This is a genomic window from Glycomyces sp. NPDC049804 (assembly GCF_040674615.1).
GTDB lineage: Bacteria > Actinomycetota > Actinomycetes > Mycobacteriales > Micromonosporaceae > Glycomyces > Glycomyces niveus.
This window is the reverse complement of record NZ_JBFAMQ010000008.1, coordinates 68,804-123,801: the sequence shown is the minus strand read 5'-3', so window position 1 is coordinate 123,801 and position 54,998 is coordinate 68,804. Positions and strand designations below refer to the sequence as shown.

55 protein-coding genes and 1 tRNA gene (2 of these 56 running past the window's edge) are annotated in these 54,998 nt (G+C 69.7%); 40 read left to right on the top strand and 16 right to left on the bottom strand.

What is annotated here, in order from left to right:
• The 16 genes from AB0K52_RS15180 to AB0K52_RS15105 all read left to right on the top strand — a co-directional run.
• On the top strand, positions 1-1,552 hold the 3' portion of the coding sequence (locus tag AB0K52_RS15180; protein WP_363531763.1) for a DUF2637 domain-containing protein. The gene continues 56 nt to the left of window position 1, outside the view; the window shows 1,552 of its 1,608 coding nt (coding positions 57-1,608); the start codon falls outside the window, past its left edge; its stop codon occupies positions 1,550-1,552.
• Positions 1,553-1,638: 86 nt separating this feature from the next.
• A complete protein-coding gene (locus AB0K52_RS15175) occupies positions 1,639-1,845 on the top strand; it encodes a hypothetical protein (protein ID WP_363531760.1) in 207 nt (68 codons plus the stop codon).
• 13 nt (positions 1,846-1,858) lie between these two features.
• The gene (locus AB0K52_RS15170) at positions 1,859-3,784 is read left to right on the top strand and encodes a hypothetical protein (protein WP_363531758.1); all 1,926 of its coding nucleotides are present in this window, start codon (positions 1,859-1,861) and stop codon (positions 3,782-3,784) included.
• Between the two features lie 114 nt (positions 3,785-3,898).
• Positions 3,899-6,079, top strand: coding sequence for a hypothetical protein (locus tag AB0K52_RS15165; protein WP_363531755.1), 2,181 nt, complete (start codon positions 3,899-3,901; stop codon positions 6,077-6,079).
• Between the two features lie 217 nt (positions 6,080-6,296).
• Entirely contained in the window at positions 6,297-6,434 is a 138-nt protein-coding gene (locus AB0K52_RS15160) for a hypothetical protein (RefSeq protein WP_363531752.1), read from the top strand.
• 54 nt (positions 6,435-6,488) lie between these two features.
• On the top strand, positions 6,489-6,626 hold the full coding sequence (locus AB0K52_RS15155; RefSeq protein ID WP_363531750.1) for a hypothetical protein: 138 nt from the start codon (positions 6,489-6,491) through the stop codon (positions 6,624-6,626).
• A gap of 45 nt (positions 6,627-6,671) precedes the next feature.
• Positions 6,672-6,935, top strand: a complete 264-nt coding sequence (locus tag AB0K52_RS15150) for a hypothetical protein (RefSeq protein ID WP_363531748.1) — start codon at positions 6,672-6,674, stop codon at positions 6,933-6,935.
• Between the two features lie 42 nt (positions 6,936-6,977).
• Entirely contained in the window at positions 6,978-7,598 is a 621-nt protein-coding gene (locus AB0K52_RS15145) for a hypothetical protein (protein ID WP_363531745.1), read from the top strand.
• 30 nt (positions 7,599-7,628) lie between these two features.
• Positions 7,629-8,069 carry an NUDIX hydrolase gene (locus tag AB0K52_RS15140; protein WP_363531742.1) on the top strand — a complete coding sequence of 147 codons (441 nt, stop codon included), beginning with the start codon at positions 7,629-7,631 and terminating at the stop codon, positions 8,067-8,069.
• A gap of 413 nt (positions 8,070-8,482) precedes the next feature.
• Entirely contained in the window at positions 8,483-8,686 is a 204-nt protein-coding gene (locus AB0K52_RS15135) for a hypothetical protein (RefSeq protein ID WP_363531739.1), read from the top strand.
• Complete coding sequence (locus tag AB0K52_RS15130) at positions 8,683-8,925, top strand: hypothetical protein (protein WP_363531737.1); 243 nt, start codon at positions 8,683-8,685, stop codon at positions 8,923-8,925. The genes AB0K52_RS15135 and AB0K52_RS15130 overlap by 4 nt, the downstream gene beginning before the upstream one ends.
• Positions 8,922-9,179, top strand: coding sequence for a hypothetical protein (locus AB0K52_RS15125; RefSeq protein ID WP_363531734.1), 258 nt, complete (start codon positions 8,922-8,924; stop codon positions 9,177-9,179). Before AB0K52_RS15130 ends, AB0K52_RS15125 begins: the two co-directional genes overlap by 4 nt.
• Positions 9,176-11,134 carry a DUF3987 domain-containing protein gene (locus AB0K52_RS15120; RefSeq protein ID WP_363531732.1) on the top strand — a complete coding sequence of 653 codons (1,959 nt, stop codon included), beginning with the start codon at positions 9,176-9,178 and terminating at the stop codon, positions 11,132-11,134. Before AB0K52_RS15125 ends, AB0K52_RS15120 begins: the two co-directional genes overlap by 4 nt.
• A 55-nt stretch (positions 11,135-11,189) precedes the next feature.
• Entirely contained in the window at positions 11,190-11,414 is a 225-nt protein-coding gene (locus tag AB0K52_RS15115) for a helix-turn-helix domain-containing protein (RefSeq protein ID WP_363531729.1), read from the top strand.
• Complete coding sequence (locus tag AB0K52_RS15110; RefSeq protein ID WP_363531726.1) at positions 11,414-12,847, top strand: integrase; 1,434 nt, start codon at positions 11,414-11,416, stop codon at positions 12,845-12,847. The genes AB0K52_RS15115 and AB0K52_RS15110 overlap by 1 nt, the downstream gene beginning before the upstream one ends.
• Positions 12,848-12,912: 65 nt before the next feature.
• A complete protein-coding gene (locus tag AB0K52_RS15105; protein WP_363531723.1) occupies positions 12,913-13,362 on the top strand; it encodes a hypothetical protein in 450 nt (149 codons plus the stop codon).
• 214 nt (positions 13,363-13,576) lie between these two features.
• On the opposite strand, the gene AB0K52_RS15100 is transcribed toward AB0K52_RS15105, so the two are convergent.
• Positions 13,577-13,649, bottom strand: a tRNA-Arg gene (locus AB0K52_RS15100).
• Positions 13,650-13,707: 58 nt separating this feature from the next.
• Between AB0K52_RS15100 and AB0K52_RS15095 the strand changes: the two genes are divergently transcribed.
• The 6 genes from AB0K52_RS15095 (at position 13,708) to AB0K52_RS15070 (ending at position 18,499) form a co-directional block, all read left to right on the top strand.
• Entirely contained in the window at positions 13,708-14,337 is a 630-nt protein-coding gene (locus AB0K52_RS15095) for a hypothetical protein (RefSeq protein WP_363531720.1), read from the top strand.
• A gap of 52 nt (positions 14,338-14,389) precedes the next feature.
• Entirely contained in the window at positions 14,390-14,755 is a 366-nt protein-coding gene (folB, locus tag AB0K52_RS15090) for a dihydroneopterin aldolase (RefSeq protein ID WP_363531718.1), read from the top strand.
• Positions 14,752-15,276 (top strand): 2-amino-4-hydroxy-6-hydroxymethyldihydropteridine diphosphokinase, encoded by a 525-nt coding sequence (gene folK, locus AB0K52_RS15085; RefSeq protein ID WP_363531716.1) that lies wholly within the window; start codon positions 14,752-14,754, stop codon positions 15,274-15,276. The genes folB and folK overlap by 4 nt, the downstream gene beginning before the upstream one ends.
• The gene (locus AB0K52_RS15080; protein WP_363531713.1) at positions 15,269-15,829 is read left to right on the top strand and encodes a DUF3180 domain-containing protein; all 561 of its coding nucleotides are present in this window, start codon (positions 15,269-15,271) and stop codon (positions 15,827-15,829) included. The genes folK and AB0K52_RS15080 overlap by 8 nt, the downstream gene beginning before the upstream one ends.
• A 68-nt stretch (positions 15,830-15,897) precedes the next feature.
• The gene (locus AB0K52_RS15075; protein ID WP_363531710.1) at positions 15,898-17,175 is read left to right on the top strand and encodes a hypothetical protein; all 1,278 of its coding nucleotides are present in this window, start codon (positions 15,898-15,900) and stop codon (positions 17,173-17,175) included.
• A gap of 22 nt (positions 17,176-17,197) precedes the next feature.
• Entirely contained in the window at positions 17,198-18,499 is a 1,302-nt protein-coding gene (locus AB0K52_RS15070; RefSeq protein ID WP_363531707.1) for a hypothetical protein, read from the top strand.
• Positions 18,500-18,549: 50 nt separating this feature from the next.
• Here AB0K52_RS15070 and AB0K52_RS15065 read toward each other — a convergent pair whose 3' ends face one another.
• Positions 18,550-19,200: a LysE family translocator gene (locus AB0K52_RS15065; protein ID WP_363531704.1), complete on the bottom strand. Its 651-nt coding sequence runs from the start codon at positions 19,198-19,200 to the stop codon at positions 18,550-18,552.
• A 200-nt stretch (positions 19,201-19,400) separates the two neighbouring features.
• Between AB0K52_RS15065 and AB0K52_RS15060 the strand changes: the two genes are divergently transcribed.
• Complete coding sequence (locus AB0K52_RS15060) at positions 19,401-19,805, top strand: hypothetical protein (protein WP_363531702.1); 405 nt, start codon at positions 19,401-19,403, stop codon at positions 19,803-19,805.
• A gap of 75 nt (positions 19,806-19,880) precedes the next feature.
• On the opposite strand, the gene AB0K52_RS15055 is transcribed toward AB0K52_RS15060, so the two are convergent.
• Positions 19,881-20,666, bottom strand: coding sequence for a DeoR/GlpR family DNA-binding transcription regulator (locus AB0K52_RS15055; protein ID WP_363531699.1), 786 nt, complete (start codon positions 20,664-20,666; stop codon positions 19,881-19,883).
• A gap of 181 nt (positions 20,667-20,847) precedes the next feature.
• On the opposite strand from AB0K52_RS15055, the gene nagA reads away from it, so the two are divergent.
• The gene (gene nagA / locus AB0K52_RS15050) at positions 20,848-21,963 is read left to right on the top strand and encodes an N-acetylglucosamine-6-phosphate deacetylase (protein ID WP_363531696.1); all 1,116 of its coding nucleotides are present in this window, start codon (positions 20,848-20,850) and stop codon (positions 21,961-21,963) included.
• A 54-nt stretch (positions 21,964-22,017) separates the two neighbouring features.
• Here the strand turns inward: nagA and AB0K52_RS15045 are convergent, their stop codons facing one another.
• Complete coding sequence (locus tag AB0K52_RS15045) at positions 22,018-22,692, bottom strand: DUF4190 domain-containing protein (protein WP_363531694.1); 675 nt, start codon at positions 22,690-22,692, stop codon at positions 22,018-22,020.
• Positions 22,693-23,192: 500 nt separating this feature from the next.
• Here AB0K52_RS15045 and AB0K52_RS15040 point away from each other — a divergent pair, with 500 nt between their 5' ends.
• Together AB0K52_RS15040 and AB0K52_RS15035 are read left to right on the top strand one after the other, a co-directional pair.
• A complete protein-coding gene (locus AB0K52_RS15040) occupies positions 23,193-24,071 on the top strand; it encodes an RDD family protein (protein WP_363531691.1) in 879 nt (292 codons plus the stop codon).
• The gene (locus AB0K52_RS15035; protein ID WP_363531688.1) at positions 24,068-25,123 is read left to right on the top strand and encodes a histidinol-phosphate transaminase; all 1,056 of its coding nucleotides are present in this window, start codon (positions 24,068-24,070) and stop codon (positions 25,121-25,123) included. The genes AB0K52_RS15040 and AB0K52_RS15035 overlap by 4 nt, the downstream gene beginning before the upstream one ends.
• An 82-nt stretch (positions 25,124-25,205) precedes the next feature.
• Here the strand turns inward: AB0K52_RS15035 and AB0K52_RS15030 are convergent, their stop codons facing one another.
• Positions 25,206-25,544 carry a transcriptional regulator gene (locus tag AB0K52_RS15030; protein WP_363531685.1) on the bottom strand — a complete coding sequence of 113 codons (339 nt, stop codon included), beginning with the start codon at positions 25,542-25,544 and terminating at the stop codon, positions 25,206-25,208.
• A 237-nt stretch (positions 25,545-25,781) separates the two neighbouring features.
• Here AB0K52_RS15030 and AB0K52_RS15025 point away from each other — a divergent pair, with 237 nt between their 5' ends.
• The 7 genes from AB0K52_RS15025 (at position 25,782) to pknB (ending at position 35,819) form a co-directional block, all read left to right on the top strand.
• Positions 25,782-26,495 (top strand): DUF3662 and FHA domain-containing protein, encoded by a 714-nt coding sequence (locus AB0K52_RS15025; RefSeq protein WP_363531682.1) that lies wholly within the window; start codon positions 25,782-25,784, stop codon positions 26,493-26,495.
• Between the two features lie 358 nt (positions 26,496-26,853).
• Positions 26,854-27,339 (top strand): FHA domain-containing protein, encoded by a 486-nt coding sequence (locus tag AB0K52_RS15020; RefSeq protein ID WP_363531679.1) that lies wholly within the window; start codon positions 26,854-26,856, stop codon positions 27,337-27,339.
• Positions 27,340-27,410: 71 nt separating this feature from the next.
• Positions 27,411-28,676: a protein phosphatase 2C domain-containing protein gene (locus AB0K52_RS15015; protein ID WP_363531676.1), complete on the top strand. Its 1,266-nt coding sequence runs from the start codon at positions 27,411-27,413 to the stop codon at positions 28,674-28,676.
• 151 nt (positions 28,677-28,827) lie between these two features.
• A complete protein-coding gene (locus AB0K52_RS15010) occupies positions 28,828-30,822 on the top strand; it encodes an FtsW/RodA/SpoVE family cell cycle protein (RefSeq protein WP_363531673.1) in 1,995 nt (664 codons plus the stop codon).
• Positions 30,819-32,276 (top strand): penicillin-binding transpeptidase domain-containing protein, encoded by a 1,458-nt coding sequence (locus tag AB0K52_RS15005; protein ID WP_363531670.1) that lies wholly within the window; start codon positions 30,819-30,821, stop codon positions 32,274-32,276. The genes AB0K52_RS15010 and AB0K52_RS15005 overlap by 4 nt, the downstream gene beginning before the upstream one ends.
• 251 nt (positions 32,277-32,527) lie before the next feature.
• Positions 32,528-33,832, top strand: a complete 1,305-nt coding sequence (locus AB0K52_RS15000) for a serine/threonine-protein kinase (protein ID WP_363531668.1) — start codon at positions 32,528-32,530, stop codon at positions 33,830-33,832.
• A gap of 70 nt (positions 33,833-33,902) precedes the next feature.
• Positions 33,903-35,819, top strand: coding sequence for a Stk1 family PASTA domain-containing Ser/Thr kinase (pknB, locus tag AB0K52_RS14995; RefSeq protein WP_363531665.1), 1,917 nt, complete (start codon positions 33,903-33,905; stop codon positions 35,817-35,819).
• A 147-nt stretch (positions 35,820-35,966) separates the two neighbouring features.
• Here the strand turns inward: pknB and AB0K52_RS14990 are convergent, their stop codons facing one another.
• The 5 genes from AB0K52_RS14990 to AB0K52_RS14970 form a co-directional block, all read right to left on the bottom strand.
• Positions 35,967-36,314 (bottom strand): hypothetical protein, encoded by a 348-nt coding sequence (locus AB0K52_RS14990; RefSeq protein ID WP_363531662.1) that lies wholly within the window; start codon positions 36,312-36,314, stop codon positions 35,967-35,969.
• A 51-nt stretch (positions 36,315-36,365) separates the two neighbouring features.
• A complete protein-coding gene (locus AB0K52_RS14985; protein WP_363531659.1) occupies positions 36,366-36,551 on the bottom strand; it encodes a hypothetical protein in 186 nt (61 codons plus the stop codon).
• Between the two features lie 49 nt (positions 36,552-36,600).
• Entirely contained in the window at positions 36,601-37,356 is a 756-nt protein-coding gene (locus AB0K52_RS14980; protein ID WP_363531656.1) for a DddA-like double-stranded DNA deaminase toxin, read from the bottom strand.
• 95 nt (positions 37,357-37,451) lie between these two features.
• Entirely contained in the window at positions 37,452-37,715 is a 264-nt protein-coding gene (locus tag AB0K52_RS14975) for a DUF397 domain-containing protein (protein WP_363531653.1), read from the bottom strand.
• Between the two features lie 32 nt (positions 37,716-37,747).
• Positions 37,748-38,596: a helix-turn-helix transcriptional regulator gene (locus tag AB0K52_RS14970; protein ID WP_363531651.1), complete on the bottom strand. Its 849-nt coding sequence runs from the start codon at positions 38,594-38,596 to the stop codon at positions 37,748-37,750.
• 718 nt (positions 38,597-39,314) lie between these two features.
• On the opposite strand from AB0K52_RS14970, the gene AB0K52_RS14965 reads away from it, so the two are divergent.
• On the top strand, positions 39,315-39,611 hold the full coding sequence (locus tag AB0K52_RS14965; RefSeq protein WP_363531648.1) for a hypothetical protein: 297 nt from the start codon (positions 39,315-39,317) through the stop codon (positions 39,609-39,611).
• 205 nt (positions 39,612-39,816) lie between these two features.
• On the opposite strand, the gene AB0K52_RS14960 is transcribed toward AB0K52_RS14965, so the two are convergent.
• The 5 genes from AB0K52_RS14960 to AB0K52_RS14940 form a co-directional block, all read right to left on the bottom strand.
• On the bottom strand, positions 39,817-41,604 hold the full coding sequence (locus AB0K52_RS14960) for an ABC transporter substrate-binding protein (RefSeq protein ID WP_363531645.1): 1,788 nt from the start codon (positions 41,602-41,604) through the stop codon (positions 39,817-39,819).
• 97 nt (positions 41,605-41,701) lie between these two features.
• The gene (locus tag AB0K52_RS14955; protein WP_363531642.1) at positions 41,702-42,772 is read right to left on the bottom strand and encodes an ABC transporter ATP-binding protein; all 1,071 of its coding nucleotides are present in this window, start codon (positions 42,770-42,772) and stop codon (positions 41,702-41,704) included.
• Entirely contained in the window at positions 42,765-43,838 is a 1,074-nt protein-coding gene (locus tag AB0K52_RS14950; protein WP_363531639.1) for an ABC transporter ATP-binding protein, read from the bottom strand. Before AB0K52_RS14950 ends, AB0K52_RS14955 begins: the two co-directional genes overlap by 8 nt.
• A 5-nt stretch (positions 43,839-43,843) precedes the next feature.
• Positions 43,844-44,743, bottom strand: a complete 900-nt coding sequence (locus tag AB0K52_RS14945; RefSeq protein ID WP_363531636.1) for an ABC transporter permease — start codon at positions 44,741-44,743, stop codon at positions 43,844-43,846.
• Positions 44,743-45,837 (bottom strand): ABC transporter permease, encoded by a 1,095-nt coding sequence (locus tag AB0K52_RS14940; protein WP_363531633.1) that lies wholly within the window; start codon positions 45,835-45,837, stop codon positions 44,743-44,745. The genes AB0K52_RS14945 and AB0K52_RS14940 overlap by 1 nt, the downstream gene beginning before the upstream one ends.
• Positions 45,838-46,148: 311 nt before the next feature.
• On the opposite strand from AB0K52_RS14940, the gene AB0K52_RS14935 reads away from it, so the two are divergent.
• The 5 genes from AB0K52_RS14935 to AB0K52_RS14915 all read left to right on the top strand — a co-directional run bounded on the left by AB0K52_RS14935 (position 46,149) and on the right by AB0K52_RS14915 (position 53,574).
• The gene (locus AB0K52_RS14935) at positions 46,149-47,369 is read left to right on the top strand and encodes an NADP-dependent isocitrate dehydrogenase (protein WP_363531630.1); all 1,221 of its coding nucleotides are present in this window, start codon (positions 46,149-46,151) and stop codon (positions 47,367-47,369) included.
• A 215-nt stretch (positions 47,370-47,584) separates the two neighbouring features.
• Positions 47,585-48,370 carry an NTP transferase domain-containing protein gene (locus tag AB0K52_RS14930; RefSeq protein ID WP_363531627.1) on the top strand — a complete coding sequence of 262 codons (786 nt, stop codon included), beginning with the start codon at positions 47,585-47,587 and terminating at the stop codon, positions 48,368-48,370.
• Complete coding sequence (locus AB0K52_RS14925; protein WP_363531624.1) at positions 48,371-49,426, top strand: iron-containing alcohol dehydrogenase family protein; 1,056 nt, start codon at positions 48,371-48,373, stop codon at positions 49,424-49,426. It abuts the gene before it with no gap.
• Complete coding sequence (locus AB0K52_RS14920; RefSeq protein WP_363531621.1) at positions 49,413-51,029, top strand: ABC transporter permease; 1,617 nt, start codon at positions 49,413-49,415, stop codon at positions 51,027-51,029. Before AB0K52_RS14925 ends, AB0K52_RS14920 begins: the two co-directional genes overlap by 14 nt.
• A 217-nt stretch (positions 51,030-51,246) precedes the next feature.
• A complete protein-coding gene (locus tag AB0K52_RS14915; RefSeq protein ID WP_363531618.1) occupies positions 51,247-53,574 on the top strand; it encodes an acyltransferase family protein in 2,328 nt (775 codons plus the stop codon).
• Between the two features lie 43 nt (positions 53,575-53,617).
• Here the strand turns inward: AB0K52_RS14915 and AB0K52_RS14910 are convergent, their stop codons facing one another.
• On the bottom strand, positions 53,618-54,241 hold the full coding sequence (locus AB0K52_RS14910; protein ID WP_363531615.1) for a hypothetical protein: 624 nt from the start codon (positions 54,239-54,241) through the stop codon (positions 53,618-53,620).
• 269 nt (positions 54,242-54,510) lie between these two features.
• Between AB0K52_RS14910 and AB0K52_RS14905 the strand changes: the two genes are divergently transcribed.
• Positions 54,511-54,998, top strand: partial view of a glycosyltransferase gene (locus AB0K52_RS14905; RefSeq protein ID WP_363531612.1) — the beginning only. Its footprint extends 1,945 nt past the window's final position; 488 of the gene's 2,433 nt are visible here — the first part of the coding sequence; it begins with the start codon at positions 54,511-54,513; its stop codon lies beyond the right edge, outside the window.

Here is a 54,998-nt window from a genome sequence, read left to right as displayed (position 1 = left end):
CACGATCGACTGGGACCTGCTCGACCAGCAGGTGTTCGGCGACGAGACCGAGCCTGAGCAAGGCGGCGAGGACACCACTTGCACTTCTGACGAAGCGCGGACCGGGCGCGCGGAGGCGCGGATCGATCCGCCCCCCTTTGCCGAGACCAGCGACGACACCGACGGGACCGAGATCGAGGCCGCGCCGACATCGAACTCAGGCGATGAGCCGCAGAAGTCGGCCTCGATGATCCCGTCGTTCGTCGACTGGGAGCGGGCCGAGGCCGAGGGGAAGGTGAAGGCCTCCCGCGCGGCGGCGTCGTCGAAGATCGCGGTCGCCGACGCGGCGCTGGAGCGCAAGCTCCGCCGCGAGGGCGCCGAGGAGGAGCGCAGGCTGCGCCGCGAGGCCCTGGAGGACGAGCGCAAGGCTCGTCGCCGGGTCGAGCGCAAGCAGTCGCGCCTTGAGCGGAAAGAGCGCCGCAGGGCGTCGCGCGCGGTGCTGGTCGAGCGGGTGCGGGAGAACGCGGTCGGCGTGTACGCCATGACCGTGTACGCCACCGCCGCGACCGTGGCCGTGGGCGGGCAGATCAGCGTCGCCGCCGCACGGGACTGGCCGCTGATGTTCGGCATCGGCATGGCCGTGTTCATCGAGGGCACCGCCCTGGCGATGGCGCTGACGGCGATGAAGCAGCGGCTCAAGGGTGAGAAGGCGTTCCTTCCGCGTGCGCTGACGTGGCTGTTCGCGCTGTTCGCGGCCGGGATCAACTACTACACGCACGCCGAGGACCAGATCCTCGCGGTGATCCTCGGAGCGTCGAGCCTGACGGCCATCACGGTGTACGAGATTCGGTCGGCCGCCAAGCACCGCGACGCGCTGCGTGAGCAGGAGATGATCGCCGAGCCCGCGACGCAGTTCGGGTGGCGGATCTGGCTGGTGCACCCGCGCCTGACGTTCGCGGCCTGGAAGCAGGACGTGTCGGCCCGCCTCGCGGGCGAAGCCGCCAACCTCATGGGCGCCGCCGTTGATGCCGCCGAGTGTCGCAGCCGCCGCCGCGCCGCCGACGCTGAAGTCGACCGCGCCCGCCGCGAAGCGAAGCAGGCCGGCTTCCCTCCGATCATCCTCACCTTCGCCGACGACACCGACACGAAGACCACCGAGGAGACGTTTGCAGCGGACGCTCACGAGACCCCTGCAGAGGGGAACCGGACAGACGGCCATGTGAACGAGATGACATCAGGCCAACACACCTCTTGCACGTTTCGTGAAAAAGGCCCTGCCGACACGAAACGGCACGTCGCGGCAGTGGAGGAACCCACCGCCGACGAGGCCGAAACCGCGGCCGCGCCGCGCCCGAAGCGGCCCCGCCCGGTCCCGGCTAAGCCGATGCCGGCGCCCGCCGCGCGCCTGTCCGACGACGAGGTGATCGCCGGACTGCGGGACCTCGTCGCCGCCGAAGGCGGGGTGTCGGTCAAGCGGGCCCGCCGGGAGTTCGGCCTCGGGTTCGAGCGGGCCAAGCGCCTGATCGAGAAGGCCGAACGCCCCGACGACGGAACCGAGGCCGGCCCCGAATGACCTTCCGATCGGTGGGGCCGGGCCGCTGCTCGACCGGCCCCACCACCTAGACCTTCCACACCGCGAACTGCAAGGAGTACCTGCTCATGGACACAGCAATGATCGTCATGATCTCCATCGCCCTCGTCGCCATCGGCATGGTCGTGATCCGCCGCGCCTTCTGGTCGGGTCAGGCCCTGTTCACCCTCGGCATCATCGGCTTCATGGCCGCCATCCCGGCTTTCGGCGACTTCTCGACCACGGTCGTCTACGGCATCGCCTCCGGCGTCGACGCGTTCATCGCCCAGTTCTAAGCGAGAACCGACGATGACGAACCCGAAAGTCACCACACCAGCGAAGGCCGGCCCCGCGCCCGCCGAGGCGAAGCCGGTCGATACCGAGGCGGCCACGGCCGCGCCGATCGACCCCGACAACATCTCGACCACCAGCTCGGCGTCCGCGCCCGGCGCGAAGGCGACGAGCGGCAAGTCGAAGGTGAAGGCCTCACCGATGCGCCGCTGGGCGGTCCCGCTCGCGATCGTGGGCGTGCTGCTGCTCATCGGCATGGTCCAGGCGGGCATGGCCTGGTGGCTCGCCGCTCTGGTCGTCGCTGCCCTCGCCATCCCGGCCGTGATCGGGTTGATCGCCGCGACCCGACGCCGCAAGAAACGCGACGCCGCCGCCCGCGCCGAGCGTGGTCTGCCGCCCGAGGCCCGACCGGCTCGCCGGGGTCTCTTCGGCCGCCGCGCGGTCCCCGGTACCGCTGGGGCCGCCGCGATGGGCGGCGTGCCGGGCGGTCGCCGCGGCGGTATCGGTCGAACCGGCGGTGCCGGAGCTGCCGGGGCCGGGCCTGCTGGCGCGGGTGGTGGCCGTCGCGGCCCGCTCGCCCGGATGCTCGGCCGCGGCAAGAACAGCGCCGCCGTTCCCGGCAAGCCGGGCGGTTCGGCGGCGATGCCGGGCCGGGCCGGGACGAAGGGGACCGCCGCTGCGGCCGGGAAGCCGGGCACGGGACCGGGCGCGGCGGGCCGGGCCGGTCTGCTCAGCCGGGTCATGCCCGGCCGGGGCAAGCGGGCCGGGACCGCCGGGCCGGTCGGCTCGGGCCGACCGGGTGCGGGTCCTGCGGGCCGGTCTGGGTGCGGTGTCGGTACGGCCCGCCGGGCCGGGTCGGCTCCTCGCGGGGCCGGGCCTGCCGGTCCCGGTGGGGTCGGGTCGGCGGCGGGTCGACCGGGTCGGTTCGGTCGGATCTTCTCCAAGAAGGGCCGGAGCCAGGCCCCGGGGACCGGTCCGGGCCGGAACGCCAACGGCGGCCCCGGGGCCGCTGGGGGACCGGTCGGTGGCCCGCAGACCGAGACCGACGAGCCGGGCCCGAAGCGATCGGGCTGGCGCGGGTTCGCCGAGCGGGCCGGGCGCGGCTTCGAGTCCTTCGGGCTCGGCTCGGCCCGGTGGGCGGGCCGGGGCTGGCGGGGCGCGCAGCAGGCCGGAGCCTGGTGGGCCTCCCGCCGGAACACCGCCACCGACACCGCACCGGAGGCCGGGCCCGGCGATGCGGGGCAGGCCGCGCATGAGGCGCAGTTCGCGCCTCCGCCGCCGCCGAAGCCGAAGCGGCCCCGCTGGACCGCTCCGGACGCGCAGCCCGGTCCCGCGCCGACGCCGCCGACCTCGGCGGGGCTGGGCCCGGCACCGAGCGGCCCCGAGCCCGCTGGGTTCTCCCTCGGCGGTTCGGGCGGGCTGCCGCCGGTCCCGCCGCCGAAGCGGCGTCAGCCCCACTCGGTCCCGCAGCCGAGCGTCGCATCGCCGATCGTCCAAGGCCCCGGCGAGGCCCCACGAGTTCCCTCGCCCGCGCCCGCTCCTCAGGTTCGGGTGCAGGGCTCCTATCCGCAATCACGTCACCAGAAAGGCACCACCATGGGCTACCACCCTGTCGTACAAGCCGCCTCCGAAGGCGCCGCCGGCATCGGCGGCTACCAGTTCCGCAACCTGCTCGACATCCAGTCGATGGTGCACGCGACGCCGGACATGTTCGCCAACTTCGCGACCGCCTACCGGGTCATGGGCGAACAGCTCGCCCAGACCCCGGCCGGGGCCGAGATTGGCGCGCACTACATCAACCTCGCCGCGCAGATGCAGTCCATGGCCGCCTCGGCGCAGACCACGGCCGCGATGTTCGAGGCCAAGCACGCCCAGGACATGCAGCGCCTGTCCAACCCGCGCCCGAACGAGCAGATGGCCGACTACGGCGCCAACCAGGCCTGACCGCCCGACCCGGCCGCCGCGAGGTGCGGCGGCCGGGCACCTGAACCCATTGAGCCATAACCGATCTGACCACCTGAAGCACTGACCGCCTTGCCGCACAAGGAGCGCATCACCATGGCACACCCGAACATCTCAAGCATTGCGCCGCAGCGCAAAGCCGCGACCGGCCTGGCCGGGCGGGAATGGGACCTCGGCGCGTGGTCGAACCCGATCACCGGCATCCTCGCCCTCTACCTCGCCGGGATCGTCATCTACCCCTTCGACCTGCCCTGGTGGGCCGTGCTGCTGGTCGCGCTCGGGGCCGGGGCCGCACTGACCTGGTCGGTGCGCAAGGCCGGATTCCGGCTCCTCGCTGTCGTCTACACCGCCTCCTGCGCGGGCGTCGCCGCCGGGTGGCTCACCTTCGCCTCGCAGCTGCTGACGTTCGACATCTTCCACATCGTGCGCACCGGCAAGTGCCTCCTGGCGCTCATCGGCGCGTGCCTGCCGCTCGCGATCATCTACTTCGTGCTCCTCGCCGGGCACGGCCGCGCCATCCAGGCCGCCTACATCGCCGAGCAGGAGAAAGTCCAGCGCCGCTCGGCAACCGTAGCGGCCCTGTCGGCGGCGAAGATCCGCGGCTGGGCGCTCACCGGCGAGACCAGCGACGAGGCCCGCACCGCCACGGACTTCGAGATCCAGCCCGGAGGCACCACCCTCACCGAGGCGCTGACCATGATCGACCGCCTGGAGATCGCCCTGAAGGCCCCGTTCAAGGGCGCGGTCCGCCTGGAGCGGCCCCAGGGTGGTCACGTCGGGCAGGTGCGCCTGACCTGCGCGAAGCGATCGGTCCTGGCCGAGCTGGTGCCGATCCCCGCCGCCCCGGCCGAGCCGCGCTCGATCCTGGAGCCGCTGCCGACCGGCCGGTTTGAAGACGGCGAGACCGCCGCCGAGGTCTACGCCTACACCTCCACCACCTCGATCGGGCAGAGGGACTCGGGCAAGACCATGCTGCAGAACATCATGATCGACGGCTTCGTGTCCTGCGACGACTGCCTGGTGTTCATCATCGACTTCAAGGAAGGCGCGACCGTACGGCCGTGGCTGGAGCCGTACGCACTCGGCCTGGTCGACCGCGCACCGTTCGACTGGGTCGGGTTCACCGTCGCCGACGTCCACGCCATGGTTGCCGAGCTCAACCGCATCGCCGGAACCCGCGCCCGGGGCCGCAAGGGCGACAAGATCACGCCCTCGGCGGCCCTGCCCTCGATCCGGCTCATCATCGACGAGGTCGCCGACCTCACCGCCGGGTCCGACATGGACACCGCCAAGGCCGCCGCGATCAAGCTGCTTATCCAGGTGCTGCGCAAGCACCGAAGCGAGGGCGTCGACGTCGACCTCGCCACCCAGCGGGCCACGATGTCGTTCCTGGGCAACAACGCCCGCGACATCCTCTCCCAGGCCGTGCACCAGAACATCCTGCGCGTCGACTCCCCGGCTGAGGTGTTCAACACCCTGCAGACCTCGATGGACAAGCTCGGCGGCGTCGACCCCTCGGAGTTCTCCGAGCCCGGCTCGATCCTGACCATCCGACCAGGGGCCCGCCGCGCGGTCCGCCGCGCCTTCTACCTGCCCACCGAAGCGATCCCGGCCCGGGCCGCGCACTACGCCGCCCGCCGCCCGGTCCTCGAAGCCACTGCGCTCGAGGGCGCCTCGGCCGCCTACCGCAACCGCTGGACCAACACCCGCGTCCAGGCCCTGCTCCACTCCATCCGCAACAACCAGCCCGTCAATCACGACCAGACCGACACCGACCACCAGCCGATCGACACACCGACTGCCGCTCCCACCGAGGCGCCCGCCGCGACCGGGACGACGCTGGTCGCGCCCGCCCCAGCGGCGCAGAGCAACGGACAGATCGGGGCCCTGCAACTGCGCGCGACCCTTCACGAGGCCTTCGGTACCGGGGAAGGCGAACGGCGCTACCACCTCGCCCGGGGCAAGGTCGCCCTGCGCGTCATGACCGGCCACATCCGCGCCACCGCAGCCGAGGCCGCACCGACCCGCGACCTCATCGACACCCTCACCGCCCACGACCCGACCATGTTCGCCAACCTCGACGGCAAAGCGCTCGGCGCGCTCCTCGCCCCCTACGGCATTGAGCCGAGCAAGCAGATCGGCGCCGGACAGTGGGGGACCAACGCCCGCGGTTACCGCCTCACCGACCTCGCCGCCGGCCTCGAACGCGAACCCGCCACTGACACCACCGATAACGGCGACACAGTGCCCGATGATGCGAGCTCTCAACCGGCCTAACAGCAGGGCCTAACAGAAGCCGTAACAGCACCTAACACCAACGACCTGTTACCAGCTGTTAGAGCACCTGTTAGCGCCCCCTGACCTGCGAACTAACACCTAACACCAACACCGCCGAGACCCCCTCCCAAAGGGGATCGCGGCCCCGCACACCCAAAAACCGGGGGTCCTCCCCACCTGTTAGAAGCCTCGACCTGACACCGAAGGAGACACCGAAATGGACCGTTGCCCCGACTGCGGAGTGACCTACGACTACGACGGCGAATGCGCCTGCTGCGGGGTCTGCGGCGGCATCGCCGACTGCACCCCCGACTGCGACTGCGCCTGGTGCGTCGACCCGAGCGACGAGTACTAGCCCGACCGGCCCGGCCCCGAGGGGCCGGGCCCGCACCCGAACGGAGACGACCGCATGGACGACATCGAAATCTGCCCCGTCTGCGGCGAAGACCGCGACAGCGAGTCCTGCTGCTACCTGTGCGTGTCCTGCCAGGACGACGCCGCCGACTACGACGGCATCCTCTGCATCCTCTGCGCCGACGAGAACTAGCCCGACGCCCACCGCGATCCGACACCGAACGAAAGGCACCGCCCCGTGATCATCTCCGAACTGATCGAGGAACTGCACAACTTCCTCGCCGACTGCGGCGACATCGAAGTCCTCATCGGCGACTCCTACGACGTCCGCTTCCTGACCATTGACTACCTCGCGGGCTCCTTCTACCACCACGAGAACACCAAGACCGCCGACCTCTACGCCCACACCAGCGACGCGCAGACCGGCCAGAAGTCCTGCCAGCACGGCGACGAGTGCGAGGTCGACGACGAACCCATGGTCGCCCTCATCTGGACCAACTAGCCGCCCACCACGAAGCAGCCCAACCGAAGGAGCACACCACCCATGACCACGAACGCCGCCACCATCACCGTGACCGAGACCAAGGAGACCGGCGAGGTCACCTACTGGTCGGACCTGTTCTGGGACCGCAGCGACTGGTTCGCCCTGTTCAGCGAAACCTGGGCCGCCCGCTGGGAGCACCAGACCCTCATCACCGACCGCTTCGCCCTCTGGGACGCAGGCGCCGTCGCGGGCCATATCGACCGGCGCCTGCCCGCCCTCGCCTCCGGCATGGTCTGCCACGGCGCGGCCGACCCCGAGCTCCACCGCGTCACCGGCGACCGCACCCTCGCCGAGCACACCGCCAACACCTGGCGCGAGCTCGTCATCAACACCGCCCCGGACACCGACGACGTCGACGCGTGGGAGGCCGCGCGCATCACCTGGAGCGACTACCGCACCGACCACGGCCGCATCGGCACCACCGGCGACGGCACCCGCGCCGTCTTCCTCGGCACCGACCGCGTCGACCTCCTCGCCCGGCTCGACCTCACCGCGCACCAGTTCGACCCCGAAGGCCGCCTCCACCTCACCGCCGCCGAAGGCCGCATCGCCGCCCTCGTCCCCACCAACCGCACGGCCCGAACCGACACCGACCCGGTCCTCGCCGCCATCGCCAACTAGCAACGCCCGCAACCGAAGGAGCACACCTACATGACCGACGCCAACACCATCCACCTGACCGTCGACCTCGTCGCCTTCTGCGGCACCGAAGTCCTCGTCATCGAGCGCGGCGACGACCCCTACGCGGGCCACCTCGCCCTGCCCGGCGGCTATGTCGACGCCGAAGAGACCAGCCGCGCCGCCGCCGCCCGCGAAGCCGCCGAGGAGACCGGCCTCGCCATCGACCCGGGGCACCTGCACCAGCTCGGTGTCTACGACGACCCCGACCGCGACCCCCGCGGCCGCGTCGTCTCCGTCGCCTACACCCTCACCCTGGCTGAGCGAGCGAACGTCATCGCTGGAGACGACGCTGCCCAGGCCTACTGGCTCGACATTGAGGAGGCCCTCAAGCGCCCCATGGCCTTCGACCACCGCGACATCCTCATCGCCGCCTACAGCCGCCTGGTCGACGGCATCACCGACCAACTCTAGCCAACCCGGCCCGGCCCCGCGAGGGGTCGGGCCCCAGCGAAGGAGATCTGCATGAACCCGACCGCCGGAATTTGTCAAATAGACAGATTGATGGCCGCCGCCCGCATCGGCCGCGAGGATTGGCGCTACCGCGATCGCGACGCGGTCGAGGCCGTCAACGACGACGCCGTGACCAGGGGTCCTGTCGAAACTACGAGTGCCCTTGTCGCTGCGGCGACTTCGGTCGATGATTGCCAGACTCAAAACGAGCCGCCCAATCCAGGAGCGGCCCGTGCCCTCCCGTCCCCGTTGTTCGATCCGCCGACCAACGAATTCGTTGTTTTGGCAAACCCACACCTTAAAGTTGCGCGCCGCGATTCCGGCGCGCACCATGGTCGACCCAACCCCGAAACATCCATCCTGAAAGGACAGTCATGCCTGGTCATCTCTGGTGCCCACTCGGCCCCACCACCGCCCGCTGCGCGCTCTGCCGCCTCCTCGCCGCGCACCGGCCGCACCCGATCTCACCTCGGTCCTGGTTCACCCGCTGGATCTGGCCCGACGGCACTTGGAGCGACAACCGCTTCGGCCTCGCCGCGCCGGTCTGCACCGGCACGCCCGCCCCGGTCTGGGCGTGATCGCCGTGGTCTTCCATCGCTACATCGCGCGCAAGGACCAATGGCGGATCTGCTGCCGATGCCAGCAGGCAACCTTCATCTACTTCGAGCCCGTCGCCCCCGACGAGCAGGAGTTGCGGCTGCGGGTCTACTTCGCCAACACCATGGCCGAGGAGACCTTCGACATCGACGCCGTCCCCGACTGGGTGTCCCGCTGCTTCGCCGGTCGCGGCATCGAGCGAGCGGAGGCGACTCGATGAGCGAACCCGTGCACGGTCACCGCTGGGCCCGTTCCGAGCCCGGGAAGACCCCGCTGCCCTGGAGCAGGTGCCTCCGCTGCCACTGCTTTGTCGCGATCTTCGAGCAGCCGATGTGGCGCGGCGCTACCCGGATCCGAAAACGCTGGTTCCACCCCGATGGCCTGGTCGAGACCATGCAGCTCGATGCGATGGAGCCGCCCTGCCCCGCCGACTTCCCCGACTACGACACCACACGAAAGGAGACCAACAGATGAGCCTGATCCTCAAGCGAGGCAACGATAACGACGCGAACTTGCGGCTTGCTGAGCAGTCCGTGCTCGGCGCCGCCCTGATGCAGCCCAACGTGATCCCCGAGATCACCGCCCACGTCAATACCGGATCGTTCCAGAACCCGCGCCACATCCTGATCTGGGAGGCCATCACCGCCCAGCACGACGAAGGCCTGCCGGTCGACGCGCTCACCATCACCGCCCGCCTGCTCGACGAGGGCAACCTCAAGAAGGTCGGCGGGGGGAACTACCTCCATGACCTGGTGGCCGGAGTACCGACTGCCGCCAACGGCGGGTACTACGCCCGCAAGGTCGCCGACGCCGCCAAGCGCCGCGAGATGGAGGCCGCCGCGATCCGCCTCGGCCAGCTCGCCAAGGACGGCAAGCACCGCGACCTCACAGAGGTCCTGGCCCTCTCCCGCGACACGCTCGACGCCATCGGCACGACCGGCGACGGCTGGGCCGACCCGATCCCGCTCATCGACGCCGCGAACCTGCCCGCCTTCCCGACCTCGGCGTTGCCGACGTGGGTGGGCGACATGGCCGACGGCGTCGCCGAGGCCACCCAGACCCCGGCTGACCTCGCCGGGGCGATGGCTCTCGCGGCACTGTCGACCGCCGTGCAGGGCAAGATCAAGGTCCAGGTCAAGTCCGGCTGGGTCGAGCAGTGCAACCTGTTCGTCTGCGTCGCGCTCAATCCGGGCAACCGCAAGACCGGCGTGTTCGACGCGATGGTCCGCTACCCGCTCCTCGAGGTCGAGCGCGACCTTGCCGAGGAGCTCAAGCCGCGGATCATCGAGTCTCGCACCGAGGCCGACATCCTTACCCGCGCCGCCGAGGCCGCCCGCATCCACGCCGCGAAGAACGCCTCGGACCCCGACGCGGTCAACGAGGCCAAGCGGGCCGCGCTCGAAGCCGAGCAGTTCGAAGTCCCGCACGAGCCGAAGCTGTTCGCCGACGACGTCACGCCCGAGATCGTTAAGACCCTCATGGCCCGCCACGGCGGTGCGATGGCGGTCCTCTCGGACGAGGGCGGCCTGTTCCAGACGATCGCCGGACGCTACTCGGGCGTTCCTGACCTGGACGTGTTTCTCAAGGGCCACTCGGGTGGCATGATTCGCGTCGAGCGCAAGTCCTCGGCCTCGGAGCACATCGACTCCGCTGCTCTGACGATCGGGCTCTCGCCGCAACCGGCGGTGCTGCGCGACGCGGCCGGCATGCCTGGCTTCGAGGAGCGCGGCCTGCTCGCCCGGTTCCTGTTCGCCATGCCCGAATCGCGAGTCGGGTCCCGCAAGCACAATCCCGACCCCGTGCCCGGGAAGGTCGAGCGCGAATACGCCCGCCGCATCGCCGCCCTCGTCCACTCCGCCCACATGACCAGCGAGGCCACGGTCATCGAGCTCACCCCCGCGGCCCGCGACCGCGTGATGGAGCTCGAGCGCGATCGCGAGCCGCGGCTGGCGCCGGGCGGTGAGTGGGAGTCGATCCTGGCCTGGGCCAACAAGTGGACCGGGCAGATCGTGCGCATCGCCGGGCTGCTCCACATCGCCGAGCACGGCTTCGTCGGCCGCTACGACCCGATCGAGGCCGACACCATCGACGCGGCCACGATGATCGGCTACTACTACGCCGACCACGCCCGCGCCGTCTGGGACTACATGGGCGCCAGCACCGAAACCGGCCCCGCCAAGATGCTCCTGGAATGGTTGGCGCGCAACGCCAAGCCCGGGATGTCGTCCACTGACATCCACCGAGGCGTGCGCGGCCGAACCGTCCTCAAGTCCGCCGCCGAGGTCCGAGGTGCGCTCGACCTCCTCGAAGACCACGGCTGGGCACGCAGGCGCCTGGCTCCTACGACGTCGCGGAAAGGGGGACGCCCACCCGCACCTCGATACGACTTTCATCCGCAGCTCAATGCGGGTACCGGCGGCTTGGCCTAGGAAACTTCGCCGCCGGTCCCGTCCCTCCAATCGCCAAAAAGGAAGGAAGTTAAGCATGTCACGCTCGACCGTTCATCCGACACTCTCGCGCCACAGCTCCACCAACCTCATGACCCTCCAGGATGTCTACGAGGAGCTCGAGATCTCGAAGTCGACCTGGAACGACTGGAAGAACAAGGGCCGCGCACCCAAGCACTTCAAGCTGCCGAACGGCCAGGTCCGCATCCGCCGTGCCGACTTCGACAAGTGGCTCGACCAGCTCGCCGAGGTGAGTGCCTGATGCGATGGAGCAGGAAGGTGACCTTCTGGGACCACGAAGTCACCAAGCGGCAGAAGGGCAAGACCTACACCGTTCGCTGGACCGTGGGAGGGCAGAAGCAGCGCCAGCCGCTGCACGGCAAGGCCGCCGCAGACGCCCGCAAGGCCGAGCTGATGGTCGCCTACGCCAGCGGCGAGCGCTTCGACATCGACAGCGGCCTCCCCGAATCCGAGCTCCGGCGGGAGACCGCCATGAGCTGGTACGCGGCGACGATCCAGTTCACGGAAGCCCACTGGCCCCACGTCGGGAGCCGACAGCGCCAGAGCATTGCCGAGGGCCTGAGCGAAGCGACGCTCGCCGTACTAAAGAAAGGAAAGCAGCCGCCGAAGGACGACGAGATCCGCGCGGCACTCCGGAAGTGGGCGTACGCGGACAGGATCCAAGGCGACGAGCTTCCCGAGGATCACAAGGAGACCGTCGCCTGGCTCGAGGAGAACACGGTCGACATGGCGGCCTTCGACGACGACCAGACCGGCCCCGCTCTTGCACGCGGCATCCTCGAAGCCCTGAGCCGCAAGAAAGATGGCAAGGCTGCCGCCGCGAACTACGCCAATCGGCGACGCACCACGGCGAACAAGTTCTTCGAGTACGCAGTCGAACTCCGGCTGCTTCGAACCAACCCGCTGAAAGGCGTGACTATGCGACGGGAAAAGAGCGACGACTCCATCGACCCTGCGGTCGTTCCGAACTCGGAGCAGCTCAGCCGACTGCTCGCCGAGGTCGCCGGGCACGGCAAGCTGGGGGAGCGGCTGGTCGCGTTCTTCGCGACCATGGCCTACGCCGGTCTCCGGCCCGAGGAAGCCATCGCGCTGCACCTCGAGAACGTCTACCTGCCAACGGAAGTGGACAAGGACCACCCCGATTACGGCAAGCAGTTCGGCGAGTTCCGGCTCAAGCGCGCCGACACGCACGCACCGACGCGCTTCAACGACGACCGGACCAAACGCCGTAGCCGCCGGCGCCTCAAGCACCGTGCCGAGAAGGCCGTGCGCCTCGTGCCGATCGAACCGAGGCTGCTCACGATCCTGCGCCGCCACATCGCCGAGTTCGGCTTCGGCCCGGGCGACCGACTCTTCGTCGGACCGCAGAACGGCGTCCTCTCCCCTGACCGCATCGGCAGGGTCTGGCGAAAGATCCGCCCCGATGCGCTGACCGATGAGGAGCTGCAACGCGGCATGGCGGCCGTGCCGTACAACCTCAGGCACGCCTGCGTCTCGAGCTGGCTCGCCGCCGGCATCGAGGTCGCCCAGGTTGCCGAGTGGGCCGGGCACAGCATCGAGACCCTGCTGCGCATCTACGCGAAGTGCATCGACGGGAGCGCGCAGCGCGCTAGGAGGCGCCTGCTGCAGGCCCTCGCCGAGGAGGAGGGAAATTCGATCGAGCTCGACAAGTAGAGCGTTCCCGCCGATGACGAAAGGAATTCGGACATTATTGAGAGGAACAGCCCCTTGGAGGCAGCATGAACTGGGTGGCCGTAGGTTGGGACGCTAACAACGTTAGGTACTTCCTGAACGGTGAAGGCGTCAAGACTCTCGAGTTTAAGGGCGTTACGACGTTCAATCATCCCGGCCTTGCTTGGGGCGTAGTAGAAGAGGAGCTGACGCAGGCTTGGGCTCCGAACAGGCCAGGTATCGGGCCAGATCCGGTGCCTCCTGCGGTAGCCCGCGCGAAGGCTTCAGAGCTGGGTGAGTGGATTGCTGTCTTCACGGATCCCGACCGCGGGGAGCAATACGTCATACGTGCTGATCTGCCCGGATTCCTCACCGAAGACATCGAGCAAGCTCAGCGGTACCCGATCGAGGAGGACGCCCTGGCTCTTGCCTCGATGTACGTTCGAGGAATCGTGGTAGAGGGTCGGATGTGGCAACCTCCCGGGATCGCCAGCATCTCCGCGAGGAGGATTGACTAGGCGAGCCTTCCCCACATGGAACATGCCTTGTTCTTGCAGGTGGACGCGGATGAGACGGGCTCCGATGAATCTGACCATATTCTGACCGGCGGGCCGGAATCGGCCGTCCAGAGCCGGACTCAACCGGACCAGACCTTGAACAACACGAACGGCCCTTGACCGGGAAATCCCTGGTCAGGGGCCGTTTTGGCTGGTGTATGTCGCATGTTGAAAGTGCCCCCGGCAGGATTCGAACCTGCGACGCACGGTTTAGGAAACCGACGCTCTATCCCCTGAGCTACGGGGGCGCGAGAGCCGAGTCTAGCCGATCCGCGAGCCCGTGCCGCTGACCGGTAGTTTGGAACCGTGCCTCCCACCCCCTTCTGGCGCCCCGACAAGCTCACCGTCGTAGCCCGGTTCCTCCAGTTCAAACTGCGGCTCCCGGTCATCATCGCCGTGTGCGCCTCCGTGCCCGCCGTCTTCCTCACCCTCGGCACCGACGGCCAGATGGCCTTGGCGGGCAAGGTGATCGGCTGGGCCGCCGGGATCGTGCTGTGGGCCGAGTCCGTCATCCTCCTCCTCGCCGCCGAACGCAAGCGCGAATGGCTCTGGCGCCACAAGTGGATGCTCCTCGTCTGCCTCCTCACCCTCGTCAGCCTCGTCCTGGCCGCCGGCGGCGCCCAGGTGCTGCGCCTCGCCACCCTCGTCGGCTCCATCCGCGTCCTGCGCGCCAAGCGCATCTTCAACGCCGCCCAGGTCCTCGGCCGCCGCTTCGGCGTCGCCGGCGGCTGGCGCTCCTGGCTCGTCATGTGCATCGGCGGCGTCGCCGCCCTCTTCACCGCCCTCGTCCTCGTCGACCCCACCTCCCAGTACCTCGAACTCCTCACCTGGCTCGAAGGCAACCTCCGCCTCATTCCGATCCTCGCCGCCGGCGTCATCCTCGCCGTCGCCACCTGGCTCGTCGTCCGCGTCAGAGAGGACGACGAGCCCGAATAGCCCCGTATCGTCCTTCCTCGACGCGCCCGCCGCTTCGAGTAGGCTCGGGCGCGTGGATACCGACCTGATCACCTTGACCGGCCTGCGGGTGCACGGACGCCACGGCGTCTTCGACCACGAACGGGAAGCCGGGCAGGACTTCTTCGTCGACGTCTCCCTGCGCACCAGCACGACCGAAGCCGCCGCCAGCGACGACCTCAAGCACACCGTCGACTACGGCGCGCTCGCCGACACCCTCGCCGACATCGTCTCCGGCGAACCCGTCAACCTCATCGAGACCCTCGCCGAACGCCTCGCCGACGCCTGCCTCGCCCTCGACCGCGTCAGCTCCGCCCGCGTCACCGTCCACAAGCCGCAGGCTCCCATCGCCCAGCACTTCACGGACGTCTCCGTCACCATCGAAAGGCCCCAGCGATGACCCGAGTCGTCTTCTCCATGGGCTCCAACCTCGGCGACCGCGAAGCCGCGCTCACCGCCGCCATCGCCGCCGTCGACCCCGAAGCCGTCTCCGACGTCTACGAGACCCCGCCCTGGGGCGGCGACGACGAGCAGCCCACCTACTACAACATCGCCGTCATCGCGAACGACCCGAGCCGCACCGCCGACGACTGGCTCGCCCTCGGCCAGCGCCTCGAAGCCGAGGCCGGACGCGTCCGCGACCCCGAGCGCCCCTACGGCCCCCGCACCCTCGACGTCGATCTCATCGCCGTCACCGACGACGACGGCACCCCCGTCCACTCCGACGAGCCCCGCCTCCAGCTGCCCCACCCGCTCGCCCATCTGCGCGCGTTCGTGCTGGTCCCGTGGTTCGCGATCGACCGCGACGCCGAGCTCCCCGGCAAGGGCCGAGTGAGGGAGCTGCTACGCGACGAGTCCGTCGCGGCGGACGCGCGCGCACTCCGCAGGCTCCACCCGATATGGTCGGAGCATCATGAGTAGTGACGACGGGCACCATCCGAAGCCGAGCCTCAAGCCGACCGCGCCGTCCACCCTCGCGGTGGTGGCGTTGGCCGGGGCCGCGCTGACGCTGCTCCTCGTCGCCCGCTACTACCAGCAGGCCCCCGAACTGGCCTGGTACAACTCCGTGGTCCTGTTCGCACTGGCGGTACTGCTGGCGTGGATGGCCTGGACCACGCGCAAGACCCTGCGCCCCAGCCGGAGGCAGACCCAGACGGCGAGCGCGGGCGGCCTGTCGTCCCGCGAGCCGGGCAGGCTGGAGGGTCCGGAGCACGCGCTCCAGATCGCCCGCTACGCGGTGCTGGCGAAGGCCGCTTCGATCGCCGGCTCGCTCTTCTTCGGCGCCTACCTGGGGTTCACCGTGTGGCTCGCGGTCCAGTCGGGCCGCCTGACCGCCGCAGCCGACGACCTGCCCAAGGCGGTCGCCGGCACCCTCGCGTGCGCCGCGCTCACCGCGGCCGCGCTCTGGCTCGAGCACTCCTGCCGCATCCCCCCGCAGGACGACGAGCAGGACGAGTCCCCGTCCCGTCCCTGACCGACCGATCCCGATTGCCGACCCATCCCCGATATTCCCCATATTTCGCGCGTTTTGAGGTGCGACCCATGAAGTTTGACCCCCCCAGTCGTGAAGAGACGACACTCATCAGAACCGACGCAGGGAAGTCGGCGCCGTCGGGCGACGACGAGGCCGCGTCCGACCGCATGGCCGTCCACGTGGTCTGGGAGATCGGCCTGCTGCTCCTCGCGGGCGGCGTCCTGTTCGCGGTCTCCCAGACCGACGGCGCCGGGTCCTGGACGGACCTGTTCGCGGCCCTCGCCTCCATCGTGATGCTCGCTTCGGCGATGGCCGTGTCCCTGCGCGTGGGCGCGGTCAACCTGGCCGTCGGCCCGATCGCGCTGCTCGCGGCGTGGATGTTCGTGGACGCCTCCGGGTCGGGTGCGGTCATGGCGCTCGGCGTGGGCCTCGGCGTGGCCGCGTTCGTCGGCATCGTCCTGGCGACCCTGACGGCGTGGCTGCGCGCCCCCGGCTGGGCCGCGAGCGGCGCGGTCGGCGGCGCGATCGGCCTGTGGGCCGGTTCCGCGGGCGACCCTTCGACGTTCATGCTCTCCGGTCTGCCGGGCACCGGTGTCCTTGCGGCCCTGGGCGGTGCCGTGGGCGTGTCCCTGTTCTTCGGCTTCGTCGGCGCGTTCTCGGGCGTGCGCAAGCGGCTCGCGCCGATCCGGGAGACCCCGGCGGGGGAGCCGCACGGACGCGGCGGGCTCGTGTTCTTCGGCGTGCTGCTCTCTTCGACGCTCGCGGGCGCCGCGGGCGTGGTCACGGCCTGGACCGGCGTTCCCGAGGGCGGCGCGGCCGCGCTGCCGGACCCGATCCTGCTCACCGTGGTCGCGCTCGGCGCGGCGCTCGTCGGCGGCACGAGCCTCATGGGCCGGCGCGGCGGGGTGTGCGGCACCGTGTTCGCCGCCGCGCTCGTGCTGGGCCTGATGTGGCTCGCCGAGGGCCGCGGCTGGTCGTTCGACCCGAGCTGGATCGCCTTGGGCGCCATCGTCGCCGGGTTCCTGGTGACGCGCCTCGTCGAGGTCATGAACACCGCCGACGAGAACGAGACGGCCTCCACCCGCCGCGCCGGGTCCGTCGCCGACCTGCGCGAGGACGACCCGCCGGCCGAGCGCGAGCGCACCGAGGCGCTCGACGATTTCGACGAGGACTTCGCCGGACTCGGTTCGGGCCGCGACCCGTGGACGAACACGGGCGGCATGCGCACCACCGGCGGCATCCCCAAGCAGGGCGCGGCCGCCGACCCCTTCGGCGCCTCCGGCGTCTTCGACGACCTGCGCGACTCGCCCCGCGACGGCTTCGGCTCCCCGCGCCACGGCCGCTGATCCCCCCATAAAGGACAGACGCATGACGTACATCCCCCCGGAGCGCGACGAGAGCGCCCTCGACCAGACCCGCCAGCTCGAGTTCACGCCGCCGCCGCTCGCTCCCGGCGCCGGCCTGGCGGCCACCGGCGACGGCGGGCCCGTCGACCCGTTCGCGGGCCAGGGTCCCGAGGCCGTCGCGCACGTCGAACCCGCGGCGCCGCGCGACCGGGTGGTCTTCCAGTTCATCTGGGAGGCGATCCTGTTGCTGCTGACCTTGAACGCGCTGTTCCTGGTCTACCGCCGCCGGGACGCCCTGTTCGGCGACGAGTTCGACGGCCTCGCCGACGCCCTCAGCCGCCACGCCCTGCACTTGACGCCGATCCTGCTGGCGGCCTTGGCGATCGGGCTGTCGCTGCGGCTCGGGGCGGTGAACCTGGCCGCTCCGGCGCTCGCGTTCGTCATCACGGTCGCCCGGCCGTTCGAGGCGAACGTGTGGATCTACATGGCGTACGTGGCGGGCGCCGCGGCCGTGGCCGGCCTGCTCTATGTGCTGCTCGTGGCCGCGTTCCGGGTCCCGGCCTGGTTCGCGGGCCTCGCGATCGGCGTCGTGGTCGTGGCGGCCCTCCCGGTCACCTACCGCCTCGCCGATCCCGGCGACGTCGTCACGCTGCCGGGGCCGCCGAACGGCCTGTACCTGCTCGGCGGCGCGGCCGTCCTGGCGGTCGCGGGCGGCCTCATCGGCCTCGCTCCCGGCGTCCGCGACGGCTTGAGCGCGGTCAAGCGCCTCGCCGACGGGGAAGGCGAGCGCTCCGCCTCGGCAGTGTTCCTGCTGCTGGGCGGCACGGTCCTGTCGATGCTGCTCGCGGCGGCCTCGGGGTACGTGTCGTACATGTACGCGCTCGGCCCGATCGAGGGGCAGCACACGCTGAACTTCGGCCCGTACGCCGACCTCGCCGTCGCGGTCGAGCCGCAGCTGCTCGCCTTCGCGATCGCGCTCCTCGCCGGTACCAGCCTGTGGGGGCGCCGCGGCGGCGTCTTCGGCGGCGTCCTCACCGCGGTCGCGGTGTGGGCGGGCCTGGTCCTGTGGGGCCGGGTCGTGGCCGACGCGGGGGAGGGCTCCTGGCAGGCCGACTACTCCCAGGCGATCTACGCCGGGATCCTCCTGGTGGCCCTGTTCGTCTCGTTCGCCCTCGACCGCCTCGGCCGTCCTAAGGAGACGATCGAGCCGGACGACGGGATCTACACGCAGGAGATGCGCCCGTTCGAACCGACGACCGGCACCCCCGAGGGCACCGGCCTGTTCGACCCCACCCTCCCGGACGCGACCGCGCCGCAGCGCTAGGACGCAAGGAGAACGGCCGGCAGCACTCGTGCTGCCGGCCGTTCCCGTCGCTATGGCAGCGCGGTCGCCGGACGGGACTTGCCGAGCGCCAGGTGGAAGGCGAGCCCGGCGAGGACCGTGCCCATGAAGTACCGCTGCGTCCTGAGCCAGAGGGGCCGCCTGCCGAGGAACGCGGCGATGGTGCCGGCGCCGAAGACGAAGAGGCCGTTGAAGGTCACGCCGATCGCGATCTGCACCAGGCCCAGGATGAGGCTCTGGACCGCGACCGGCCCGCTCGCCGGGTCGATGAACTGGGGGAGCAGCGAGACGTAGATGATGGCGATCTTCGGGTTGAGCAGGCTCGTGACCAGGCCCATCGTGAACAGTCTGCGGTGCGAGTCCGCCGCGAGCGCCTTCGGCGCGAACGCCGAGGCGCCGCCGGGCTTGAACGCCTGCCAGGCCAGCCACAGCAGGTAGGCCGCCCCGGCGATCTTCAAAGCCGTGTACAGGACCGGCACGAGCACGAAGATCGCGCTGAGCCCCGCGGCGGCCGCCACGAGGTAGACGGAGAACCCGGCGGCGACGCCGAGGAGCGAGACGTAGCCGGCGCGGCGGCCTTGCGCGATGGTCCGCGACACCAGGTAGATCATGTTCGGTCCGGGGGTGAGGACCATGCCCAGTGCGACGAGCCCGATCCCCGCGATCGCGGTCCACTCGACCATCGCCGCCTCCTCCGCCTTCGCCCGATCGACTCCGATTACAACGTGCGCACGCGGTTCGGGCCACCGGCTTTCCCGCCCCTTGAGAGCCGCGCCCGTGTCAGGCGGGCTGACAGGTCGGCGTCAGGACGGTGCAAGCCGGGCCGCCCATAGTTGCGTCATCGACGAGGAACACCTCACCGGAACGAAAACGGAGCACGACGATGACCATCGACCTCACCGCCCAGGACAAGACCACCCTCCGCACCGCCGCCTTCGGCGCCGTCACCCTCCTCGCCTACGCGGCGAGCCCGGCCTCGGCCCACAAAGTCTCCACGGACGGCACGCTCTCCTTCGCCGCGGCCACCGGCGCCGTCGGCCACGCGCTCGCCTCCAAGAAGCGGGACTTCAAGCTCGACGTGAAGTCCAGTGCGGCCCTCGCCGACCAGGTCCTCCCGGCCCTCGCCCACTCGGTGCGCCTGCTCGGCGCGCACGACCCGAAGGAGGCGGCGAACTTCCAGGCCGCCATCACCACCGCGGTCGCCGCCGCCGATCGCGCCCACAAGGGCGAGCCGAGCCCGGGCATGACCGCCATGGCCGAGAAGATCGCCCAGGCCCTGCAGGCCTGAGTCGCAAGCAGTGCTCACGCCGCCGTACCGGGACCCGGTGCGGCGGCGCAACCGCGTCCCAGGACCCGGAGCCCGCTAGACGACGATGACGCGGATGCCCGCCTCCTCGAAGCCGCGCAGTTGCTCGGGCGGGGCGTTGCCGTCGGTGACGAGCGTGTGGACCCGCTCGGTGGGGCAGATGCGGGCGAAGGCGTGGCCGCCGATCTTGGAGCCGTCGGCGATGACCACGACTTTGCGCGCGCGGGCGGCCATGAGGGCGTTGATGGCCGCTTCGCCCTCGTGGTGGCTGGTCGCGCCGAGCTTCATGTCGATGGCGTCGACGCCGAGGAACGCGATGTCGAGCGTGATCTCGCGGAGGATCGGCGCCGCGAGCGGGCCGATGAGCTCGTACGACTGGGGCCGCACGACGCCGCCGACGACCACGACCTTGAGGTGCGGCCGCACGATGAGCTCGTTCGCGATGTTGAGCGCGTTGGTGACGATCGTCAGCCCGGTCGAGCCGGGGGTCGCGACCAGGTCGGTGCGGGTGGCGAGGGCGCGCGCGACCTCGGTGATGGTGGTGCCGCCGTTGAGGGCGATCACCTGGCCGGGGCTGACGAGTCCGGCCGCGGCGGTGCCGATGCGGTGCTTCTCCTCGACGTGCCGGGCGGTCTTGTAGCGCAGCGGGAGGTCGTAGGAGATGCCGCCCGCGACGGCGCCGCCGCGGGTGCGGGTGATCATCTGCTGCTGGGAGAGCTGGTCGAAGTCGCGGCGGATCGTCGCCTGCGAGACGCCGAGCCGTTCGGCCGCTTCCTCCACTGTGATGCGTCCGGTCTCTGCGAGGATCTCCAGCAGGGTGTTCCACCGGGCATAGCGGTCCACGTCGCTCCTCGTCGTTCGAAAGTACTGGGTCGGGACCGCGGCGGGCCGCCGCGGCTGCGCGATAGTGTTCGTTGTACGTCTTCTGGCGCTCGGGCGGTGCTCAAGTCATGCTCGGGCGCTCACGATCATTGTGCCGCACCGGGGTGGGCCCATACACGCCGGATCGATTGGAAGGAGCGCCTTGGACGGCGTCTTGCTGCCGGCCGTGGGCCGCATCGTCACCCCTGACGGGATCGTCAACGGGACCCTGGTGGTCGACGGCGACCGGTTCGAGGGCATCCTCGAGCGCGACGGCGAGCCGAGCGGCTGGGTCCTGCCCGGGTTCGTGGACGTCCACTGCCACGGCGGCGGGGGCTTCTCGCTGGCGAACGGCGACCCGGAGTCGGCGCGCGGGGCCGCGGCCTTCCACGCCTCGCGGGGTACCACCACCCTGGTCGCCTCCCTCGTCTCGTCCACGCACGGCTTCCTCCTGGACGCGACGCGGGCGCTGCAACCGCTGGTCGCGGACGGGACGCTCGCGGGCGTCCACTACGAGGGGCCTTATATCTCCGCCGCGAAGTGCGGCGCGCACCGCGTCGAGGTGCTGCGCGACCCCGACCTGGCCGAGCTCACCGAGCTCATCGAGGCCGGCGGCGGCGCGGTCAAGATGGTGACCATCGCGCCCGAGCTGCACGGCGCGCTCGAGGCCATCGAGTTCCTGGACCAGCGCGGGGTCGTGCCCGCGATCGGGCACACGAACGCCAGCTACGAGCAGACCGCGGCCGGGATCGACGCGGGCGCGCAGGCCGCGACGCACCTGTTCAACGCGATGCGGGCGTTCAACCACCGCGAACCGGGCCCGATCCCGGCGCTGCTCGACGACGAGCGGATCTTTTCCGAGATCGTCGCCGACCCGGTCCACCTGCACCCGGGCACCATGCGCTTCGCGTTCGACACCTCGCTGCCGGCGTGGACGCTCCTGGTCTCCGATGCCATGGACGCCGCGGGCCTGAGCGACGGCCGGTACCTCCTCGGCCGCCACGAGGTCGAGGTCAACGACGGGGTCGCCACCGTCGCGGGCACCGACATCATCGCCGGGTCGACGATCACGCTCCTGGACGCGTTCCGCAACGCGGTCCGCCTGGCCGGGCAGTCGGTCGAGGCCGCCTCCCAGATGGCGTCCGCGACGCCCGCGGAACTGCTGGGGCTCAACGATGTCGGCGCGATCGAGGCCGGGAGGTACGCCGACGCCGTGGTCCTGGACGACGACTTCAACCTCGTGTCGGTGATGCGCCGCGGCGCCTGGCTCCAGGTCTGAGTGCGCGAGAACGGGCCGGGCGCTGCGTGCGCCCGGCCCGTTCTCGTTGCGCCGCTACAGCATCGGCGCCGCGTCGTAGTACATCGAGCCGCTGTTCGCGCCGATGATGACGTAGATCAGGCAGAACGTGAAGAACGAGACGATGCCCAGCACCAGTCCGGTGATGGCGATCGGCTTGTTCGTGGCGACCCCCTTGTTCGCGCGCGCCCAGCCGACCGCTCCGAACACGATCGCGAGCACCCCGAGCGGCCACGTGAACGTGTTGACGACCGGGATGAACGACAGGACGATCGCGACGATGCCGCAGACCAGCGCCGCCGTGCCGAGCCCGTTGCGCGGCTGCTGGCCCCGCAGCGGCCCGTCGGCGTTGTAGGCCGGAGGCGGCGGTGGCGGCGGCGGTACCGCGCCGCCCGCGTACGGGCTGTACCCGCCCCCGGCGGGCGACGGCCCGCCCGGTCCCGCGCCGGGCGGTGGGGGCGCCGGCGGGATGCCGCCGAACGGCTTGTCGGAGGGCGCCCGCGGCGACTCCCCGGGGGTCTCCCCGTGCGTCGGGTGCGGGACGCCTTCGGGTCTCGCGCCCGGCGGGCTCCAGCCCGGTTCGGGCCCGGACGGGGCCGGACCCGGCTGATTGCCCGAGAACGGGGTCCCGCCCTCCTCGGTCTCTTTGCCCCGTTCCGGTTCGGGCGGTTCGGGTTCGGGCGGCCCCGGGGTCGGCGGGTACGTCGTCATGGCGGCCTCCTCGGCTGGTGCGGGCGCGCGGCCCTGATGTCCCGCAAGGTAGACCAGATCCCCCGGTTCCGTGGCGAATCAAGGGAACCGGCGGCCCGCGGGGCCGAGGCGGCGCCCTTTCGAGAACTCTGCTCGGATTTTTTGCGGTTAGGGGTTTACTACCCGTCAGTAGACGGGTAGAAATGAGTTACGGATCCGGAAGGACTTCCCGGGGACATGGTCTCCGCAGATCGGAAGGATTCGTGCACCGCCGCCGAGCACCCACGTGCGACCTGAGCCGTCGGGAGGCACAGCGGGACCAGCCACCTAGGGGCCAGTCACCGCTATAAAAGACTTCACGCTTGGTAACTCGGTCGGAAGTGCAGCTTGTTGCGAGCGGCCCAGTCGAGGCAGTAACCGACTGGGCCGTGTCGTTGTCTTCAGAACGTCTCCCGAGGCCCGAACGGGCTGTGGCCGAACTGACTGGGAATGTCGGGACGAGGCTGCAAGAATGGGCCTCGATGACCACGATCGAACCCGGCTGGTACCCGGACCCCGCCGATCCGGCGACGCAGCGCTACTGGGACGGCGGCGCCTGGGTCGGCAAGCCCGTCCCCGCCGACGCCGAGCCCCCCGCCGAACCCGAGCCGGTCGATCCCGAACCGGAACCCCTCCCCGCCCGACCCTCCACACCGGACCCGGTCGTCCAGACCCTCCCCGCCGACCGCCGCTACGGCGACGGCCCGCCGCCGCGCGTCATCCAGCGCGTCCCCGGCGCCGTGCAGCCCCCTGACACGATCCCGATCCGCTCCCTCGGCGTCACCGTCGGATGGATCACCCGCGGCGACGTCAGCCGCATCCTCGGCGGCCGCGTCCTCGCCCACCCGGGCCAGCGCTTCGTCGCACGGCTGGTCGACCTGCTGTGCATGCTGGCGCTCAACGCGGTCGTCAACGGCTACTTCATCTACCAGACGATGCAGACGTTCTGGCCGTACTTCCTCGACGCCGTCGCCGCCACCAACCCCGAGGACGTCGAGGTCCCCTCGCGTCTCTCCGACCAGCTCTGGGTGGTGCTCCTCATCGCCCTCGGCCTGTGGTTCGCCTACGAGGTCCCGGCGACCCTGAACACCGGCCAGACCCTCGGCAAGAAGCTCATGGGCATCAAGGTCGTCTCGCTCGCGCCCGTGAACCTCGGCTGGGGCCGGCTCCTGCTGCGGTGGTCGTACTTCGCGCTCCCGCTCATCTGCTTCCCCTTCGGCGCGGTCCTGTGGATCCTCGACGGGATATGGTGCATCCGAGACCAACCCTTCCGCCAATGCCTCCACGACAAATCCCCTGGCACCGCCGTCGTCGAGGTGGGCAGCGAGAAGGCCGACCCTGACAAGGAGCCCTCACGATGAGCGATCCTCTGCGTGAAGACCTCGCATCCATCCCCCGCTACGTTCCCGGCAAGGCGATCCCTGACGCCGTGAAGATCTCCAGCAACGAGGTGCCGTACGGCCCGCTCCCCGGCGTGGTCGAAGCGATCGCGGAAGCGGCCGAGAACGTCCACCGCTACCCCGACCTCGGCGTCGTCGAACTCCGCGGCGTCCTCGCGGAGCGGCTCGGTCTGCCGGTCGAGCGCATCGTCACCGGCACCGGCTCGGTCGCCCTCATCGGCCACCTCATGCAGGCCGTCGCCAGACCCGGCAGCGAGGTCGTCTACTCCTGGCGCTCCTTCGAGGCCTACCCCATCGCGGCCACGGTCGCCGGACTCACGAGCGTCCAGGTGCCCAACACGCCCGACCACCGGCACGACATCGACGCGATGCTCGCCGCCGTCACGCCCGCCACGCGCGCGATCGTGATCTGCAGCCCCAACAACCCGACCGGCCCCGCCGTCCACGCCGATGAGCTCGACCGGGTCTTCGCCACCGTCCCGGAGGACGTGCTCGTCGTGATCGACGAGGCCTACCGCGAGTTCGTGACCGACCCGGCCTGCCCGGACGCGATCGAACGCTACGCCGACCGGCCGAACGCCGTCGTCTTCCGCACCTTCTCCAAGGCCTGGGGCCTGGCCGGGCTCCGCGTGGGCTACATGGTCGCCCGGCCCGACGTGGCCGACGCCGTGAGCCGGTGCGTGATCCCCTTCGCCGTCAACACGGCCGCGCAGCGGGCGGCGCTAGCGGCGCTCCGAGCGGAAGGCGAGATGCGCCGCCGGGTCGCGCTGGTGACCTCCGAGCGCAAGCGGACCGTCACGGCCGCAAGGGAATTCGTGCCGGACGTGCCCGACACGCAGGCGAACTTCTTCTGGCTGCCCCTGGGCGAGCGCGCGGTCGAGTTCGCCGCGCACTGCGAGGCGCGGTCGATCCTGGTGCGGCCCTTCGCGGGCGACGGGGTGCGCGTCACCATCGGCCTGCCCGAGGAGAACGACGCGGTGCTCGAAGCGCTGCGCGCGTTCATCGAGGGGTAAAACGAATGCGCGGCAACGGAACCCGCTGCCGCCGCATGAAAGCTCGAAGAGTCCGGGCGCCCCACCGGCGCCCGGCTCCGGTCTACTTGCCCGAGGAGCGCTCGTTCTCGGAGACGAACGCGTCGTACATCTCGGCGAGGGTCTGCTTCTGCTTCGAGGTCAGCTCGCGGTCCGTGGCGATGGCCAGCGGCGTCGCGGAGCCGTTCTCGGGGGCGAGGTTCGCCCGCAGGTACATGATCGGCGTGGTCACCCGCAGCGCCAGCGCCAGCTGCCGCAGCACCGCGCCACTGGGCCGGCGCACACCGCGCTCGCCCTGGAGGTAGGGGTTGGAGACCCCGGCGGAGTCGGAGAGCTCACGAGTCGCGACGTGAGCGCGTTTGCGCACGTCCCGGACGAATGAGCTGAAGTCGCGATCTGTCACCCGCGTCACCCTACGCGCCTTCGCCCGGGACCGCCACCCGCCCCTGCCTGGCCACCCCGTCATTCGGTACCACCGGATGACAGGGCACTCACCCGATCGGCGGATATGAATCCGACTCGCGGAAGGGTTGCGTCTCAACCCCTCGCCGTCGCTGGAAGCCAGCCGATACCATCGGGGGACGACGCGGCTATTCACGGGAGCGTCACGGTCCGGATGGTCTGACGAGGAGGAGAACCGGTGAGCGTTCTGCAACGCTTGGAGAAACAACTGGAGGGCCTGTTCGAGGGCACCTTCAACAAGATGTTCAAGGGCGTTGTGCACCCGGTCGAGATCGCCAGCGCCATGCAGCGCGAGGCGGAGACCCACAAGGCGGTCCTCGCCGGCGGGCGCGTGCTGGTGCCGAACCGCTACGTCATCGACCTCTCGCCCCCCGACCACGACCGCCTCGCCCCGTACGCGGCGGCGCTGGCGCAGGAGCTGGCCCAGTCCCAGGCCGAGTTCATCGGCGAGAACGGCTGGACCGTGTACGGCGACGTCATCGTCGAGATCGAGCGCGGCGAAGGCCTCGACACCGGCATGTTCCGGGTGACCGCCGAGGTCGCGGCCTTGAACGAGGGCATGGACCAGCCGGTCTCCGGCGGCGGCTACGGTCCCGCGCACCCGCAGGCCCCGACCGGCCCGGTGCTGGTGACGGCTGACGGCCGCCAGTTCACGGTCGCCCACGGCGCCACCATCATCGGCCGCGGCGAGCAGGCCCAGATCCGCCTCCCCGACGTCGGCATCTCCCGCCGCCACGTGCGCGTCGACTTCGACGGCCGCCAGGTCTCGGTCACCGACCTCGGCTCGACCAACGGCACCCTGGTCAACGGCCAGCGCATCGCCACGGTCTCCATGCAGCCCGGCGACGTCATCCAGATCGGCACCACTTCCCTTACGCTGCAGGCGGGTTGACGTCAGCACCCGTGACGCCCCGGTCCATCGGGCCGGGGCCGCGTGCTTTCAGGGAGGCCCGAGGTCCGCTGTGGACCGGGCGGGCCGCCCGAGAGAAGATCGGGGCTGCGGCCCGCTCGTCGCAAGTACCGCTCCGCAGAGCTCCGCTCCGAGTACCAGCTCCTCACGGGTCTTGTCGGATTTCCACTCGAACGGCCCCTGCGGCCCGGTGGCCGACCGGTGCGGGGCGGTTGGAAAGCGCTGGGCCCCATGCCGGTAGCGGTGGGATGACCGGCTGGGTCCGGCGGCTCGTCTGTGCGCCCGCGCCACCGTGGGCTAACGTGTCTGGGACCGATCGTTCATTCGCTGGGAGCGCCGAATGCCTGAGATAGTCCAGACCGTCGCCCGGTTCGGGTTCCTCGTGCTGCTGTGGCTGTTCGTGTTCGCCGCCGCGCGGACGATCACCCGGGACCTCCTCGCGCAGCGCCGCCCGGCCGCCGCCGGCCCGGCCGCCGGACCGGTCTCGGCCCCGCCCGCCGCGGGCGGCCGCGGGGCGCGCCCCCAGGCCGCGCAGGCGGCGCAGTGGCTGGTGGTGACCACCGGTGAGCTCCAGGGGCGCCGGTTCGTGCTCTCCGGCCAGCCCATTTCGATCGGCCGCGCCGCCGACTCCACGATCGTCATCCGCGACGACTTCGCCTCCAACCGGCACGCCCGCGTGCGCCCCCAGGACGGCCAGTGGGTCGTCGAGGACCTGGGCTCCACGAACGGCACCTACCTGGGGCGCGCTAGAGTCACTGCACCCACGCCGGTCCCGCTCGGGGTGCCCATCCGGATCGGGCGTTCCTCCTTCGAGCTGCGCCCCTAGCAGCGCGCGGAACGAGAGACGGCGATGTCGACATCGAACAGCGGGCGTGCCCGCGCTACGGCGGTTGATTCATGAGTTTGCACCTGCGATACGCGGCCATCTCCGACCGCGGGGTGGTGAGGCAAGGCAACCAGGACTCGGTGTTCGCCGGGTCCCACTTCATCGCCGTGGCCGACGGCATGGGCGGCATGGCCGCCGGTGACCTCGCCTCGGCCATCGTCATCAACACCGTCGCCCGGCTGGACGTGCCCCCGCCCCCGGACTCGGTCGTCGACGAGCTCGCCGACGCCGTCGCCGACGCGAACCGCGCCATCCGCCGCCAGGTCGCCGACGACCCGCAGAAGGAGGGCATGGGCACCACGCTCACGGCCCTGTGGTTCGACGGCGAGTGGTTCAACCTCGTGCACATCGGCGACTCCCGCGCCTACCGGCTGCGCGAGGGCGGCTTCGAGCAGATCACCGTCGACGACACGTACGTGCAGATGCTCGTCGACGAAGGCCGGATCACCGCCGAGGAGGCCGAGCGGCACCCGCAGCGGTCCCTGCTGCTGCGCGCGCTCGGCGCGGCCGAGGTCGAGCCGGCGTTCCAGACCATCAAGGGCGTCCCGGGCGACCGCCTGGTCCTGTGCTCGGACGGCCTGTCCGGCCCCGTCTCGGACGCCGACATCGCCCGCACCCTGCAGAACGCGGTGACGCCGCAGGAGGCGGCCGAGACCCTGGTGCAGCAGGCGCTCGACGCAGGGGCGCCCGACAACGTGACGGTGCTCGTCGCCGACGTCGTCGCCGACGACCCGGGGGAGCAGCGCCAGATCATCGGCGGCGCGGCCGCCGACGCGCGCCTGGCCGAGTCCGACACGGCCGTCCTGCGCGCCGTGAAGGAGACCGACGAGTCGGAGGGCGGCGACGGCGAGTCGGAGACGACCGAGCCGCAGCCGAAGGCCCGCAAGAAGGGCCGGGTGTGGCGCACCGTCCTGGCCTGCCTCATCGTGCTGGCGCTCGTCGCGGGCGGCGGCGTGTGGTGGGCGCGCACGCAGTACTTCATCGGCGTCTCAGAGGCGGGCACCATCAGCCTCTACCGAGGCCTCCCTTTTGAGGTGGCGGGTTACCGGATCGCGTGGCTCGACACGGACTCCGGTCGGCCCGCCGAGGACGCCGTGGACTCGGTCGAGTCCGACCTCGAGAACGGGATCAGGGTCGACGGCGGCACCGCCGCCGAGGACGAGCTGAGCGCCCTGGTCGACCCCGCCGCCGGGAACGAGAACCTGGACCCGCTGTGCGCCGCCGCCGGCGAGACCGAGGCGCAGCCGGCGGCCTCCCAGGACTGCCGCGAGGACTGAACGTGGACCGACCGGGCGGTGGCGGACCCGCGCGCGTGCGGCGCGCCCGGGTCTGCGGCGCTGCCGCGCGGTGCGGGCGCGACCGGTCCGGTGGGCGCAAAAGGACTGCCGCGACGACCGAGCGCGGCCGATATAGGCTCACAACGCATTCTTGACTGAGACGCAAGGGGAACTGATGGCCCAGCCGATGTCGGCGACCGCCCGGCCGGTCGGACCGTCCGAGCCGCCGCTCACTCCGCTGACGGGCATGCCCAAGCGCGTCTTCCGCGAGATCGTCATGCTCGTCATGGGCGGCGTGGCGGTGCTCCTGTTCCAGGTCACCATCGACGTGGCCCTCACCGAGACCACCACCCCGGTGACCTTCCTGCTGCCGCTGCTCATCTTCATCGTGTCGATGTGCGCGTGGACCGCCGTCAAATTCCTGGCCCCGTACGCCGACCCGCTGTTCGTGCCGATCGCGGCCTTCCTCACCGGCATCGGCATCGTCTACATCCGGCGCATCGACCGCACCGCCATCACCGACGAACCGCTGCCCGCCGACGCGGGCGTCTTCGCCGGCCAGGGCGGGCGGCAGCTCATGTACTACATCGCCGGCGTGGTCCTGCTGACCGTGTTCCTCGCGGTGGTGCGCAACCACCGGATCCTGCGCGGTTACGCGTACATCCTGCTGTTCGCGGGCATCTTCCTGGCGGCGATCCCGGGCTTCCTGCCGTACTCGATCTCCGGCTCGGGCGGCTCGAAGAACTGGATCCGCCTCGGCAGCTTCTCGGTGCAGCCCAGCGAGTTCGCGAAGCTGATGCTGCTGATCTTCTTCGCGGTGTACCTGGTGCGCAAGCGGGACATGCTCTCGGTGGCGGGCAAGAAGATCCTGGGCCTGCAGCTGCCGCGCATGAAGGACCTCGGCCCGATCGTCATCGTCTGGGCCGCCAGCCTCGTCATCCTCGTCATGGAGCGCGACCTCGGCACCTCGCTGCTCCTGTTCAGCATCTTCCTCTCCATGCTGTACATGGCGACGCGCCGCGCCTCGTGGATCATCATCGGTCTGACGATGTTCATCGGCGGCTGCATCGCCATCTACCCGTTCTTCAGCCACCTGCAGACGCGCGTCGCGATCTGGCTCGACCCCTGGGCCTACGTCGGCGATCCCGAGAACGACTCGTACCAGCTCGTGCAGGGCCTGGTCGCGCTCAACTCCGGGGGCCTGCTGGGGAACGGGCCCGGCTCGGGCAACCCGAACCGCATCCCCGCCTCCGAGTCCGACTTCATCCTCGCCGCGATCGGCGAGGAGACCGGGCTGATCGGCCTCATCGCCATCCTGCTGCTGTACGCGATCCTCGTGCAGCGCGGGTTCAAGACCGGCATCATGTCGCGCGACCTGTTCGGCTCGCTCATGGCCGGCGGCCTGGCGTTCCTGCTCGCGTTCCAGCTGTTCGTGGTGTTCGGCGGCGTCACCGGGCTCATCCCGATGACCGGCCAGACCACGACGTTCCTCGCCGCGGGCGGCTCCTCGCTCGTCGGCTCGTGGCTGCTCATCGGGCTGTTCGCGCGCGTCTCCGACGACGCCCGCAAGCCGTGGCAGGCCTCGTTCGGCCTGCAGAAGACCGAGGCCCCGCCGGAGTTCCTCGCCGAGCAGGCCGCCAAGCGCGCCGCCGAGGAGGCCGCGAAGGCCGAGGCGGCCGGGGTCATGGACTCCGGGCCGATCCCCGGCGGCGACCAGCCGACCGAGCTCATCATCCCCGGGCACCTGCAGGGCGGCGGCCCGACCAAGGGCACCATGGAAGAGGACGTGCTCAGCCCGCCTCCTGGCGGCCCGGTCTCCGGCCCGCCCGTGTCCGGCCCGCCCGGCACCCCGCCCATGTCGCCGCCTCCGGGCGGCCCGACCGGCCGGCCCGGCGATCCGACCGCCCGCGGCCCGCAGTACCCGCCGCAGACCCCGCCGCCTCCGCCCGGCTCGGCCTACGGTTCGCCCCCGCCGCCCCCGGGCTCGGCGTACGGCGCGCCCACACCGCCGCCCCCGGGCAACACGACGCGCCCGGCCCCGCAGACGCCGCCACCGCCGCCGGCCTCCGCGTTCGACAGTCCTTACAGCAGCCGGCCGCAGCCCCCGAACGGCGGCGACGACCAGAGGAAGGAAGGCGGCGAATGAACCCGGCCATCCGGCGCACCGGCGTCCTGGCGCTGATCCTCCTGGGCGCCCTCATCGTCCAGTCCACGTGGGTGGGGTTCTTCCACCACGACGACTACCAGGGGCAGCTCGACGGCCGCAGCATCGTCGCCGAGTACTCGGTCCCGCGCGGCCAGATCCTCGCCGGGGACCTCGTCATCGCCCAGTCGGTCCCCACCGACGGCGGCGACTACGGTTACAAGCGCGACTACCCCGAGGGCGACTACTTCGGGAACATCACCGGCTTCAAGTCCCTCCGCTACGGGTCGTCCAACCTCGAGTACAGCGAGAACGACCTGCTGAACGGCACCAGCTCCCTCGTCGCCTTCGACGATTTCTGGGCCACGATCCTCAAGGAGCGCAAGGTCGGCGGCAACGTCGTCACGACCGTCGACCCCGACCTGCAGAAGATGGCCTACGACGCGATCGCCGACGCCGACGTCCAGGGCGGCGCCGTCGTGATCGACCCGCGCACCGGCAAGATCCTCGCCCAGGCCTCCTACCCGGGCTGGAACCCGACCGAGGTCTCCTCCAACAAAGGCGAGACCTCCGAGGCCGCGATGGTAGCGCTCGAGGAGAGCGGCGACATGCTCGACCTCACCCGCCAGGATTTCTTCCCGCCGGGCTCGACCTTCAAGACCATCGTCGCCGCCGCGTACATCGAGGCCGGCGGCAAGGCCAGCGACATGGTCCCGGCCGGGAACGGCTACACCGCCCCCGACACGAACCACGAGATCACGAACTCCTCGGACCAGTGCCCCAATGCGGAGTACACCCTCGAAGAGGCCTTCGAGAAGTCGTGCAACACGACCTTCGCGAAGCTGTGCGTCGAGGAGCTGAGCGTCGAGCAGATCACCGACATGGCCGAGGCGTTCGGCTTCGGCGAGTCCTACGAGACGCCGCTGTCCACGGTGCCGTCGCAGACCGGCGACCTCTCCGAGGAGGCCTTCCGCGCGCAGGCCTGCATCGGCCAGCAGGAGGTCAAGGAGACGGTCCTGCAGAACGCGGTCATCGCCGCCACCATCGCCAACGGCGGCGAGCGCATGGCCCCGCAGATCGTCTCCGAGCTCACCGACTCCGAGGGCAACACCGTCCAGAAGTTCGCCGAGGACGACTTGGGCCGCGCGATCGACCTCGACACCGCCCAGGAGCTGCAGATCCTCATGGAGGCCGTGGTCGAGAACGGCACCGGCCGGACCGCGCAGATCGACGGCTACACCGTCGGCGGCAAGACCGGCACCGCCGAGCACTCCGAGGACGGCGAGAACCCCGACCCCGACCACGGCTGGTTCCACGGCTGGGCCATGGGCGAGGACGGCGAACCCGCCGTCGCCGTCTGCGTGTTCCTCGACTCCTACGGCGAGGGGGCCTCGGCCAAGGCCGCCGAGATCTCCGGAGACCTCATGCAGCAGGTCCTCGAAGGGGCGGAGGAATGACCGCGTAGGTGCGGCCCGGTTGCGGCGAAGACACAGTTTCCTCACGATCCCCTGACACGGCAACCGAACGGCGCGCCGTCGCGTGGATCTTCGGAGAGGTCGGGGCCGAGGTGTCGCGCGGCAGTGCCGCCGAGCGACGGGCCTGGTGCAAGGCGGCCTGCCAGTAGACTGAAGCGTCGATCCCCCGGAGCTGATCGGCCCGGATGCCCGTTCCGCCGACAGCTGCTACTGAACCGAAGTGAGGAGACGCCGTGTTGAGCCCCGAAATGCTGCTCGGGCAACGCTATCGCCTGCGCGAGCGCATTGCCGTAGGCGGCATGGGCGAGGTCTGGCGGGCCGAGGACACCGTGCTCGAACGCACGGTGGCCGTGAAGGCGATGCTCCCCGCGCTCCTCAGCGAGCCCGGTTTCGCCAAGCGATTCGCCGCCGAGGCCAAGACTGTGGCCGCCCTCACCCACCCCCACATCGTCAACGTCCACGACTTCGGCAACGCCGACCTGCCCAGCGGCGAGACCACCGCCTACCTGGTGATGGAGTTCATCGAAGGCAAGTCCCTCGCCGACCTCATCGCCGAGCGCGGCCGCCTCGACGCCCGCGAGCTCATGCCGATCATCGCCGCCACCGCCGAAGCCCTCCAGCAGGCCCACGAGCGCGGCATCATCCACCGCGACATCAAGCCCGGCAACATCCTCGTGCGCGACCGGGACGGCCAGGCCGTCCTCACCGACTTCGGCATCGCCCGCTCCGGCGCGTCCGGCGACCTCACCGCCACCGGCTCGGTCATGGGCACCGCCTCCTATATCGCCCCTGAGCAGGCCGAGGGCACCGGCGTCCTGCCCGCCTCCGACATGTACTCGCTCGGCGTCGTGGCCTTCCACGGCCTCACCGGGCACCGGCCGTTCCAGGCCGAGAACCCCATCGAGCTCGCGCTCCACCACGTGCGCACCCCGCCGCCCCCGCTCCCGCCGGACATCCCGGCCGGCGTGCGGGCCTTCGTCGAACGCTCCCTGGTCAAGAACCCCCACCAGCGGTTCGCCAGCGCCACCGAGATGGCCGCGCTCGCGCGCGTCGCCGTCGACGCCGACCCGATGTCGACCTCGGTCATGCCCCCGGTCGGCCAGCTTCCGCGCCGCGCCGGCGTGGTCAGCATGGGCGGCCCGCCCGCGAGCGTCGCCGCCCCGGCGACCGCGGCCCCGCACCTCCCTCCCGGCGGCCAGGTCCCGCCGGGCTCGACGCCTCCCGGGGTCGAGCTGGGAGCCGCACCGCCGCCCCCGGCGTCCAACCCGGCGAAGCGCCCGGTGATCATGGCGGTCGCCGGTGCGGCCGCGCTGGTCCTGGTGGGCGGTATCGTGTGGCTGCTGATCGCGTTGAACGGCATCGGCACCCCATCGGGCGGCGACGGCGGCGAGTCCGAGAACCCGGTCGATCAGAGCTCGAACGAGGAGACCGCGCCCGAGGACGCGACCAGCGAGGCCGAGGAGCCGGACCAGGAGACCAGCCGGGGCACGGGAGTCGGGGACTGCATGCCCGGCAACCCCGACTGCGACGACCAATAGCGGGCTTTCGGGCCTGTTGTAGCGATTAGAATCAAGCCGCGATGAACGGAACACGAGGACGTAAAACGCGATGACGACAGAGCCCCGCCTCCTAGGCGGCAGATACGAGATCGGCGAGGTCGTCGGCTACGGGGGGATGGCTGAAGTCCACCGTGGCCGGGACCTCCGACTCGGCCGCGACGTGGCGGTGAAGCTGCTGCGGGCCGACCTCTCTCGCGACGAGTCGTTCCTCATCCGCTTCCAGCGCGAGGCGCAGAACTCGGCGTCCCTCAACCACCCGAACATCGTCGCGGTCTTCGACACCGGCGAGGACGCCGGCATCCCCTACATGGTGATGGAGTTCGTCAACGGCCGGACCCTCAAAGAGGTCCTGCTCGCCGAGGGCCGGTTCGACCCGGCGACGGCGTGCGAGGTCGTGGCCGACATGTGCTCGGCCCTGGACTTCAGCCACAAGCACCACATCATCCACCGGGACGTCAAGCCCGGCAACGTGATGCTCTCGGACACCAACCAGGTCAAGGTCATGGACTTCGGCATCGCGCGCGCGCTCGCGAGCGGCCAGGCGACCATGACCCAGACCAGCGCGGTGATCGGCACCGCGCAGTACCTCTCGCCCGAGCAGGCGCGCGGAGAGACCGTGGACGCCCGCTCGGACGTGTACGCGGTCGGCTGCGTCCTCTACGAACTGCTCGTGGGGCACCCGCCGTTCACCGGCGACAACCCCGTCTCCGTCGCCTACCAGCATGTGCGGGAAGAGGCCCGTCCGCCTTCGGAGCTGAACCCGAACGTGCCGGACTCGGTCGACGCCGTGATCATGAAGGCGCTCGCGAAGAACCCCGAGAACCGGTACCACTCGGCCGGGGAGATGCGCGAGGACCTCATCCGCGCCGCCCGCGGCCAGGCCGTCCACGCGCCCGCCGTGATGAGCGCGGGCGACCGCACCCAGCTCCTCGCCGGCGGCGCCGACTCGACGGCCCCGATCACGCCGATCGCGACCTCCTCGAGCAAGCGCCGCCCGTGGCTGATCGCCCTGGGGGTGATCCTCGCGCTCGTCGCCGTGACGGCGGCGTCGTGGGGGATCATGCAGGCGATGGACGCCTCGGCGAAGGTCAACGTGCCGAACGTCGTAGGCCAGCTCCAGGCGGACGCCGAGAAGACGCTCAAGGACGACGGCTTCGATGTGACCGTCAAGCAGGTCGCGGCGACCGACCCCAAGGACACGAACATCGGGTACGTCACCGATCAGACCCCCGATGCGAACGCCGAGGTCGACGAGGGCGACTCGGTCGAGATCACCGTCATGATCGCGCCGGAGAACGTCAAAGTGGAAGACGTCGTGGGCGACGACGAGGCCGAGGCGAGATCGAAGCTCGAGGCCCAGAACCTCACGGTCAAGGTGGTCCAGCAGGAGAGCCCCGAGCCTTCCGGCGAGGTGCTGACGCAGGACCCGAAGGCCGGAACCGAGGTCCCGCCGACCACTGAGATCACGCTGACCGTCTCGGCGGGCGGCCAGGCCACGGTGCCGAACGTCAAGGGCATGACCGTCGAACTGGCGACCAGCACGCTCACCGAAGCCGGCTTCACCCCCGAGGTGGAGTACGGCAACGAAGGCGATCAGGTCGACGTCGTCTACGAACAGGACCAGGGTGAGGGCTCGACCCTGGCCGAGGGTTCGACGGTGGTCATCACCGCCCAAGGCGTGGTGATCACCTGGGACGCCACGACGACCCCGGCCGACCTCCAGACGACACTGCAGAACCTCAACCTCACCGTCAACATCGAGGGCGACCCGGCAGCCGAGACCATCGAGTCGGTCACCAACGAAGACGGCCAGATCACCAGCGGCATGGCCGTCGCCCCCGGCTCCACGGTGACCATCACCGCCGCCGAGGACAACGGCGGCGGAGGCGGCGACGACGAGACCTCAGAGTCCCCGTCCGAGACCTGTCCCGCGCTCGATCCGAGCTGCAACAACGGCAACAACTAGCGATTGAACGAGCGAGTGCCCGGCCGCGAAGCGGCCGGGCACTCGCTCGTTCAATCGTCGTCCCGAAGGTCCCAGACCAGCGCGCCATCGGCTTCGTTGGGCATCCCGGGTGGCCAACACGGCGCGATCGGCGGATCTACGCTCTCGCTACGAGTCGTCTTCGCTGCTGGCGACTTCTGAGGCGTCTACGAGGCCGATCCCGATCGATGCCCATATCGCGGCGTTGTCGCCATCGTCGTCATCTGGGGGCATGTCTCCTGGACTCACGGACGGAAAGTAGCCCGACCACATCAACAGCGGTTCGCCCTCGTACCCGGACGGTACGCGTGTTTCGATGCTCACCGGCCGACCCTCGACGTAATGGGGTGGCCGAAGGCCAAGGCTAATGGCGTACTGGCCTAGCTCGTCGCTGCCAAGCTCGTGGGACTTCTTTTTGAGGTCGGCGAGCTGTTCGGGGTCGGTGGTAACTACCCACGCTTCGTAGCCGTCACTCACGCCTTTCTTGTCTCCCGGTTTGCTACCCGTTGCCGTCGCCGGCATCCCCGGCTACTCGGCAGTGTGGGCGTCATCGGGTGCGGCCCAGTCCCATTCGAGAGCGCCGTTGTCCGAGCCGGGTGGGAAGCGGACGGAGAACAGCGAGCGCTTGTCTCGCTGATCGATGTCGGCAGGGGCTTGGACGCCACGAGCTATGGCGTAGTCGTACAGCTCAGGGTCCGGTGTGCCCTCTTCCATATACATCCTGACCAGTTCTGCCATGAGCTGCGGATCGTCTGTCACCGGCTTACCCATTGAATGCCTCTCCCGTTCCTTTGACCCGCTTGAACACTCGTGATCCATCGTCGTTGACAGCCCAGATGTTGAGGATGCTTCCCTCAGGTACGAAGGCGTGTGTATTTTCCTTGCAGCCCTGACCGCGATTGTCGCAGGGCTCGGCATTCAGGTACAAAGTCGCCTCGGTGATCTGGTCGCGGTGCATCGTTGCGGCGACTTCTCCCTCGATGTGGCCTCGGTTCGGCGTCGTGGCTTGATAGGGCGTTCGCACACGCCCAGGTGGGAAGGGAGAGGAATCCGGTGGCCGGGCACGCAACACTCGGTCTGAGTGAGGCGAGCCGTCCGCGTTGTAGAGCCGCCCTTCTGCGGTGCCTGCCTCGCTGTAGCGGCGTAGACCGGCGAGCCTAGACGGATCGAACTTCCGAGGGTTGAATGTCGCGGCCGAAGACGGTGGCCCGGGGGCCTGAGGGGTCGGCTCGCTCTGCGGGATATCTCCGCCGGTTCGGGATTGTCCGGTGCGCAGGGCTTCGGTTGCTGCCAGGGAGGCTTCGAGCTGGGTGATTGCGCTGTTTGCCTGGGACTGGTTTTCTTCGAGGCCGGTGATGATCGCAGAGGTATGCGCGGTCTTTCCTTCGGCGCCAAGGTCGGTGAGCCGGGCGCGGAGATCTTCGCCGAGGTTCTTGGCGGTGGCGATTTGTGCGGTCAGGCTGCGCGCTTGGGCGAGGGCTTCGCGGATTGCGGCTGCCAGGGTGTCGATCGATGCCATGCGCGGCTCCGCTGAGGGAGGGGCGAGACGGGGTTATGTGAAAGGCGCGCTCTCCGTTGGTGTGGAGAGCGCGCCGTGGCTTGTTGCCAGGTTGGCTAGGCGATGTCGCCAGCCTTGATGGCGGTGATGAAGCCGGTCCAGGTGTCGGTGTCGAGGAGGAGGTGCGGGAAGTCGCCCACGGTCGGGAGCTTCGAGTCCCGGACTGCGACGGTCGCCGCCACCGGTGCCACCTCAACGCAGTTGCCGTTTCCTCCACTGCGGCTCGATTTCCGCCATGGAGCGGTATGGATGCAGGCCACCTCCACGCAGTTGCCGGTGCCGCTGTAGCTGGACTTTCGCCATAGAACTGAAGATTTCATGTCAGCACCCTCAAGTCAGGCTCGGTTGGTTTTCAGCTGATGCTACTGATGATGGCTTGCATGCGATCAAGCGACGCCTCGGGAGTGAGGGCCTGGCTTCGCAGCTTTGCGTGAGCATCCTGGTAGGCGGTGAAGTGCTCAGGCTCTTCAAGAACCTGGCCTCGGGTGAAGTTGTCAAGGTAGACGATCGGTTCATCCAGCGCATCTGGGAACTTGATGACCATGAAGGGGCCGGTCATTGCGGGATGCCCGCCAGCCGAGAACGGCAGCACTTGAACCGTGACATTGGGGAGCTCGGTGAGGTTTGCCAGGTGTTCGAGCTGCGCTCGGAACTGTGCGGTTGAGCCGACCGGCCGAAGAAGCACCGCTTCGTTGAGCACAGCGGCGACTTCCACGGGCTTCTCTCGGGTCAGGATGAGCTGGCGGCGCAGCCTCGCATCGACCTTCGGCTCGATGTCGCCCTCTTTAGCGGTCAAGCGGAAGATCTCGCGAGCGTAGTCGGCGGTCTGGAAAAGGCCAGGCATGATCTCGGATTCGTAGGTGGCGATCGAGGAAGCCTCTTCCTCAAGGCCGACATAGAAGCTGAACCAGTCCGGCAGCACATCGCCGTAGTTCTGCCACCAACCGCGCTCCTGTGCGCCGCGAGCGAGTTCGACCAGAACTTCGGCGTCTTCGCCGGTCACGCCGTAGAGGGCGAGCATCGCTCGGACCACCACTGGCCTGGCGGTGATTTCGCGGTTCTCGATGCGACCCAAGTTGCCCGCGCTCATGTCGAGCGCTTTGGCTGCGGCGGAGCGGTTGTATCCGGCCTGTTCTCGGAGCCGAGCCAGCTCCTTCGCGATGCGGCGTCGTTTGACCGTGGGGCTTCGGAGCTCAGTCATGCGATGAGTATTTCATCGTGAGCCACTGTCGGCAAATTCGTGTCACCCAAAAGAGTGTTATGCAACTTGCATGGATGTCGATTGTGTCGTATGTTCGTCGTAGCTGCAGGATCGCAGACTTAAATTCTGGTCGTTCGCGGCGATGCTGACTCGCAGGTCGCTCGATCAGGTGGGGATCGAGCGGCGAAGCCGCCCGGCGGCCCGGCCCGCTCCTTCGGAGACCTAGACCGAAGGAGCGGGCCACACCGGGGCTTTCGCCCACGCACACAACCAAATCTGGCCGCGTAGACAGCGGCCCACCGGTGTTCTTTGGCGAGATCCGGTGGGCCGCACACCTCAGAGAAACGAGACTTCTCATGGGTCTTATCAGCGTACCTTCCGACCCCGTCCCGGCCTGGGTCAAGATCGACCTTCACCTTCACCAGCCCTACCGGGCCTGGTTCGGGCTCGGCCGCTTGCGCTGCGAGTGGTGCGGTGAGGCTTGGGGGCGACATGGCTGCTCCTCCCGCACCTCTGCCGCTCGCCTGTTCGTCTACACCTCGACCGCCTCCCAGCGCGCCGCCGCTCTCGATTCCGGCATCCTTTCCTACGATGACCTCCGCCTTCGGCGTGCCACTCCCGCCCGGCACCGCCGCAAGCCCAGTCCGTATCCGCGACACAATTCGCGTCCGAGTCCGCTTGCAGCCCTCGGCATCCCCGAACTCGCGGCGGCCTTGCGATGATCGAGATTCGCAAGCGCGATACCACCGCCGAGTCGCCCGAGTGGCGGAAAACCGGCGAGTTCTTCGTCGGCATCGGCATGAACGACCACATCCGGCTCACCGTCTACCGCAACACCACTGACCCGGATCTCCACCGGCTCACCTCCGACGAGGAGACCAAGGCCGGTGCCCGCCTCATCGCCGTCTTCACCGAACCGCCAGGCGGCCAAGAAGACTGGCACCCCGCCTGGCGCACGGACTCGATGCGCCCCACGGTCGAAAGACAAGCGCGCGCTATCGCGCGCCGAAAATGAAAGCAGTGAGGCCCCGGCCTGGCGGCCGGGGCCTCGCTGCTCTTGTTCGCCGCGCTGACCCGCCTCGGTCGTGCGCGGCGCGGGCCGGGGTTTGGGGCCCGGTCCGAGCCTTGAGGCTCCCCGGGCGGGAGCAGGCCGCCCGGGGAGCGGGGCCATGGGACCCGCTCGGGGGGAGCGGGTCCCATGGCCCCCTGTGGGGTGCGACTTAAGCGGGCTCGATCGCGCCTTCGAGGATGCGGACCATGATCGGGTTGTCGAAGTAGATGTCGTTCAGGTCGTAGTCGCCCGGGTCGATCGACTTGACGCGCTTGCCGTCCACCGCGTACGAGACGCGCTGGTTCAGGAACAGCGGCAGGCGCGGCAGGGTCTCGTTGAAGACCACGCCGAGGATCTTGTGCGCGGCCATCTGCTCCTCCTCGGTGCCCTGCTGGGACTGGAGGTACAGCTCCGCGACGTTCACCGTGCCCTGGGACGCCGTCTCGACCGCGTCCACCGGCACGCCCATGCCCATCGCGTCGGCGGTCAAACCGTTGTCGGTGAACCAGGTCATCTGCCACGCGCCGTAGACGTAAGGCACGAACGGGTTCGCCCACTGGCGCACCGCGATGTCGTAGTCGCCCGCGCCCCAGATGCCCCACGGGTTGTCCTCGGGCACGTTCTCGTACGAGACCTGCAGCCCGAACTCCTTGAGCTGCGCCGCGGCCTGCTCGCCCGAGAGCGTGAAGTCCGTCCAGCCCTCGACGCCGATGATGGTGTACTCGGCGAGCGACCCGTCCGGCTTGTGCCAGCCGTCCGACTCCTTCTTCCAGCCCGCGCCCTCGAGGAGGCTCGTCGCCTTCGCGTGGTCGACCGAGTAGTACTCGAGCTCCACGTCGTCGAACAGGCCCTCGGCGTGCGGGTCGGCCAGACCCGTGTACGTCTTCGGCAGGTAGTAGCCGCCCTGGCCCTTCGCGATCTCGCCGATCTGCTCGGTGTCGAGTACGTACATGAACGCCTTGCGCACGTTGACGTCCGCGAACTCCGGGAACCGGCCCTGGTTGAGCATCAGGCCGATGCCGTCGTAACCGGGCGTCGAGAGCTCCTTGAGCCCCTGCACGCCCGCGATCGTCTGGCGGTCGGTCGCGCCGAGCACCTGCGTCGAGTAGTCCACCTCGCTCGCCAGCAGCAGCTGCACCGAAGTGGCGTTGTCGCCCTTCTGGATCTCGAACGTCTGGAACTTCACCTGGTCGGCGAAGAGCCCGTCCTGGTGGACCTCCATGGTGATGACGGTCTCGCCGATGTCCTTGAACTTGTAGGCGCCGCAGGAGATGAACCCGCCCTCGGCGTCCTTGAAGTCCTCAGCCGCGATCTTCTCGGCCAGCGCCGACTGCTCCGGGGAACCCTGGATCGCACCGGCCGCGACCAGCGCCTCGGCCTCGTCCATCCACTCGCCGTAGCGGGCGTGCGGCAGCACCTGCACCTTGAGGGCGCCGTGCTCGACGCCGGGGAACGCCGCCGAGTACTGCACCGTCACCGTGGTGTCGTCGTCGGCGGTCGCCGAGGTGAGCTGGTCCCAGCCGACGGTGCCCTGCGGGGCGTTGAGCTTCTGCAGGTAGATCGTGCCCACGAGGTCCTTGGCGGTCACGGCGTTCCCGTCGGTCCACTTGACGCCCGAGCGCAGCTTGATGGTCAGGGTCGTGCCGGCGAGGTCCACCGACTCGGCCAGCTGCGGGATCCACTCCTGGCTGTCCCAGTTCAGGATCGCCGGGCGCGGGATGAACAGCTCCGCGTTCGGGGCCGGAACCAGCAGCGCCGCGTTGGGGATCGCCGCGTTGAAGTGCTGCGTGGTCACGTCGAACGGGTAGACGTAGACGAACTTCCCGGAGGCGCCTTCGCCCTCCGAGCCCTTGGCCTGGCAGGCGCCGAGCACGCTCGTCGTCGCCACGGCGCCGGCGCCGAGGCCGACCGCCTGCATGAGCCGACGTCGGCTGAGCTCGAATTGCTGAGAGGTCATCGCCAGTTCCTTTCGTTGAGCCGTCTTTCAAAGTGAGGGCTACGGGTTGATCGAGATGAGGTAGGGAGAGAGCTGTATAGCCGTCCGGGCCGCGAGGTCAGTGCGCTGTCTCGGGCTCGGGACGCCGTGAGCCGGGCACGGCGTCGAAGGTGATCGTCCGGTCCGCGTCCGGCGCCCGCTGCAAGTCGCGGGACACCACGTGGCAGGACAACCGCCTCCGGGAAGGGGTGTCTAGGAGGACCGGTGCGGCCGTGTCGCACAGGCCCGGTTCGAAAGCGGGACAACGGGGGTGGAAGGCGCACCCGGCGGGCAGGTCGCGGAGGCTCGGGATCTCCGCCGACCGCAGCTGCTCCGCCGCGCGGTTGGCCTTCGCCAGGTCGGGGTCCGGCTCGCACACCGCGCCGATGAGGGCCTTGGTGTACGGATGCTGCGGGTTCCCGATGACCTCTGGGGTCGGGCCGTGCTCGACGACCTTCCCCAGGTACATGACCGCGATCTCGCCGTCCCACGCGAAGTACTTCGCGACGGCGAGGTCGTGGGTGATGAACAGGAAGCCGACGTCGAGCTCGTCGCGCAGCCTCCCGAGGGTGTTGAGCAGGCTCACCCGGATCGAGACGTCCAGCATGGAGGTCGACTCGTCGCAGATGAGCAGGTCCGGGTTCAGCGCGAGCGAGCGCGCGACGTTCACGCGCTGGCGCTGGCCGCCGGAGAGCTGGTGCGGGTAGGAGTCCAGGTAGGACTCGGGCGGGGTGAGGTCGACGAGCTGCAGGAGCTCGGCGGCCTTGGCGCGGGCCTCGGTGCGGTTCTTGACGATGCCGTGCCGCTTGAGCCCGGCGCTGAGGGTCGAGTAGACGGTGCGGGTCGGGTTGAGCGCGGCGTACGGGTCCTGGTGGATGTACTGCACCGAGCGGCGGTACTGGCCGCGTTCGGCGGCGGTCATGTCCGCGAGGTCCTTGCCGCGGTACTCGACGGTGCCGGCGGTGGGCCGGGTGAGGCCGGCGGCGGCGCGGGCGGTCGTGGTCTTGCCGCAACCGGACTCGCCGACGAGGCAGAGGACCTTGCCGGGCTTGACCTCGAGGTCGACGCCGCCGACGGCGGGCACGGGGCCCTTCTTGGTGTCGAAGACCTGCTCCATGCCGGAGAGCTTCAGCAAGGGGGCGCTAGGCATTGGCGCTCTCTCCTTCGGTGACGCTTGCGAGCCGATCATTGGCACTGCGGGGGAGGCGGACCTGGTCGTGGTGGAGGCAGGCCACGGAGTGGTCCATCCCCAGGGGACGCTCGGTGAGGAGCGAGAGCGGGACGCGGTCGCGTTTGCACTCGTCGGTGGCGGAGGCGCAGCGCGGGTTGAAGGCGCAGCCGTCGGGCATGGCCTTGAGGCTGGGCGGGTAGCCGGGGATCGACTCGAGCGCGGGCCGGTCGCCCTTGACGGGCATGACCGCGTTGATGAGCCCGGCCGTGTACGGGTGCTTGGGTTCGTAGAAGATGTCGCGGGCCGAGCCGGTCTCGATGATGCGGCCGGCGTACATGGTGGCGACCCGGTCGGCGAGCTCGGCGGCGAGGCCGAGGTCGTGGGTGATGAACACCATCGTGAACCCGAACTTGCCGCGGAGCTCGTGGAGCTGCTGCACGATCGAGCGCTGCGTGAGCAGGTCGAGCGCGGTGGTCGGCTCGTCGAGGACGAGCACCTGCGGGTCGAGGGCGATGGCGAGCGCGATGAGCGCGCGCTGCTTCATGCCGCCGGAGAGCTCGTGCGGGTAGGACTGGAGCACCCGGTCGGGGTCGAGCCGCACGGTCTCCAGGAGCTCCCCGGCGCGGGCCTCGACGGCGGCCCTCGTCCACTTCTTGCCGTCCGCGTGGTCGCGGAGGGTGTCGGCGAAGTGGTCGACGATGCGGATGACCGGGTTGAAGGCGTTCATGGCGCCCTGGAAGACCATCGCGGCCTCGTTCCAGCGGAAGCGGCGCAGCGGCTCCTTCTTCATCTGGAGGAGGTCGGCGCGCGTGCCGTCCTTGAGCCGGTAGGTGAGGGAACCGGAGGTGATCTCGCCGAGGTTCGGGAGCAGCCGCAGCAGGCCGAGGCCGAGGGTGGTCTTGCCGCAGCCGGACTCGCCCACGAGCGCCAGGGATTGGCCTTCGTAGAGGTCGAGGTCGATGCCGCTGACGGCGGTCACCGACTCCTTCCGGCCGGTGCGGTAGGCGATCGAGAGGTCGCGGACGCTGAGAATCGGGTCGCTCATGCCTCTTACCTTTCTCGCAGTCGCGGGTTGAGGGCCTGGTCGAGGCCGCGGCCCATGGTCACCAGGCCGATCGTGAAGAGCACGATCATGAGCAGCGGCGCGATGACGAACGGCAGCGCGACCGGGTTGAGGTAGAAGTTCTGGCTCCACGACTGGTGGATCATCAGCCCCCAGTTGGGGGTGCCGGAGGGCATGAGGCCGAGCACGTAGAGGCCGACGATCGCGTAGATCGCCTGGTTCACCGCGATCACGAAGTTCACGAAGATGAACCCGGCCATGTTCGGCAGGATCTCCCGGAAGACGATGCGGGCGGTCCCGAGGTCCTGCAGCCTGGCGGCTTCGACGAACTCGCGTTCTTTGAGGGACATGACCTGCGCGCGGATGGAGCGGAACAGGAAGGCCCACATGGTGGAGCCGACCACGAACGCGATGCCCCACGCCGGGATGTCGTCGAAGAACGCCACGACCGCGAGCATGAGCAGGAACTGCGGGATGGTGACCGTGACGTCGGTGAGCTGGAGCAGGACCGCGTCGATCTTGCCGCGGAAGTAGCCTGCGGCGGAACCGAAGACGACGGCCACGAACACGGCCATGAGGGCGGCGAGGGTGCCGACCCAGATGGGCTCGGCGCCGGAGTTCACCAGGATCGTGAAGGTGTCCTTGCCTTCGTACTGGGTGCCGAGCCAGTGCTCAGCGGACGGTTCGGTCCAGATCTTCGTCGTGTCGGTCGGGTTGTCCTGGTCGACCACGAGCGGGCCGACGAAGGAGAACAGCACGATCCCCAGGACCAGTACGGTGCCGGCGAACCCGGCGGGGGAGCGGGTCAGCCCGGTCCACGCCCGGCCGAAGAACGTCTCGCGGAACTGCTTGCGCGGCTTGGCGATCGCCGCATCGAGGGTGGTCATCAGGCGTCCTGCCCTTCGGACTTGATGCGGGGGTCGATCTTGACCAGGACGAGGTCCACGATGAGGCTGGCGACGACCACCGAGGTCGCGAGGATGATCACGGCGGCCTGCACGACGGGGTAGTCCCGGTCGGCGATGGCGCTCATGAGCATCTGGCCGACGCCGGGGTAGTCGAGGATCTGCTCGATGACGATCGAGCCGCCCACGAGCATCCCCATTTGGAGCGCGATCTGCGGGACGACCGGCAGGAGCGCGTTGCGCCCCACGTAACCGCGGGAGATGCGGCCGGGCTTGAGGCCGCGGGCGCGCGCCACCGTCACGTAGTCCTCGGTGAGCACTTCGGTGGTGGCGGCCTTCATGTTGAGCATGAAGGAGCCGGTGGCGGTGAACGCGAAGGCGATGATCGGCAGGATCGCGTGGAAGACCGCGTCGCCGAGGAACACGGGGTCGAACCCGGGCTCGACGCCGGCGGTGATGCGCCCGCGCATGTCGAGGAAGGGCAGGATGCCCAGCACCGTGTAGCCGATGACGACGACGGCCGCGATGAGGATGTAGTTCGGCACGCCCGTGAGGAACGAGCCGAGCGAGGTCATCGAGTGGTCGAACGCCGAGCCGCGGCGGTAGGCCATGGCCATGCCGGCCGAGACGCCGATGACGACCGCGAAGACCACGCCCGCGCCCACCGAGAACAGCGTCCAGGGCAGGTACTCCATGACGTGCTCGAAGACCGTCTTGCTCGGGTTGGTGAGGGAGTTGCCGAAGTCGAGGGTGACCAGGCCCTTCATGAACTCCAGGTACTGGCCCCAGGCCGAGGCGTCGGGGTCGTAGTTGACGAGGTTCGCGGCGGTGGCCATGGCCTGGTCGTGCGACATGCCGGCGCTGTTGAGGCGGCCGGCCATGATCTCGATCGGGTCGCCGGGCATGAAGTGCATGAGCAGGAAGGTGATCGTCGAGACCAGCCAGATCACGAACACGGACTGGAGGACCCGGCGGAAGGCGTAAGAGGTCCACACGCGCCTGACCACGGTGGCGGCGGTGCGGGGCGGCGTGCCTTCCGCAGCGGATTGCGGAAGGGAGGCGGCAGGTGCGGTCACCTCGGGCACTCCTTCGTGCGCTAGTCGGGACTGGGCTCGCGGACGAGCCGTGAAGTTCCAGGTGTCTGGGGGCGAAACAAATTGGAAAGATTGTTTCTAGTTAAGAAAGCTACCCGTCGTGACCGGGCGCACGCCAGCCTTGAGACGGAATCGTTATCCGAGCGTCCGTGCTGTGACCATTGACTCCCGGGGCCGGGCGCGGCCTTCCACGGTAAAGCCAGTACGCTCGTACTGTTAGGGGCGCGAGCCCCGGCGCCATCACGGCGCATCCACACCAGGCGCAGGTGAGCGCGAGGAGAGGTAGCGAGACTATGGCGAAGATCAAAGTGGCGAACCCGGTCGTCGAGCTCGACGGCGACGAGATGACCCGCATCATCTGGAGCAAGATCAAGGACGAGCTGATCCACCCCTACCTGGACGTGGACCTCAAGTACTACGACCTCTCGATCGAGCACCGCGACGCGACCGACGACCAGGTCACCGTGGACGCCGCCAACGCGATCAACCAGTACAACGTCGGCGTCAAGTGCGCCACCATCACCCCCGACGAGGCCCGCGTCGAGGAGTTCGGCCTCAAGAAGATGTGGCGCTCCCCGAACGGCACCATCCGCAACATCCTCGGCGGCGTGGTCTTCCGCGAGCCGATCATCATGAGCAACGTGCCCCGCCTGGTCCCGGGCTGGACCCAGCCGATCATCATCGGCCGCCACGCCCACGGCGACCAGTACAAGGCCACCGACTTCAAGGTCGACCGCCCCGGCACCCTCACCGTCACCTTCACCCCGGCCGACGGCTCCGAGCCGATCGAGTTCCAGGTCGCGGAGTACCCGGAGGGCGGCGGCGTCGCCATGTCGATGTACAACTACAAGAAGTCCATCGAGGACTTCGCGCGCGCCTCGTTCCGCTACGGCCTGGCCCGCAACTACCCGGTCTACATGTCCACCAAGAACACCATCCTCAAGGCCTACGACGGCATGTTCAAGGACGTGTTCCAGGAGATCTTCGACGAGGAGTTCAAGGCCGAGTTCGACGCCAAGGGCCTCACCTACGAGCACCGCCTCATCGACGACATGGTCGCCGCGGCCATGAAGTGGGAGGGCGGCTACGTCTGGGCCTGCAAGAACTACGACGGCGACGTCCAGTCCGACACCGTCGCGCAGGGCTTCGGCTCGCTCGGCCTCATGACCTCGGTGCTCATGACCCCCGACGGCAAGACCGTCGAGGCCGAGGCCGCCCACGGCACCGTGACCCGCCACTACCGCGCCCACCAGCGCGGCGAGAAGACCTCGACCAACCCGATCGCCTCGATCTTCGCGTGGACCCGCGGCCTGGCCCACCGCGGCAAGCTCGACGGCACCCCCGAGGTCACCGGCTTCGCCGACGAGCTCGAGAAGGTCGTCATCGACACCGTCGAGAGCGGCAAGATGACCAAGGACCTCGCCGCCCTCGTCGGCAAGGACCAGGAGTGGCAGACCACGGACGAGTTCCTCGACACCCTGTCGGAGAACCTCGCCAAGGCCGTCGCCAAGTAAGGCGTAACCGGGCCTTCCGAGGCTCGTTGTAGAAGGAAGCGGTGACCGATCTTCCGGGCTGCGCTCACGCACAGCTCGCAAGCCCGCTGTCGCCGCCCCTTCCCAGTTGGAGGCCCCGGCCGACGTGTGCAGGCGCACACTCGGCAGGGGCCTCCCCCCTTTCGGGACTTGTAAACTAGGCGGGTTACAGCCGTCGATCGGAAGGCCGCAAACTCGTGAGAGGCGTCATCCTCGCCGCCGGACAGGGACAGCGCCTGCGCCCTGACACCGACGCGCTCCCCAAGACCCTCCTGCCGGTCACCGCGACCGAGACGATCCTCGACACGATCGTGCGGGGCCTGGCCGAGGTCGGCGTCACCGACCTCGCGATCACCGTCGGCCACGCCGCCGAGAGGATCCGCGAGCACGCCCCGGTCCTGGAGACCCGCTACGACGTCACCGTCACGATCGTCGACAACGACAAGCCGCACTGGAACAACGCGTACTCGCTGTGGACCGCGCGCGAGCACTACCGCGACGGCGCCGTCCTCGTCAACGGCGACACCGTGCACCCCACGAGCATCGAGCGGAACCTCCTCGCCGCCGCCGAGACCGACCCCCGCCTCCTCATCGCCCTCGACGACCACAAGACCCTCACCGACGAGGCGATGAAGGTCCGCGTCGGCGAAGGCGGCGTCGAGCTCATCCACAAGCTGCAGCCGATCGCGGCCGCCGCGGGCGAGTACATCGGCGTGAGCCTCATCCCCGCCGGGCTCGCCGAAGACCTCACCAAGGCGCTCGAGGCGACGTACACGCGCGACTCGACCCTCTACTACGAGGACGCCTTCCAGCTCCTCGCCGAGGCCGGCCAGATCGGCACCGTCTCCACGGGTCCGGTGGCCTGGACCGAGGTCGACGACCACGCCGACTGGGCCGTCGCGAAAGAGATCGCGCAGCTTGCGGAGCGAGCCAGAACGCAGAGTGCGGAGCGATCCAGGCAGCAGAGCGCGAAGGGCCTGTAGTTGCCGACCTTCGCGCGCACCGTCCTGGCGCCCATCACGGTCGAGGTCTCGGCCGGGGCGCTCAAGCGCCTCCCCGAACTGCTCGCCGACTCCCGGATCTCCTCGGGCGGCCGCGTCGCCGTCGCGCTCGGACCCGGCCTGGGCGAGAGCATCGCGGCCGAGCTCGACCACCTGCCGGACGCCACGGTCCACACCGTCGTCCCCGGCAGCCTCGACAGCGCCAAGGAGCTCACCAAGCGCCTCCGCGACGACCACCGGGTGGACGCCCTCGTCGGCATCGGCGGCGGCAAGCTGCTCGACACCGCGAAATGGGCCGCCTCCGACCTGGGCCTGCCGATGGTCTCGGTCGCCACGAGCCTCGCCCACGACGGCCTCGCCTCGCCCACCGCGTCCCTCGAACGCGACGGCGTCTCGGTCTCCTACGGGGTGCACCCGCCGCTCGCCGTCCTCGCCGACCTCGACTTCATCCGCCAGGCGCCCGCGCACCAGCTGCAGTCCGGCATCGGCGACGCCCTGACGAACCTCTCGGCCGTCGCCGACTGGCAGCTCTCGCACGAGGTCAACGGCGAACCGGTCGACGGCCTCGCCGCCGCCATCGCGCGCACCGGCGCCGAGGCCGTGCTGCGCCACCCCGGGACGATCGCCGACGACGCGTTCCTGGCGACCCTCGCGGACGCGCTCATCCAAGGCGGCCTCGCCTCCAGCATGGCCGGATCGTCCCGGCCCTGCTCGGGCGGGTGCCACGAGATCGCGCACGCGCTCGAAGCGCTCCACCCCGGCCTCGCGTCCCATGGGGCGCAAGGCGGCGTGGGGGCGCTCATATGCACGTGGCTGCGGGGCGACAAGGCCCTGTTCCAGGAGTTGTCGGCCGCCTTGCGGCGGCACGGCCTGCCGCGCACGGCAAGTGAACTCGGCCTGACGACCGCGGAGCTCGCCACAGCGGTGGCCTACGCTCCGAGGACCCGGCCAGGCCGTTATACGATTCTCGAACATCGTGAACTGGACTCGGTGGCGCTGGAGCGACACCTGACGGAGATGATGCATGAGCTCGATTAGCCCGCACCCCGACGGCGTCTCCGGCCCAGCCGGGAACAATGACGGGAACCCGGACCACACCGATGCGACCGCCCCCCAAGGCGGCTTCGGCGCCGGGCCTTCGGCCAACCCCGCGGGATACCCGCCGGGGTCCATGAGCTCCGGATCGGCGGCCTTCGCCAGTCCGCCGCCCTCCGCCGCGCCCGGCATCACCCCGGGGCCGCAGGGCGCGCCCGCTGGCTCCCCGCCGCCGCGCCCCCCGCAGGGCTACGGCCCCGCCGGCTACGCCGGGCAGCAGGCGTACGGCACCCCCGCCCACCAGGCCCCGCCGCCCGGTTACGGTGCGCCCCAAGGCCAGCAGCCCTACGGCACCCAGCCCCCGCCGCCGCACGGCCCGGGCCAGCAGCCCTACGGCGGCCCGCAGCCCCACGGCCCCGGCCAGCCGAACCCCTACGGCCAGCCCGCCCCCGGCCACTACCAGCCGCAGCAGGCCCCGCCGCCTCCGGCGACCGCTCCGGCCCCCCACAGCTCGACCCCGCCGCCGCCCCCCGCCGCGGCCCACCCGACCCCGCCGCCTCCGGCGACGGCCCCTCAGCCCGACCCGTCCGGCCAGGTCCCGCAGGCGCCCTACGCGACCCGCCCCGAACCCAGCCGCGACATGCCGGTCGCCGGCGCCTCCCCGATCCGCCGCAACCTCGACGACACCGCCGAGCTCCCGGCCTTCCTCGACTCGGCCCGCAGCGACGAGGGCCCGGCCACTGGCGCCATCCGCACCGCCGAGGTCAAGCCGCTCAAGCGGAAGTTCCCGCTCACGACCGGCTTCACGGCGCTCCTGCGCCACCGGCACGCCCTGTCGGTCCTCGTCAAACGCGACCTCGCCGTGAAGTACCAGTCGACCGCGATGGGCTACCTGTGGTCGCTCATCGAGCCGCTGGGCCTCACGCTCATCTACTGGTTCGTCTTCGACATCGTCTTCAAGAGTGGCCGCGAGCTGCCCAACGACGCCGGGTACCTGCTCTTCATCGTCTCCGGCATCTTCGCCTACCAGTGGTTCTCGACCGCGGTGAACGAAGGCACCCGTTCCCTCGGCGGCCAGTCCGCCCTCATCACCGTCATGAAGGTCCCCAGAGAGGTCTTCCCTGTCTCGAAGGTCTTCGCGCGCTTCGCCGAGTACGTCGTCGGCTTCCCGATCATCATCGCCGTCGCGTTCATCGACAACGGCACCTGGGGCCTCAACCTGCTCTGGCTCTTCCCGGCCATCCTCACGCAGGTGATGCTCCTGACCGGCATGGTCTTCGTCCTCGCCGCCGCCAACGTTCTCTTCAAGGACGTCGAGCGGTTCCTGGGCCTGTTCATGCGCGTCCTCTTCTACGCCTCGGCCATCATCTTCCCGCTGACCAAGGTTTCCGAAGCGGACACGATGAAGGACAACCCCTGGCTGTACGACCTGTTCTCCACGAACCCGCTCATCGGCATCTTCTCGATGCACCGCGCGGCGTTCATCCCGGGCCTGGCGCCCAACATGTACCAGTTCTGCGTCGCCGTCGGCTTCTCGGCCTTCCTGATGTTCTTCGGCCGCTGGATCTTCTACCGACTCGAACCGCGCGTCCTCAAGGCGCTCTAGCGAACCGCCGCGGCCCCGACCTGTACTCCAGGTCGGGGCCGCGGCGCTGCTCGGTACGGCCCCACCGGTCTTCCCTCGGTACGATGGGGAGACTCGCGGTCCCTCCCCATGTGCCCGAACCGTCCGGCCCCTCACACCGGCCCGCCGGACGGGGACAGAGCGCCTAGTATGGGGCGACTCGACGCGCCCGGCACCCCTAGACGGAGAATCCTGCACCATGACCTCGCCCCAGCCCCCCGGGCCCCAGCCCCGAGCCGCAGCCGGGAACGGTGTCAACGAGGAGACCCTCCACTTGCCGACGAGCCCGGTCGGGACGACCGCCCAGCCCGCCCCCGCCCCGCCGGTCGGCGTCCCCACCGCCCCTGGGCCGCAACGCACCGCGCCGAGTCCGTACCCCGTCCGCCCCGCCTTCCGAGCCCCCGCGCCTCCGCCGCAGGGGCCGAACACCAGCGGCCACCCGCGCCCCGCCGCGGCGCCTCCGACGCGCGTCCCCGTCCACTGGGAAGGCGTCGGATTCCGCCCCGACATCCAGGGCCTGCGCGCGGTCGCCGTGCTGCTGGTCCTGCTTTCCCACGCCGGATTCGGTTTCGCCGCAGGCGGTTACATCGGCGTCGACGTCTTCTTCGTCTTGTCCGGATTCCTCATCACCTCACTGCTGGTGAAGGAGGTCTTCGACACCGGCAAGATCTCCATCGCCGGGTTCTACGCCCGACGCGCCCGCCGTATTCTTCCCGCCGCGACCGTCGTCACGATCGCGACGGTGATCGGCACTTGGCTTTGGTTCCCGGTCACTCGCCTCGAAGCGGTGATGCAAGACGCCTTCACCGTCATCATTTATGTCGTCAACTACCGGTTCGTGTCGGAACAGACCGAGTACCTGAACGCCGACCAGATGCCGTCCCCGTTCCAGCAGTTCTGGTCCCTGGCGGTCGAAGAGCAGTTCTACCTCGTGTGGCCGCTGCTCCTCATCGGGCTGCTGCTCCTCGCGAAGCGGGCGCCGCGCAAGTTCGTCAGCGCGGCGGTCGCCGCCTGCGCGGCGGTCTTCGCGATCTCGCTTGTGCTCTCGGTCCTCGTCACCGAGCAGTCGCAGCCCACGGCCTACTACGCGGCGCACACCCGCGCCTGGGAGCTCGCGGCCGGCGCACTCCTCGCGCTCTCCCTGCCCACATGGAAGAAGACTCCGAAAGCCGTCGCGTGGATTCTCGGCATCGGCGGCCTCGCCATGGTGCTCGCCGCCGGAGTCGTGTTCGGCGACTCGACCCCGTTCCCCGGCTACGCGGCCCTGCTGCCCGTCCTGGGCACCATGCTCCTCATCGTCGCCGGCACGGGCGCGGACGGCCACCCCGTCGGCAGGCTCCTGAGCACGGGGCCGTTCCAGTTCTTCGGGAAGATCTCGTACAGCCTCTACCTGTGGCACTGGCCGATCCTCATCCTGATCCCCTTGGCAGTCGGGGCCGAATCCTCGATCGTGCTCAACGTGGTCCTGCTCCTCGGTGCGGTCGCGGTCTCCCAGGTCTCGTACCAGTACATCGAGGAGCCGATCCGCAACGCGCGCTTCCTCAAGGCCAGCAGCCTGTGGGGGCTCGCGGTCGGCGTGCTCTGCTCGGTCGTGAGCATCGGCCTCATCGTCACCCTCACCACGGCGTTCGCGAAGACCGGCGGGGAGTCCGAGGGCGACCCGGTCGAGGCCGCGACGGACACGGAAGTGGTGGAGTCCCGGCTCGAGGAGGGCGCGGCGCTCACCGAGATCCCCGCCGACCTCGTGCCGAGCCTCGACGAAGCCGAAGACGACAAGCCGCTCATCTACGAGAACGGCTGCCACGTCGAGCAGGAGGCGGTGGCGCTCCCCGACGGCTGCTACTTCGGGGACACCGGCTCCGACACGACCGTGGTGCTGATGGGCGACTCCCATGCGGCGCAGTGGTTCCCCGCGATGGAGGCGATCGCGCAGGAGCAGGGTTGGCGGCTGCTGACGCGCACCAAGAGCGCCTGCACCGCAGTGGACGTGCGGGTGGAGAACAGCGCCATGGAGCGCGAGTACACCGAGTGCACCGAGTGGCGGGACGACGTGTTCGCCGAACTCGCCGAGCTGCAGCCGGAAATGGTGGTCCTGAGCAGCACCGACCCGACTGTGATCACCGAGGACGGCGACTCGGTGCAGGAGACCTGGCTGGGCGGCTGGGAGCGGACCGTCACCACATTGAGCGAGACGGGCGCGAAGGTGGTCGCGATCGCGGACACGCCGTGGGCCGAGGGCTCGGTGCCCGAATGCCTGTCGCTGCCAGCGAACGGGAGCGACCCGCGCAAGTGCGCGATCGACCCGGAGGCCGCGGTGGCCAAGCCCGAACTGCGGGCCGAGGCCATGGAACTCCAAGGGGAGCTGGGCGCCACCGTGATCGACCCGATGGCGTGGTTCTGCCTTGCGGACGTGTGCCCGGTGATCGTGGAGAACACCCTGGTCTACCGCGACCGCCACCACATGACGACGTACTACGCGAAGTCGCTGGCGACGCTGCTCGGCGAGCAGTTGCCCGGCATGGAATGAGGCCCCGACCCGCTCGGGTCAGGGCCTCAGATCGCGTGCGCGGTCAGGCGTCCGGGTCCGCGGTGGGCCAGCCCGCCGGGAACGGGAAGTCCTGGGCGAGCGCTTCGCAGCCCTGGGTGACCTCGGCGTGGTTCTTGCGCCACTGGCAGGTCAGCTGAATGACGTGCTGGCCCGCGAACATGAAGAAGTTCCGCATGAACAGGCTGCCGTTGTCGCCGCCCGCGTCCTTGAAGTAGCGGTGCACCGCGGGCTGGCGGTGGACCTGCGCCGGGTAGATGTTCGTCGCCTCGATGGTGTTCCCCAGCGGGGCCTCGTACTCGAGGATCATCGCGGCCTGGCTCTCGAAGTCGGCGGCCGTCGTCCCCTCGGGGAGGTAGTACGTGGTGACGTTGAGCAAGCTCTCGGGGTCGCCCCCCTCAAGGGCGAAGGTCCACGTCTGGCTGGCCTCGGTCAGGAGCGGGTCGCGGGCCGCGTCCACCGCGGCGAACCCTTCCGGGGGCGTGATCGCGAGGTCGTACGGCTCGGTGAGCTCTTCATAGGAGACGGCCGCATTGCCCTGGCCCTCCTCCTGTTCGGTCTCGGGCTTGTCTCCGGAATCGTCAGAGGCGCCGCTGCAACCGGCGACCGCCAGAATCAGCGCGGTGGAGAACAGGGCGATTCGTCTCATTGGTCAGGGTCCTCAACGGAGTCGGGGGAAACAAGCGTCATCATAGCAATACGGGGCCGCCGACCGAGGCACCCGAATCCGGCTGAGACGAGCGTCCGCGCACATGACGGGCAGTACAGGCGCGATCTCGGGGAACCGGCGACGGGCCGGAGTGGGATACGATATTGGACGCCCCCGAACCCCTTTTCTTGCATACACCCCAGAGGATTTGGACCGACCGAATGAGCGGAGACCGCTTTCCTAGTGCGCTTATCGACGATTACACGTCGGTGATTAGGAAAAAGGACCCGGAGTCGCTGGTTTCCACCGTCATCCGCACCCGCTCGATAGAAGGACGGCGTCTGCTCGCCCACCGCATCGCCGAACCGGCCGTCGGTCTCGGCGACCTCCTCGCGGCCGCAGGCGATCCCACGGCCGAAACGGCGCTGTTCGCGGGGCACCAGGTCGACATCGCGTCGCTCGCGCGCCTCGCCCGAGCGCTCGTATGCGCGCCCGAGAGCCCGGCCGACCTCGACCACGGCTGGGCCGTCTACGCGATGGCGCTCCGGCACGGGCCGCCGGAGGTGATCCACCCCCGCGACCAAGGCGCGCACGCCGAACTCGCGGTGCTGCGCGGGGACCTCGACGAGGCCCGGCGGCTGCTGGACCGGTACGGCCTCATCGAAGAGCATGTGCGGCGCGGCATCGAGATGGACCTGTGCAACCCCTGGTACGCCGCGGCGGCCGCCGACGAGGCCCGCTGGAAGGCGCTGCTCGG

Excerpts from the sequence above, each read along its gene's own strand:
- AB0K52_RS15175 (WP_363531760.1), top strand. The coding sequence starts at position 1,639 with ATGGACACAGCAATGATCGTCATGATCTCCATCGCCCTCGTCGCCATC.
- AB0K52_RS15170 (WP_363531758.1), top strand. The coding sequence starts at position 1,859 with ATGACGAACCCGAAAGTCACCACACCAGCGAAGGCCGGCCCCGCGCCC.
- AB0K52_RS15165 (WP_363531755.1), top strand. The coding sequence starts at position 3,899 with ATGGCACACCCGAACATCTCAAGCATTGCGCCGCAGCGCAAAGCCGCG.
- AB0K52_RS15160 (WP_363531752.1), top strand. The coding sequence starts at position 6,297 with ATGGACCGTTGCCCCGACTGCGGAGTGACCTACGACTACGACGGCGAA.
- AB0K52_RS15155 (WP_363531750.1), top strand. The coding sequence starts at position 6,489 with ATGGACGACATCGAAATCTGCCCCGTCTGCGGCGAAGACCGCGACAGC.
- AB0K52_RS15145 (WP_363531745.1), top strand. The coding sequence starts at position 6,978 with ATGACCACGAACGCCGCCACCATCACCGTGACCGAGACCAAGGAGACC.
- AB0K52_RS15140 (WP_363531742.1), top strand. The coding sequence starts at position 7,629 with ATGACCGACGCCAACACCATCCACCTGACCGTCGACCTCGTCGCCTTC.
- AB0K52_RS15135 (WP_363531739.1), top strand. The coding sequence starts at position 8,483 with ATGCCTGGTCATCTCTGGTGCCCACTCGGCCCCACCACCGCCCGCTGC.
- AB0K52_RS15125 (WP_363531734.1), top strand. The coding sequence starts at position 8,922 with ATGAGCGAACCCGTGCACGGTCACCGCTGGGCCCGTTCCGAGCCCGGG.
- AB0K52_RS15120 (WP_363531732.1), top strand. The coding sequence starts at position 9,176 with ATGAGCCTGATCCTCAAGCGAGGCAACGATAACGACGCGAACTTGCGG.
- AB0K52_RS15115 (WP_363531729.1), top strand. The coding sequence starts at position 11,190 with ATGTCACGCTCGACCGTTCATCCGACACTCTCGCGCCACAGCTCCACC.
- AB0K52_RS15110 (WP_363531726.1), top strand. The coding sequence starts at position 11,414 with ATGCGATGGAGCAGGAAGGTGACCTTCTGGGACCACGAAGTCACCAAG.
- AB0K52_RS15105 (WP_363531723.1), top strand. The coding sequence starts at position 12,913 with ATGAACTGGGTGGCCGTAGGTTGGGACGCTAACAACGTTAGGTACTTC.
- folK (WP_363531716.1), top strand. The coding sequence starts at position 14,752 with ATGACCCGAGTCGTCTTCTCCATGGGCTCCAACCTCGGCGACCGCGAA.
- AB0K52_RS15080 (WP_363531713.1), top strand. The coding sequence starts at position 15,269 with ATGAGTAGTGACGACGGGCACCATCCGAAGCCGAGCCTCAAGCCGACC.
- AB0K52_RS15075 (WP_363531710.1), top strand. The coding sequence starts at position 15,898 with ATGAAGTTTGACCCCCCCAGTCGTGAAGAGACGACACTCATCAGAACC.
- AB0K52_RS15070 (WP_363531707.1), top strand. The coding sequence starts at position 17,198 with ATGACGTACATCCCCCCGGAGCGCGACGAGAGCGCCCTCGACCAGACC.
- AB0K52_RS15065 (WP_363531704.1), bottom strand. The coding sequence starts at position 19,200 with ATGGTCGAGTGGACCGCGATCGCGGGGATCGGGCTCGTCGCACTGGGC.
- AB0K52_RS15060 (WP_363531702.1), top strand. The coding sequence starts at position 19,401 with ATGACCATCGACCTCACCGCCCAGGACAAGACCACCCTCCGCACCGCC.
- AB0K52_RS15045 (WP_363531694.1), bottom strand. The coding sequence starts at position 22,692 with ATGACGACGTACCCGCCGACCCCGGGGCCGCCCGAACCCGAACCGCCC.
- AB0K52_RS15040 (WP_363531691.1), top strand. The coding sequence starts at position 23,193 with ATGACCACGATCGAACCCGGCTGGTACCCGGACCCCGCCGATCCGGCG.
- AB0K52_RS15035 (WP_363531688.1), top strand. The coding sequence starts at position 24,068 with ATGAGCGATCCTCTGCGTGAAGACCTCGCATCCATCCCCCGCTACGTT.
- AB0K52_RS15020 (WP_363531679.1), top strand. The coding sequence starts at position 26,854 with ATGCCTGAGATAGTCCAGACCGTCGCCCGGTTCGGGTTCCTCGTGCTG.
- AB0K52_RS15015 (WP_363531676.1), top strand. The coding sequence starts at position 27,411 with ATGAGTTTGCACCTGCGATACGCGGCCATCTCCGACCGCGGGGTGGTG.
- AB0K52_RS15005 (WP_363531670.1), top strand. The coding sequence starts at position 30,819 with ATGAACCCGGCCATCCGGCGCACCGGCGTCCTGGCGCTGATCCTCCTG.
- pknB (WP_363531665.1), top strand. The coding sequence starts at position 33,903 with ATGACGACAGAGCCCCGCCTCCTAGGCGGCAGATACGAGATCGGCGAG.
- AB0K52_RS14985 (WP_363531659.1), bottom strand. The coding sequence starts at position 36,551 with ATGGAAGAGGGCACACCGGACCCTGAGCTGTACGACTACGCCATAGCT.
- AB0K52_RS14980 (WP_363531656.1), bottom strand. The coding sequence starts at position 37,356 with ATGGCATCGATCGACACCCTGGCAGCCGCAATCCGCGAAGCCCTCGCC.
- AB0K52_RS14975 (WP_363531653.1), bottom strand. The coding sequence starts at position 37,715 with ATGAAATCTTCAGTTCTATGGCGAAAGTCCAGCTACAGCGGCACCGGC.
- AB0K52_RS14970 (WP_363531651.1), bottom strand. The coding sequence starts at position 38,596 with ATGACTGAGCTCCGAAGCCCCACGGTCAAACGACGCCGCATCGCGAAG.
- AB0K52_RS14965 (WP_363531648.1), top strand. The coding sequence starts at position 39,315 with ATGATCGAGATTCGCAAGCGCGATACCACCGCCGAGTCGCCCGAGTGG.
- AB0K52_RS14960 (WP_363531645.1), bottom strand. The coding sequence starts at position 41,604 with ATGACCTCTCAGCAATTCGAGCTCAGCCGACGTCGGCTCATGCAGGCG.
- AB0K52_RS14955 (WP_363531642.1), bottom strand. The coding sequence starts at position 42,772 with ATGCCTAGCGCCCCCTTGCTGAAGCTCTCCGGCATGGAGCAGGTCTTC.
- AB0K52_RS14950 (WP_363531639.1), bottom strand. The coding sequence starts at position 43,838 with ATGAGCGACCCGATTCTCAGCGTCCGCGACCTCTCGATCGCCTACCGC.
- AB0K52_RS14945 (WP_363531636.1), bottom strand. The coding sequence starts at position 44,743 with ATGACCACCCTCGATGCGGCGATCGCCAAGCCGCGCAAGCAGTTCCGC.
- AB0K52_RS14935 (WP_363531630.1), top strand. The coding sequence starts at position 46,149 with ATGGCGAAGATCAAAGTGGCGAACCCGGTCGTCGAGCTCGACGGCGAC.
- AB0K52_RS14920 (WP_363531621.1), top strand. The coding sequence starts at position 49,413 with ATGAGCTCGATTAGCCCGCACCCCGACGGCGTCTCCGGCCCAGCCGGG.
- AB0K52_RS14915 (WP_363531618.1), top strand. The coding sequence starts at position 51,247 with ATGACCTCGCCCCAGCCCCCCGGGCCCCAGCCCCGAGCCGCAGCCGGG.
- AB0K52_RS14910 (WP_363531615.1), bottom strand. The coding sequence starts at position 54,241 with ATGAGACGAATCGCCCTGTTCTCCACCGCGCTGATTCTGGCGGTCGCC.